Annotated in this window: 43 protein-coding genes (1 of these 43 running past the window's edge); 30 read left to right on the top strand and 13 right to left on the bottom strand. The window is 42.9% G+C overall.

Going from position 1 to position 57,671, the window contains the following annotated elements; translation table 11 throughout:
- Positions 1-299 precede the first annotated feature (299 nt).
- The 4 genes from HQR03_RS10675 to HQR03_RS10690 all read left to right on the top strand — a co-directional run bounded on the left by HQR03_RS10675 (position 300) and on the right by HQR03_RS10690 (position 3,430).
- A complete protein-coding gene (locus tag HQR03_RS10675) occupies positions 300-761 on the top strand; it encodes a hypothetical protein (RefSeq protein ID WP_173240162.1) in 462 nt (153 codons plus the stop codon).
- Positions 762-804: 43 nt separating this feature from the next.
- Complete coding sequence (locus HQR03_RS10680) at positions 805-1,257, top strand: hypothetical protein (RefSeq protein WP_173240163.1); 453 nt, start codon at positions 805-807, stop codon at positions 1,255-1,257.
- Between the two features lie 29 nt (positions 1,258-1,286).
- Entirely contained in the window at positions 1,287-1,796 is a 510-nt protein-coding gene (locus HQR03_RS10685; protein WP_173240164.1) for a hypothetical protein, read from the top strand.
- A gap of 140 nt (positions 1,797-1,936) precedes the next feature.
- A complete protein-coding gene (locus HQR03_RS10690) occupies positions 1,937-3,430 on the top strand; it encodes an amidase (RefSeq protein WP_173240165.1) in 1,494 nt (497 codons plus the stop codon).
- A gap of 35 nt (positions 3,431-3,465) precedes the next feature.
- On the opposite strand, the gene HQR03_RS10695 is transcribed toward HQR03_RS10690, so the two are convergent.
- Positions 3,466-4,368: a DODA-type extradiol aromatic ring-opening family dioxygenase gene (locus HQR03_RS10695; RefSeq protein WP_025652117.1), complete on the bottom strand. Its 903-nt coding sequence runs from the start codon at positions 4,366-4,368 to the stop codon at positions 3,466-3,468.
- Between the two features lie 177 nt (positions 4,369-4,545).
- Entirely contained in the window at positions 4,546-5,034 is a 489-nt protein-coding gene (gene rlmH, locus HQR03_RS10700) for a 23S rRNA (pseudouridine(1915)-N(3))-methyltransferase RlmH (protein WP_025652118.1), read from the bottom strand.
- Between the two features lie 236 nt (positions 5,035-5,270).
- Here rlmH and HQR03_RS10705 point away from each other — a divergent pair, with 236 nt between their 5' ends.
- Complete coding sequence (locus HQR03_RS10705; RefSeq protein ID WP_173240166.1) at positions 5,271-5,717, top strand: DUF2147 domain-containing protein; 447 nt, start codon at positions 5,271-5,273, stop codon at positions 5,715-5,717.
- 203 nt (positions 5,718-5,920) lie between these two features.
- Here HQR03_RS10705 and HQR03_RS10710 read toward each other — a convergent pair whose 3' ends face one another.
- The 6 genes from HQR03_RS10710 to dapC form a co-directional block, all read right to left on the bottom strand.
- Positions 5,921-6,460, bottom strand: a complete 540-nt coding sequence (locus tag HQR03_RS10710) for a DUF421 domain-containing protein (RefSeq protein ID WP_025652120.1) — start codon at positions 6,458-6,460, stop codon at positions 5,921-5,923.
- Between the two features lie 160 nt (positions 6,461-6,620).
- The gene (locus HQR03_RS10715) at positions 6,621-7,136 is read right to left on the bottom strand and encodes an ABZJ_00895 family protein (RefSeq protein ID WP_025652121.1); all 516 of its coding nucleotides are present in this window, start codon (positions 7,134-7,136) and stop codon (positions 6,621-6,623) included.
- Between the two features lie 139 nt (positions 7,137-7,275).
- On the bottom strand, positions 7,276-9,348 hold the full coding sequence (locus HQR03_RS10720; protein ID WP_173240167.1) for a D-alanyl-D-alanine carboxypeptidase/D-alanyl-D-alanine-endopeptidase: 2,073 nt from the start codon (positions 9,346-9,348) through the stop codon (positions 7,276-7,278).
- 94 nt (positions 9,349-9,442) lie between these two features.
- On the bottom strand, positions 9,443-10,048 hold the full coding sequence (locus tag HQR03_RS10725; RefSeq protein ID WP_173240168.1) for a 3'-5' exonuclease: 606 nt from the start codon (positions 10,046-10,048) through the stop codon (positions 9,443-9,445).
- 17 nt (positions 10,049-10,065) lie between these two features.
- Entirely contained in the window at positions 10,066-12,024 is a 1,959-nt protein-coding gene (locus tag HQR03_RS10730; RefSeq protein ID WP_173240169.1) for a DUF294 nucleotidyltransferase-like domain-containing protein, read from the bottom strand.
- A gap of 186 nt (positions 12,025-12,210) precedes the next feature.
- Complete coding sequence (dapC, locus tag HQR03_RS10735) at positions 12,211-13,458, bottom strand: succinyldiaminopimelate transaminase (RefSeq protein WP_173240170.1); 1,248 nt, start codon at positions 13,456-13,458, stop codon at positions 12,211-12,213.
- Positions 13,459-13,837: 379 nt separating this feature from the next.
- Here dapC and HQR03_RS10740 point away from each other — a divergent pair, with 379 nt between their 5' ends.
- Positions 13,838-14,509 (top strand): hypothetical protein, encoded by a 672-nt coding sequence (locus HQR03_RS10740; protein WP_173240171.1) that lies wholly within the window; start codon positions 13,838-13,840, stop codon positions 14,507-14,509.
- Positions 14,510-14,939: 430 nt separating this feature from the next.
- Here HQR03_RS10740 and glnD read toward each other — a convergent pair whose 3' ends face one another.
- The gene (gene glnD / locus HQR03_RS10745; RefSeq protein WP_173240172.1) at positions 14,940-17,666 is read right to left on the bottom strand and encodes a [protein-PII] uridylyltransferase; all 2,727 of its coding nucleotides are present in this window, start codon (positions 17,664-17,666) and stop codon (positions 14,940-14,942) included.
- Positions 17,667-17,840: 174 nt separating this feature from the next.
- Positions 17,841-18,632, bottom strand: a complete 792-nt coding sequence (map, locus tag HQR03_RS10750) for a type I methionyl aminopeptidase (RefSeq protein WP_418889574.1) — start codon at positions 18,630-18,632, stop codon at positions 17,841-17,843.
- A 471-nt stretch (positions 18,633-19,103) separates the two neighbouring features.
- On the opposite strand from map, the gene HQR03_RS10755 reads away from it, so the two are divergent.
- The 18 genes from HQR03_RS10755 to HQR03_RS10840 all read left to right on the top strand — a co-directional run bounded on the left by HQR03_RS10755 (position 19,104) and on the right by HQR03_RS10840 (position 44,575).
- A complete protein-coding gene (locus HQR03_RS10755; protein WP_173240174.1) occupies positions 19,104-20,180 on the top strand; it encodes an esterase/lipase family protein in 1,077 nt (358 codons plus the stop codon).
- Between the two features lie 377 nt (positions 20,181-20,557).
- Positions 20,558-21,649: a lipase family alpha/beta hydrolase gene (locus HQR03_RS10760; RefSeq protein WP_173240175.1), complete on the top strand. Its 1,092-nt coding sequence runs from the start codon at positions 20,558-20,560 to the stop codon at positions 21,647-21,649.
- Positions 21,650-22,127: 478 nt separating this feature from the next.
- Entirely contained in the window at positions 22,128-23,237 is a 1,110-nt protein-coding gene (locus HQR03_RS10765) for a lipase secretion chaperone (protein ID WP_173240176.1), read from the top strand.
- 392 nt (positions 23,238-23,629) lie between these two features.
- A complete protein-coding gene (locus HQR03_RS10770) occupies positions 23,630-24,118 on the top strand; it encodes an META domain-containing protein (RefSeq protein ID WP_173240177.1) in 489 nt (162 codons plus the stop codon).
- Between the two features lie 231 nt (positions 24,119-24,349).
- Entirely contained in the window at positions 24,350-25,360 is a 1,011-nt protein-coding gene (locus HQR03_RS10775; RefSeq protein ID WP_173240178.1) for a PD40 domain-containing protein, read from the top strand.
- Positions 25,361-25,673: 313 nt separating this feature from the next.
- Complete coding sequence (locus tag HQR03_RS10780) at positions 25,674-26,327, top strand: OB-fold-containig protein (protein WP_173240179.1); 654 nt, start codon at positions 25,674-25,676, stop codon at positions 26,325-26,327.
- A 209-nt stretch (positions 26,328-26,536) separates the two neighbouring features.
- Positions 26,537-28,549: a flotillin family protein gene (locus HQR03_RS10785; RefSeq protein ID WP_173240180.1), complete on the top strand. Its 2,013-nt coding sequence runs from the start codon at positions 26,537-26,539 to the stop codon at positions 28,547-28,549.
- Positions 28,550-28,829: 280 nt separating this feature from the next.
- Positions 28,830-35,081, top strand: coding sequence for a DNA repair ATPase (locus HQR03_RS10790; RefSeq protein WP_173240181.1), 6,252 nt, complete (start codon positions 28,830-28,832; stop codon positions 35,079-35,081).
- Positions 35,082-35,210: 129 nt separating this feature from the next.
- Complete coding sequence (locus tag HQR03_RS10795) at positions 35,211-35,372, top strand: DUF2256 domain-containing protein (protein ID WP_084212304.1); 162 nt, start codon at positions 35,211-35,213, stop codon at positions 35,370-35,372.
- A gap of 241 nt (positions 35,373-35,613) precedes the next feature.
- Positions 35,614-35,760 (top strand): DUF2256 domain-containing protein, encoded by a 147-nt coding sequence (locus HQR03_RS10800; RefSeq protein ID WP_101210898.1) that lies wholly within the window; start codon positions 35,614-35,616, stop codon positions 35,758-35,760.
- Between the two features lie 466 nt (positions 35,761-36,226).
- Positions 36,227-37,411 (top strand): YjgN family protein, encoded by a 1,185-nt coding sequence (locus HQR03_RS10805; RefSeq protein WP_173240182.1) that lies wholly within the window; start codon positions 36,227-36,229, stop codon positions 37,409-37,411.
- A gap of 111 nt (positions 37,412-37,522) precedes the next feature.
- Entirely contained in the window at positions 37,523-38,704 is a 1,182-nt protein-coding gene (locus HQR03_RS10810) for a M48 family metallopeptidase (protein WP_173240183.1), read from the top strand.
- A 12-nt stretch (positions 38,705-38,716) separates the two neighbouring features.
- Positions 38,717-38,812: a DUF2256 domain-containing protein gene (locus HQR03_RS10815; protein WP_173240201.1), complete on the top strand. Its 96-nt coding sequence runs from the start codon at positions 38,717-38,719 to the stop codon at positions 38,810-38,812.
- 56 nt (positions 38,813-38,868) lie between these two features.
- Positions 38,869-39,780: an Abi family protein gene (locus HQR03_RS10820; protein ID WP_173240184.1), complete on the top strand. Its 912-nt coding sequence runs from the start codon at positions 38,869-38,871 to the stop codon at positions 39,778-39,780.
- Between the two features lie 181 nt (positions 39,781-39,961).
- Positions 39,962-40,456: a hypothetical protein gene (locus tag HQR03_RS10825; RefSeq protein WP_173240185.1), complete on the top strand. Its 495-nt coding sequence runs from the start codon at positions 39,962-39,964 to the stop codon at positions 40,454-40,456.
- Positions 40,434-40,589 carry a DUF2256 domain-containing protein gene (locus HQR03_RS10830; protein WP_173240186.1) on the top strand — a complete coding sequence of 52 codons (156 nt, stop codon included), beginning with the start codon at positions 40,434-40,436 and terminating at the stop codon, positions 40,587-40,589. Before HQR03_RS10825 ends, HQR03_RS10830 begins: the two co-directional genes overlap by 23 nt.
- A 103-nt stretch (positions 40,590-40,692) precedes the next feature.
- Positions 40,693-42,828, top strand: a complete 2,136-nt coding sequence (locus HQR03_RS10835; protein WP_173240187.1) for an AAA family ATPase — start codon at positions 40,693-40,695, stop codon at positions 42,826-42,828.
- Positions 42,818-44,575 carry a UvrD-helicase domain-containing protein gene (locus HQR03_RS10840; protein ID WP_173240188.1) on the top strand — a complete coding sequence of 586 codons (1,758 nt, stop codon included), beginning with the start codon at positions 42,818-42,820 and terminating at the stop codon, positions 44,573-44,575. The genes HQR03_RS10835 and HQR03_RS10840 overlap by 11 nt, the downstream gene beginning before the upstream one ends.
- 171 nt (positions 44,576-44,746) lie before the next feature.
- Here the strand turns inward: HQR03_RS10840 and metH are convergent, their stop codons facing one another.
- Positions 44,747-48,544, bottom strand: coding sequence for a methionine synthase (metH, locus tag HQR03_RS10845; protein WP_173240189.1), 3,798 nt, complete (start codon positions 48,542-48,544; stop codon positions 44,747-44,749).
- Between the two features lie 584 nt (positions 48,545-49,128).
- Between metH and HQR03_RS10850 the strand changes: the two genes are divergently transcribed.
- Both HQR03_RS10850 and HQR03_RS10855 read left to right on the top strand, forming a co-directional pair.
- Positions 49,129-49,683, top strand: coding sequence for a fasciclin domain-containing protein (locus HQR03_RS10850; RefSeq protein WP_173240190.1), 555 nt, complete (start codon positions 49,129-49,131; stop codon positions 49,681-49,683).
- A gap of 465 nt (positions 49,684-50,148) precedes the next feature.
- Positions 50,149-50,763, top strand: coding sequence for a fasciclin domain-containing protein (locus HQR03_RS10855; protein ID WP_173240191.1), 615 nt, complete (start codon positions 50,149-50,151; stop codon positions 50,761-50,763).
- 411 nt (positions 50,764-51,174) lie between these two features.
- Here the strand turns inward: HQR03_RS10855 and HQR03_RS10860 are convergent, their stop codons facing one another.
- Complete coding sequence (locus HQR03_RS10860; RefSeq protein ID WP_173240192.1) at positions 51,175-52,743, bottom strand: alanine/glycine:cation symporter family protein; 1,569 nt, start codon at positions 52,741-52,743, stop codon at positions 51,175-51,177.
- Between the two features lie 981 nt (positions 52,744-53,724).
- Between HQR03_RS10860 and HQR03_RS10865 the strand changes: the two genes are divergently transcribed.
- The 4 genes from HQR03_RS10865 (at position 53,725) to HQR03_RS10880 (ending at position 57,557) form a co-directional block, all read left to right on the top strand.
- Positions 53,725-54,357 (top strand): LemA family protein, encoded by a 633-nt coding sequence (locus tag HQR03_RS10865; protein WP_173240193.1) that lies wholly within the window; start codon positions 53,725-53,727, stop codon positions 54,355-54,357.
- A 230-nt stretch (positions 54,358-54,587) separates the two neighbouring features.
- Entirely contained in the window at positions 54,588-55,787 is a 1,200-nt protein-coding gene (locus HQR03_RS10870; RefSeq protein ID WP_173240194.1) for a TPM domain-containing protein, read from the top strand.
- A 73-nt stretch (positions 55,788-55,860) separates the two neighbouring features.
- Positions 55,861-56,385 carry a TPM domain-containing protein gene (locus HQR03_RS10875; RefSeq protein ID WP_025652148.1) on the top strand — a complete coding sequence of 175 codons (525 nt, stop codon included), beginning with the start codon at positions 55,861-55,863 and terminating at the stop codon, positions 56,383-56,385.
- Positions 56,386-56,558: 173 nt separating this feature from the next.
- On the top strand, positions 56,559-57,557 hold the full coding sequence (locus tag HQR03_RS10880) for an adenosine deaminase (protein ID WP_173240195.1): 999 nt from the start codon (positions 56,559-56,561) through the stop codon (positions 57,555-57,557).
- A gap of 97 nt (positions 57,558-57,654) precedes the next feature.
- On the opposite strand, the gene HQR03_RS10885 is transcribed toward HQR03_RS10880, so the two are convergent.
- A protein-coding gene (locus tag HQR03_RS10885) for an NAD-dependent deacylase (protein WP_336217887.1) crosses the window boundary here: on the bottom strand, positions 57,655-57,671 show its 3' end. The gene runs 802 nt beyond the window's last position; only the last 17 of its 819 coding nucleotides appear in the window; the start codon falls outside the window, past its right edge; it ends in the stop codon at positions 57,655-57,657.

Below are 57,671 nucleotides of genomic sequence, written 5' to 3' on the forward strand. Positions count from 1 at the left end.
TTCATGGTTGCAATCTCACTTTGGTCGGTGGATAAAGACTTTGATGCTAGCGCATCTAGGTCTTTTTTTCACCTCATATTTGGTATTGCACTTCATGTGTTAATCTAAGCTTATATTAAACAATAAAAAAGACGAGTCACGAGAGTGGTTCGTCTTTTTTAATTATCAGGTCTGACATTGAAAATCACATAGTGAACGTTAAAATATTTCATTGAAACTTAAAGGTTACTCCTGTATAAAATAGTGAACATTAGTTTTTTATAGCCAAATTGAGTGTGTCGTCATGGAGGACGCTGATAGTGCATATGCGAAGTATAAAAGGTATTAAGAATATAACGAGATTCTATGAAAAGTATAGACTTGGTGTTTTTAGTATAATTTTACTAGTCGTATTAGTGTTTAACATAGGGTTTTTGCCCTATTGGCTTTATGGTTTAGGACACAAATATATCGTTAGTCTGACTCCGATAAACACTCTATTCGGTATCGTTATATTAGGCTTGATTCCTACGCTTATCGCTAGCGTAATTTTCGGTATCTATTTCTCTAAAAGGTATGATGAAAAATTAATGGCTAAATATTTATATTTTTTAGAAGATATTGCTTCGGGTGTTTATGGTGTTATTTTATTTTTATTAGCTACGATCATATTGATTGATATGCTGAGCGTACCGTTTTCAGATGCTTTTTATATTAGTATATTTATTATGGGTTTAGGTCTTACGTTTTTTGAATCTTATTATAAATACTATTATAAATAACTGAGTATGTCGTTTATGAGTACATATGTATCGGAGTAGAACAATGGAAAATAAAATACGTCTTGATGGTATTGCTGATAAGAAAATTAACTTCACTGGTTACCGACTTGTTATTCTTAGTTTGATCGTCATAGTATTTGTTTTTTTAATGTTCGCCCTTCTTGTCTTTCCAGTTTTTAGTATATTAACTCTACTGTGGAGTATCATTGACTACTTTGCACTTTCATTAGAAAAGATAAAGGTTCTTTTATTAATACTGTTAGTTGTATTCTTCTATGGTTGCTGGTTTTATTTTAAAAGCAAGAATGAGCAAATAAGTGAAAAAACAAAAAGTACCGAAGCCGTGTTATTTCTTGGTCTGCTGATGACTAGTTTTTTGGTAGTCACCTTTGGTTATCTAAATATGTACATTATTGATTATAAGATTAATGATGTGACTTCTTACTGTATATTTTATGCTAATTTACATATCTATTTTAAGTTAAAGTCACAATGAGTTTATGCCTGATACCTAAATGAGAAATCATGAGAGATATAATTTTTAGAGGGTTGGCTATTTTGGTTGGCTTGCCAATGATGTTGCTAGGAGCTGTCTCACTGTTTGATCCAGAGGGTTTTGAGCTGATGTACTCTATAGGCTCTTTGGCGATTGGCATTATTTTGAGTTGGTATGGTGTCGTTGGAACAGTATTGCTTATAGGAGATAGTTTCAGCGGTTATAATGACTCTCATACAATATCGACTCACAATCAAGTATTTTTTGAAAAATTGTTGATATTTCTATTAATAACTATCTTCACCATAAGAGTGATCATAGATATTATCGATGGCAGAGCGAGTTGGTTAGAAGTCATCTACTTATCTACGACTGTATTTATAGTCATTGCTATCGGGATGGCCAAAATAATGCAAATAGAATCCCTTGCGAAGGCTACCCTAGGGTATTGGTTAGTGCTTATTTTGAATTTTATTTTTACTATTATTATTTTGATTACGGCATTTTATAATATAGGTATCAATATATTTGGTAGTTAAGCCAGATAATAAACTTGAAGCATATGTTTAGATGAAAACTTTATGGAATTCTTTAATTACCAAGAAGTAGTAGGTTTGCACTGGCTACCTGTATTGTTTACGCGATACAATCAAGTAATCCATCCAGCAAGGACGCTACTATGTTTAAAGAATATACCCAATATGATGCCCTAGGTTTAGGCGCGCTCGTCAACTCGGGTGAGGTCAGTGCCAAAGAGTTGCTAGACGCTGCGACTCAGCAAGCCAATAAACTCAATCCAAAATTAAACGCTATTATCCATCGCTTTGATGAGCGTGCTTATGATGCCGCGCAAGCAGGATTGCCAGCAGGCGCATTTAACGGTGTGCCTTATTTACTCAAAGACCTATCATTTTACTTTGCTGACGAACCCATCACGATGGGCAGTCGTAGTGTAAATGTCGTGCCAGAAAACGATAGCGAAATCGTTAAACGTATGAAAGCGACAGGAGTCAATACCTTTGGTAAGACCAATACGCCAGAGTTTGGTTTAATCATCACCACTGAACCCAAGGCTCACGGTGCCACCCATAACCCATTCAAAAAAGGCTATAGCTCTGGTGGTTCATCGGGTGGTAGCGCGGCGGCGGTGGCGAGCGGTATCGTACCGATGGCAGGTGCTGGCGATGGTGGCGGCTCAATACGTTTTCCGGCAGCATGGTGCGGAGCGTTTGGATTCAAACCCAGTCGTGGACGTAACCCCATAGGTCCCTCATTCGGGGAAGGTTGGGAAGGGGCAGTTGCCGATCATGTGATTACTCGTAGCGTACGTGACAGTGCCGCTATGCTCGACGCTACCAGTGGCGCTGAGATTGGCGCGCCTTATGTGATTGCGCCACCTGATGGGACATTTTTACAAGCAGCGATGCGCGCCCCTCGGCAATTAACGATAGCTTTGCACCAGCAGCCACTAGTCGCCAATACCGTAGTAGACAAAGAAGTTTTGAACGTTCTGGAGCAGACGGCAAAGCAATTAGAAGCTATGGGACATCGAGTGGTACCTGCCGAGCCAAATATTAATATCGAGCAATTTTGGCATGATTTTTTAGTGGTGGTTTGTACCCATACCGCCTTTACCATTGATAATATCGAACGCACATTTGGTTCAGAACATGTCAAAAACTTAGAGCCGCAAACCTATAATATGGCGATGCTGGGACGCTCGCTCTCTGCCGTTGACTTGGCGCATGCTAAGCAAGGCTGGCATGACAGTCAATATCAAACGGGTCTATTATTAGAGAGTTACGATATGATTCTGTGCCCGACCGTACCGACGCCTGCGGTTAAACACGGTGTGCTACCACCAAGCCGTATGGATGAGATGCTCATGCGTAGCGCAGGCTTACTCAACAAAGGCATCGATATGGGTAAATATGCCTTTAGCTCAGGGATGATTGAAAAACTTAGCCAGCCTGTACTGGGCAAAATGGCCTTTACTTTGCTGGGCAACGTCACTGGACTGCCTGCCATGTCGTTGCCAGTAGGTATGAGCAAAAAGGGTTTGCCGATTGGGATGCAGCTGATTGGGCGTATGAATGATGAGACGACGCTATTTAGTATTGCTGGCGAAATGGAGCGTGCGGGACTATTTACCAAAGCTGCTTTTGAAAAGTAGTTGTATTTTTGCTATCGCTATGGCTTGAAAGTTGCTTAATCAAAGCGAAAGATATCCATTCCTAAGCTGTGGTGCGCCATACTTTGATGCACCACCGAGACGCGTTGACCCGCTCCTAGGGCAAAAAATAGTGGTAATAGATGCTCATCGCTCGGATGTATGCTTCGATAATTAGGATATTGCTGCCAGTCTAATGCTGCTGGGATGTCTGTTTTGAGCTGCTGGAGTAACCATAGCTTAAAGTCTTGTGCCGTCTCATCTATGCTATCAGCTTGCCAGCGTAGGGCTTGCAGATTATGAGTGATATTGCCTGAACCAATGACGAGGATTTGCTCACGACGCAGCTGCGCCAGTTGCGCGCCTAGCTGATAACAGGCAACACTGTCATAGTGCCGTGGCAATGATATCTGGACGACAGGCACATCGGCCAGCGGATAGAGGTGTATAAGCGGTGCCCAAACGCCATGATCGCAGACGCGCATCGGATTGACGCTACAGGCGATACCACGTGCCGTTAACTGCTGCGCTAACGATTCAGCGAGCGCTGGGTGACCAGCAGCAGGGTATTGTAGCTCGTATAGCTCAGGCGCAAAGCCCGAAAAGTCATGCCATGTCTTTGGTCTTGGGTTACTACTGATTTCCAACTTTGCCGACTGCCAATGCGCCGACATAATGACGACGGCACGTGGCTTAGGTAAGTTTTGCCCGATACGAGCCAAGGCGCTGGTTGTGGCCGATTGTTCAATCGCCAGCGTTGGGGCACCATGCGAGATAAATACTGCTGGTAGCTTGGCTAAATTGGGCGCAGTTAACTGCCCAGCCTGGACCTCTGCCAAAGCTGCTGTGGTGGTAATAGGCTTATGCAGCTCTTGGTGATGTGACTCACGTTGCTGATGCGCATAAGGGGCGTTCGATGTCGCTCGTTTTGGGTATTTCATGTTCCGTTTATTAGGGCGCGCGCCCATTTTTCAATCGCTTTGATGAGGTATCTTTTTTAAGCAAACCGTTATCCATTAATATAGCATTCATGCTATTTTTAATGGCTATAATTTTCAGTAGCTAAGATTTTTGATATTAAAGCTTTCAATTGCTTAAGTTTTCAATTGTTAAGGTTTTTAGTTGCCACGATGATAAGGGTGGTTGTGATTGATGCTCATCGCCCGATATAGTTGCTCCATCAACACCACCCGTACTAATGGGTGCGGCAAGGTCAGCGCGGATAACGACCATTTCACATCAGCTTTTGCCAATACGTCCGGCGATACGCCATCAGCGCCACCTATGACTAGGGCGATATCATCGCCTTGCTGCATGGCACCGGCCAATTTATCGGCCAATCCTTCTGTCGAGAGCATCTTTCCTTTGACATCCAATACCCATAACTGCTCACGTCCCGCTGCATTATGAGCGGCTAATATCGCCTGACCTTCTTGCTCGCGGTACTGGGCGAGATTGGCATTCGAAGGGTTTTTGGCACGTTTGGCGGCGGCAAGCTCAACAATTTCTGTGCTGAGCATTGGCTGGATACGTTTAAAATATTCATCAAAACCCGTCTGCACCCAGCTCGGCATCTTGTTACCAACCGTCAAAATTCTTACTTTCATAATACATACCATGTCAATAATTGAGAAAATGTAACAAAAAATTTTTAAGGTTAAGTTGCCGTAACAAACAACCCTTTTACAAAGCTTTTTTTATGCTTTACTAGCATTCGACAAAGAGTTGTTCTTTACTTCATTGTTATCTTGAGAAGTAAGGAGTTATTGTATAATGTCTTTATGCTATTTTTTTAATGCATCATAAGTTCAATTGAAAATTTTTTTAACGAAAGGAGTCGTTTATGAATCGTACTATATCGAGTTTACTTACCTTTACCGCTGGTGCTCTGCTATCTACCTCTGTTTTTGCTGCCTCTTTAAATGGCTCGCAATGGCAAACCATTGATGACAAAACGGGTGAAAAAAAGGCCATCATTCAGCTGAGTGAGAGCAATGGCAAGGTGTCAGGAAAAATAATCAAAGTACTCAACAAAGAAAATGCTAAAGCCGTTTGTACTAAGTGCCTTGGCAGCCTTAAAAATCAACCTGTTGAAGGTTTGCAAATTTTATCAGGCCTAAAAGCCGATGGTAATAATAAATGGAGCGATGGCAAGTTAGTAGATCCTGAATCTGGCAAAACGTATTCTGGCAAACTTACGTTAAGTGACAACGGTCAAAGTCTAGACCTGCGAGGCTATGTTGGCTCGCCACTCTTTGGTCGTTCGCAGACATGGAAACGCATCAAGTAAAGGTTAGGCTATCGATCAGCTAAACCATTTAGCAAGACTATAATTCAGAAAGCTGTAATTTCAGAAATAGTCTCGTTGAGTATAAATTTAACAACAAAGGATGGCCGATCAAATTGGCTATCCTTTTTTATGTCTGTATCTTTAACAAGTTGCTATTACTATTCACGACATTTACTACTGCACGACATTTACGGCTAACGACATCACATAAGTGGCGCGATGGTTTGCGAGACTTTGTCTTCTGTATGTTGGCTATTATCACTATCGCTTGGTCTAGGAATAATCGTCAGCTTAGCGTCAGATTCAAAAACGATGGCCTCTACATCATCGAAATTATTAATGCCTTCAGAACGCATAGCACACTCGATTTCTTGACGCGTCAGGCGCTCAGCATTCATAGCATCTGGCAAAAACTGCCCTTGATAAAAAACGATGCGCGGCTCTGACAAAATAAAACTGCTAAATTGCGGTGAAATAGAGGCATATTTGGTGACCAAAAACTGTAATAGGTATAGAACCAAAATAGAAGCCATGCCTTCGATAAGGGGGATTTCTTTGAGCAATATGGTACTGGCACCCAATGAGCCAATCATCACGGTGACGACCCAATCAAAGTTATTGAGCTGAGAAGTGGAGCGCTTACCAGAGATTTTGGTGGTCAGCACGATTAGGATGTACACCATCACAGTGGTCAAAACGATGCGTCCAAGCTTGTCTATGTTGTCAAAAAATAGCATGTCCATAGTGTCAACTCCTATCAATAATACAAAGTAGTTCAATGTTAAAGGCTAGGGCGTGTCTGCAATCTGAAGGTTACGCTAGCTAAAACTAGCGTAACGGAATTCACACCCTAATAGTGAAAAAACTTTGTAGTACGTTGTAGAGAGTGGCGCGTGTCCAAATTCAAAGGGTTTTGCGTTTGGGATCAAGCAGACGATTCAGCGCCCAAATACTGATACGCGCACTGATAAAAGTCAGTACCAGTATCATGACTAAAGCAGAAACTAGCGGTAGAGGTTGCTGCATAGCCATCTCGACCAAGACTTCACGGTTCACCGCGTCGAATAAAAAGAACCAGATGCCTAAGAAATAAATAGCAGTCAATAACCAGACCACCGCGACCCCGCTTAACGTCAAGCGATTGATTTCACTTTTATTCAGGGCGCGCTGTTGATGCTTAATAAATTTACTGACCGCAATATAAGCGCCAATAATGATAGAGAGTACGGTGACCAATTGCGAGTTTAGGGCAAGTTTGGTCTGAATCATCATAAATATCGCACTGGTAAGAATATAACCTACCGTAAAAAAACCAACATATTGTGTCAGTTTAGGCGACGTTAATTTGCTGCTTTGTGGCGACCCAGTGTGTGCAGATTGAGTAGTAGACTTGCTGAGTGGCGTGGTCTTACGTGACATAAGCTGACCTTTATAAAGGTAAAACACTGACTATCGATAACAGTGCAAAATAAGGCAATAAAAATGTGCGATAAATCAATAGAGAAGGTTGAGCGCTATTTGTTAGAGCTATTTATTTATATTACTTGATAAAGACCAATCATTGCTGAGCGGTCCAGTCGAGCATTGCATCCAATACCGGTCTGGCGGTAGTAGCATTTAACGCCTGTTCGGTATTGATAAGGCCAACGACGACATAATCCTGCCCAGACAAGCCTTGGACATACCCTGCCATCGACGTGACATTATTTAAAGTGCCCGTTTTTATCCACGCGCGACCAATAGCGGCCGACTCAGGCAAGCGCTCGCTATGAGCAGCAATGGTGCCACTGACGCCAGCGACGCCTAATGAATTGACATAAGCAGCGAAGCTAGGATGGCTATAAGCGTAGGTTAACAACTCGCTTAAGTTAGCGGCTGTTATGGTACAGTCGCGGCAGAGTCCTGAGCCATTGGTCAGATAGGGTGGCGGGGTATTCAGATGGTTTTGCCACCACTGATTTATCGTTTGTAATGCCGCAGGATAGTCCGTAGCAGCAGGTTTGCCAAACTGATATAAGCTGCTTGTCTGCTTGCTCATGGTTTTATTATCTACGGCGTTAGCATTGCTCGATGTATTATTATTTCCGCTAGTTATATTGGATTCTATATTACTTTTAATATTAACGGCTTTAACGCTATCTGCTTTGGTTGTACTGTTACCTATAGCAGATTGACCATAAGCACCAATCGATAGTGCGACTTGCTCGGTCATGACATTGTTAGAAAAATGATTAATATCATAAATCTGCTGGGTTAAAGTTAAAGACGGATAACTGACCAGCGGCAAGGGTGCCATCGATAACGCTGCCAGACCCTGCGTCGACTTGCTATTTTTTGCGGTCTGATAAGGCGTTTCTTGTGAGATGACCTTGCCACTTAGGGTGTTTCCCAGTGCTTGCCATTTGGCCGCGATGACCCGTGCCGCAAAGTCTTTGGCGTCAGGATAGGCGACATAAAAAACATGCTCGCCGCAGCTGTCTGGTAGGTTATTATTTAACGCCAGCTGTTCTGATTGCCACTGCGGTGCTAGGCTATAACGGGCTTGGCCACAGGAGGCTGTGCGCGTGTTGATCGTAGTTGGCAGCTGATAATCGGCCAATTTTGGTGTGTAGTCGAGGCTTGCTTGCCCATTATCTAACGGGTAGCTCTTGATACCTATCGTACTAAAATTCACCAAAAAACCATCAGGGCTGGCGTTATAAGGACGTAGGGGCGCGTTATCAAAGGCTGCCGGATCTTTACTCACACGATTAAAGACCGCACTATCAATAATAATATCACCGTCGATATGGTGAATACCCGCTGCTTGTACGCGATAGAGTAGCTGCTGTAAGCGCTCATGGGTCATCTTTGGGTCGCCACTTCCTTGAATGATTAGATCTCCATACAAACGGTCGCCGATGATGATTCCGCTATGATACACGCGTGTATGCCAGACAAAATCAGCACCAAGTGTGTCCAAGGCAATAAAACTGGGAACGAGCTTCATTGTGCTGGCAGGTGTGCGAGGAATGTCGGCTTGATGATTGATCAACGGTGAAAATGAAATCTTGATAGAGGTGTTTTTTGTAGACCCAGTATTTGTAGGCGCAGCGTTTATCGCAACGTCGCTACCTTCATTGCTACTACCATTATTGACAGATGTTGAGGTATCATCCGGCAGTATCGATGGCGCACTCTCTAAACTTTGATAAGTATAAGGATCATCGGTATAAGCGTGTAGCTGTTGCTCATGCTTTTGGATCGTCTGCTTCTCGATCGTTAGCAATGGACTCTGATAGACGGTTGTGTTTTGCTTGTTGATATGATCATCACTATGCTTGTCACTATTAGTGATTTTGCTGCTATTAACAATCTGAATAGGCGCGGGTAAGCGACTGGCATTTTTGTCACCCACTGGGGTGATCACAATACTGATATCTGCTGCGGTTAAATCGGCTCGCCCTAGCGCGGCTTGAATGGCTGCTGGTAGAGCCGCTTGTGCATAGAGCGGCGATGCCATAATAGCTGCCAACAAGGCCAGCGTGGAGAAGCTTTTGCCAGACGGCATAAACAGTCTCAGATATTTCGCAAGCGATTGATGTTTGGTGGTAATAGCAGGGTCATTAGAGGGTTTAGAAGTGAGTAGCATGAGCAGTCTGTCATCAGGTAAAAAATCAGACTATGGTAACATGAGTTGCTGTTTTCGCGTAGCTGTAGCGAGCCCCTCTCAACATCAACACGCTCTAACGTACATGTAAAAATGCCATTGCTGTCATGATAGCATCGTTATACGCATCGTGGCTTCCCAATTTGGGAATCTGATAATGCGCTAAGATATTGCCCAGCTGTTGTGACTGAGTGGGGATACCCTGCGTGCGATCGCCCATACGCCGACTGTATAAATGCCGCACATCAATGACTTCGTTCGGTAATGTCGTGCCCATATAGCGTTTCACCAAGGGATTCAAAAACCCCGTATCTATTTGTGGGCAGAACCCCACTATCGGTCGATTATTAATAAAGGGTAGCAGTAATGCCAACATCTCATCATAGCTCATGCCATGCTCGACATCAGCGGTACGCAGACCATGAATCACGATAGTATCGCGGTCAGGCATCACTGGCGGTCTGCAAACCAGATGCATGCCATTACCAGTATCGATAGTATTGCCATTGATATGAATCGCAGCTATAGACAGTAAGTGGTGCTTTTTTGGATTGAGTCCAGTCATCTCACAATCAATCGCTACCCACTGCTCAGGTGCTGATGGAGCAAACATCGTTGCTAGCTCTGGACGCTGTAGATGCTTCTTTTGCCACGCGCATGATAACTGTCGAAACCAACCCATATTCGTCGATCGTCCATTTAAGAAATTTCTAGTTGATAGTGCTGTCTGAGCTGCGCCTTAAAGCTTTTAACCACCGCCAGACACTCTTTTAATAGATCACGCTCGAGCGCTGATAACGTCGTCGGATTGACCTGTCGCGCATGCTTGTCATCGGTAGAGAGCGCCACGGATAAACGCTGCGCCATAAAAAACTCTAACGCCTCTAATAAAGTGTCGGCACGTTCTTGGGTTAAGGCATGACTGCTTACCAAGGCCTTTAGACGACCTTTAGTGCTAGGCACGTGTAAGACATCATTCTCTAATGCCAAAGTGCGAATACCATGAACCAGCGGAAAGATACCGGCTTTTTTTAAGTCAATATCTTGTACATTGGGCTTACCGCCTAGTAGGGGCACGAACTTTTGCCACCACTGATTGACATCACCAAACTGTAAGGCGGCACGGGCGAACTGACGGACGAACATTGGATCAGATTGCCTATGCGCTGTTTTTAGATGGTCGCGTATTTCAGTGAGTAGCGACTCATCGCCGCAGACATATTCGCCGTCCAGTATGGCGGACAAATAAATACTGTGCATCGGATCGCTGTTTTTAAACCACAAACTGATATTTGCTTTGAACTGTTTTAACGGCTGGCGCCACATCGGATTGGTCATCATGATATTGCCATCGCATAACGGATAACCAAGGTTTGCCAAGTGGTTGTTAAAGGTATCAGCGAACTGCGCCAAGTCAGGATGGGTAAAGCCATCACGGATAATTAAGGCATTATCTTGGTCAGTACGCATGATTTGCTCGCCGCGACCCTCTGAGCCCATGACGATTAGGCAAGTATTTTCCACAATGTCTTCAGGAACGATAAGTCGCCAGAGTTTGGTGAAAACTTGGGCATTGAGCGTCTGTACCATGCGGCTAATATTGCCAATTTTGACACCGTTTTGATGTTGCGCACGGATATAAAGACCGATGAGCTCGACTGCCGTATCTAAGCTCGGCAAGTCTTTTGCTTGCCCGATTTGAATACTAATGAGCTGCGAATGATGCCCAATATGGGCGAGCATATCGCTTTGTCCCAGTACGCCTGCAACGTCACCATTGCTGTCAATCACAGGAAGCCTATGAATGCGGTAGCGAGTCATGGTCAATAGCGCATCGCCAATCTCGTCATCAGCCTTGATGGTACGCAGATTGAAGTTGGCATAACGCTGGCAAAGGGTAGTGGCAGGGTCTTGCTGTTCGCTCACGGCACGGCAAATATCGCTATCGGTCAAGATGCCGAGCAGATGACCGGTGCCATGTGATGTTTCTTTTATATTTTCTAAATGATTTAAGGGTCTTATCAGTACATGTTTTAGCCCCGCTTTGGTCATAGTATGAGCGGCTTCGTATAAGCTATTATTGGCATCGACAATGTGTACCGGCAATAGATTGACATCAATCACTGGCTGCAGCATGATTTGCTGTACTTCTTGCTGATCATTATAGCTATCAATATCTAAGCCTTGACTACTACGACGCTGTTGTAAGGCTTTTAACCGTTCAGGCAATTTGTCTGACAATAACTGGCGTACCAAATGGTTTTGCGCACTGATTTTGTCCACGGCCGTACCATCAACTTGTAGCAGTAGAGTGTCTTCAGCCGCACGGAACTGGTAGGGTGAGGGGTTGGTAGTATTTATGTCTGAGTCTGCTACCGATGTTTTCTCTGTTAGCGATTTGGGCAGACGCCGACTATCGAACCAGTCGTTGCTATTCAAGTGGTCAGAGTGATTGCTACCCAAGTAGGAAGCGACAAATTCACCATCAAGCAGTTGCTCAATTTGCCCTTTGATGACCACATAAAGATACTGCATGTCTTCAGTAGCCAAGCTTTCATTTTTGGCAAGATAGCGAATTTGGGTGTGCTTTCTGATACTTTGCCGTTCAGATAAACGAAAAACATCAAACGGTGGCTGGGTAAAATCAAGATGGGGCATGGCATCATCCTTGATGGCATATTCAATAGTAGACGCTTTACTATAGCACTATTAAAGCAAAAAACCTCCAATAACCATATTATTATTGTGGTTATTGGAGGTTGCTATGTAGAGGTGGATATATTTTTTAGAACTTACTGCTTTAAGGACTACTGCCGTTAAAGGTGAATGCTGTTAAAGCGACTGTTATGCGCCAAGCAACTGACGAATACGACTGATGGCCTCACGGCTCTCTTCGACACTGGCAACCAGTGCAATACGCACATAACCTTGACCGGGGTTGTTGCCATTGACCTCACGTGACAAATAGCGCCCAGCTAAGGCGTGGATATTGGTCTGCTCGTACAAGGCTTTCACAAATGCCTCGTCATCGCCCGCGAACTGCTCGGGGACTTTGACCCAAAAGTAAAATCCCGCTTCTGGCATCCGCAGTGCTAACAGTTCACCAAGCTCAGCCATCCACAGCGCGAATTTTTCTTGGTACAGCGCGCGATTGTGCTCGACATGTTTCTCATCTTGCCACGCTGCGATAGACGCCAGCTGATGAGGGATGGGCATCGCGCAGCCCTGATAGGTGCGATATTGCAAATAAGCATGCAAAATCTCTGCATCACCAGCGACGAAGCCCGAACGCAGACCGGGTAAGTTGGAGCGTTTTGATAATGAATGAAACACCACACAGTTTTTAAAGTTATGACGACCCAAGGCTGCACAAGCTTGCAGGAGTCCAATCGGCGCGGTATCAAAATATAGCTCGCTATAACATTCGTCACTGGCAATGATAAAGTCATATTGGTCTGACAGGCGAATGAGATACTCCCAATCATCCATCGTCATGACCGAACCTGTTGGATTGTTCGGACTACACACGAATAACAGCTGTGTTTGCATCCATACTTCTTTCGGTACAGCGCGATAATTGCCTTTAAAATCATTGTCTAGCGTGCAAGGCACAAAGTAAGGCGTTGCTTGCGCCAGTATCGCAGCACCTTCGTATATCTGATAAAACGGATTGGGCATGACCACAGTAGGCGATGAGCCAGTCGATGAGCTAGGCAACTGGTGGTTTTCTATATTATCTGTCGTCTCAGTTTTATGATCAACAACCGCTTGCACAAAACTAAAAATCGCTTCACGCGTGCCCATGACGGGCAATACTTGCGTTTTGGCATCGACGTGATTTAAAAAAAAGCGCCTCTCAAGCCAGTGAGCAATGGTTTGGCGTAGCTCAAAGAGGCCATTAGTGCTTGGATAACGGCTTATTTTGTCCAAGTTTTCACGTAGGACGTCCAGCACAAATTCAGGTGGCTCATGTTTCGGCTCACCAATACCGAGCTTGATTTCACTGTGGTTATGGGCTGGCGTACTATTAGCAAGTAAAGTTGCCATCTTAGCGAAGGGATAAAGATGCAGGGCGTTCAAGTTGTGATTCATAAGTAGGGTAACTATAATAGACAATTAATAATAAAGTTATAAAGAAAATTTACATTCGAGCAGTGTAGCACTTCCCTTATTTTTTGTCTTTTTCTTATCGCTGCTAATTTATCGTCTCTTAAATAAATGCTAATTAGAAATTATTCATTGATTTAAGCGACAGGCAAACCTAAGAAGATTGCAGGCATTGTCATAAGCTTGGTGCTTTAGAGCTGATAGCATCTGCAAAAATTTGACTAGCAAGGAAGGCGAGTGCCAGTACTACATTTAGTACACTAAGTGAGCTTGATACCGCTAATCACATTTTTGGGATTGGCATGATAATAATATAAAAGTAACTGTCAGTGTTAACGACAGATTATGCTGAGGATAATTTGATATGGCTAGTGTCTCAAAGACTGATGATCTCAATGCCAAAGATATCAATAACAAAAACTTTGATAATAGTACGCCGCGCGCAGAGTTGTATAGGCAATTAAAGCAGCGTGAGCATCATTGGTGGCAGGCGCGTCAGCATCTGATTCGCCTAAAAGAGCGCCAGATGTTTTGGTTCGGTGAGAACAGCTTTATGATGTGGCTGCTATGGCAACTGGTCAGCTATGTGGTCGTAGCGATGGTACTGATGTCGCTCAGCAAGCTATTAAATATCTCGCTGCCGCTATGGCAGTATGTGGCTTTATTTGTGCTACAAACGCTGATTTTTATCGTTATGCTGGCTTTTAAAGGTCGATTGGCCAATAACTTGCAACGCCGAATCAATAAACAAGAGCTACTGCGCGAAGAGGCGCTGAATGAGATGACTATCTTAGCCGCTGACAGTCTGTATCTCGATGTGCATGCAAAAGCACCTATCTCTTTAAAAGCACTCTATGAGCATTACGATGCCCAGTTTCATCTCTCAAGCTTGCAATGCTTGCTCAAAAAGGAGGTTGATGCGGGACGATTACTCTTGGGGGAGCAGCAGCTAGAGGTAAATATATTGCCACCAGATTTGGCTGATGATGAGCTCAACGAGCATGCTAGCGAGATGATATATAAAAGCATCATATAATCAATTCTATAGTTGAATCACTATCAAACCAATACCGTACTGCTGGGATAAATTTTGCGCAGCCTCTGTCAGCGTAGACACAGCACGCAAGTAAAATTTGCACCAGTAACACTGATAACATTAGCATATCGATTTTATGTCGAATTGACTATATATAAATTCGCTACATCGTTATCCTCGCTAAGCATGCTAATGCATCGCTTGCACTCGGTTTCCTTGTATCAAAGTTACTTGAATTCAATTATACAGAACCAAAAATGGATTAATGACTTGGTGCTAAAAAGTCTAAACTTATCCAGCACCAATCCACTTTTCACCTTAAAAAATTTTTCACCTCAGAACTTCAATCCCAATCAATCAACGACACTTGTCAAATTCATGGATCGTTCATATTTTTAACTCTCTATACCATCTTAATCTTCAGTACCGTTTAACTTTCAACATTGTCGCTACGTAAGCTAAGACTCGTCATCAGTGCCGTTTTTAAGGTTTCGAGCTTATCGGCTGATAAGGGTTCGTCATTTCGGTCACTTATATAAAACATATCCTCTGCACGTTCGCCCAAAGTGGTAATACGGGCTGCATGCACCTCAATTTGTTGCTGCAAAAATATCTGACCGACTCGTGCTAATAGTCCTGGCTGATCGAGGGTTTCTAAGCTCATAATGTGCTGATCTGAAGCTTCATTAAACTCAAAATTAATCGTCGTCGCCACTTCAAAATGCTTGAGCTGGCGCGGGATACGTTTGTGCGTCAATTTTGGCACTGTCGGGTTTTTGAAGGCATCGATCAGTCGCTGTTTAAGCTCTTGCTGGCTGTCTTCATCAACCAGTAGCGTGCCACTACGATCCAGCAGCACATAGGAATCCAAGGCAAAGTCACGGGTGGCAGTAATGATTCTTGCATCCAATACGTCTAGATTCATCTGATCAAAGACTGCCATGGTAACTGCAAACAAGTTGACCTGATCTTGGGTATAAACGAAGACTTGCACTGCATCTAGCGCCAGCTCACGATGTTCACGTAACACGACTAATGGCGGGCTATTGGCATCAGAGGCACGACCAATGGGTGGATGGTCCAAGATGGCTTCGGTATGCCATAAAATATCTTCAGCAATCTCGCGCAAAAAGTATTCATCGCCCAAATCATCCCACAATCTAAGTACCTCATCGCGGTTCATATGTTGATTATCGACATTGTCTAACATGACCAATGCTTGCTTACGCGTGGCACTAATCATGTCTTGGCGATTGGTCGGTGCATCGATATCAGCACGCAAAATACGGCGCGTTTGCGAGTATAACTGTTTCATAAGGGTCGCCCGCCAGCTGTTCCATAACTGTGGATTGGTGGCATTCATATCGGCGACGGTCAGCACGTACAGATGATTGAGATGGGTGACGTTGCCTACTAAATCTGCAAAGAGTGTCACGACTTCTGGGTCTGAGATGTCTTTTTTCTGCGCAGTCATCGACATTAATAAGTGATAGCGGGTCAGCCAACCAACCAAATTGGCATCAGCGACACTCATGCCGTGTGCCAAGCAAAATTCAATCGATTCAGTCTCACCAAGCAAGCTATGATTGCCGCCGCGGCCTTTGGCAATGTCATGGAACATCGCTGCCAATACCAAAATCTCTTTGCGCTCAATACGCTGAAAGATAGCGCTGACCAGCGGGAAGTCTTCATAAAAACGCGAATCGGTGAAGCGGTGCAAGATACGAATTAAAAATAAGGTATGCGCATCAACGGTATAACGATGAAATAAATCGTATTGCATCAGGCCAGTGACTTGAGAAAAAGCAGGAATATAATTGCCCAAAACCCCATAACGATTCATGGTGCGCAGGCGATGAAACAAGTAATTCTGTTCTTTTAGATTGCCCAAAAACAGCGCTTGGTGGTTAGGGTTGTCACGGTAAGTCTGATCGATGCCACGCGCGGCGATTTTTAGCGCTCGCAAGGTATGGGTACGGACGTTTTTGATGCCATATTGACCCATGAGTAAAAACATCTCTAAAATCGACTCAGGATGTTGGGCAAAAACGCGATGATGCGCCATAGCAATTTGTTCGCCGACTTGGTTAAAGCGCGCGTTTATGGGTTGCTTTTTTGGGCGCTCATCATCAGGCAGTTGCGGCTCGATGATGGTCTCATAATAGTGATTGGTCAGCATCTCAGACAGCGTCGATATCTGCATGGCACAGCGATAGTAATCGCGCATAAAACGCTCAACGGCGGCGTTAGGCTGATCGTCTGGCTGCGCTTCATAACCCATCAGTTGGGCGATATCACGCTGATAATCAAAAAGCAGCTTGTTTTCATTGCGCCCAGTCAATTCATGCAAATGATGACGTATTTGCCATAGATAGCCTTCGGCAAAGCTCAGCTCGTCAAACTCTTTTTCGGTCAAGAAGTTCTGCTGCACCAAGTCATAGAGCTTGCTCACTCGAAAGTAGCGCTTGGTCACCCAGCCGATGATATGAATATCACGTAGACCACCGGGGGCCGTTTTAATATTAGGCTCAAGGTTATATTCTGTGGCATTGTGCTGCAAATACCGCGCTTTGGCCTCTGCAATCTTTACCTCAAAAAATGCACGCGGCGACCACTGTTTGTTGACGATCTGAATAGGCACGTCTTGCAAAGCCTCATTACCAATGAGCAACCTTGCTTCGAGTAGTGCACTGGCAATGGTATGGTCAAGCGCTGCTTCCACGCCATCACTGACACTACGCACGGATAAGGCAGGCTCAAGTCCGATATCCCACAGTAACGCCACCAAGTTATCAATCTTGCTACTGGCATCAGGACCAATCTCATTGGGAGCCAATAATAGAATATCGATATCGGAATATAGGGACAGCTCGCCGCGCCCATAACCACCAGTGGCGAATAACGCCAAATCGGTCTTATCCAGCTCAAACCATTTAAACAGGGCGATAAGTAGACTGTCTATAGCACAGGCGCGTGCCGCCACCAGTTGACGAATATTGATACCACGCTCAAGCGCGCGGCTGATATCTTCATTTATTTGGGTTAACCATTCAGGAATGCCGAGTAGGCTTTTTTCCGCCGGCAACAGTGACGCCGTAGGTGAGGAAAAGGAAGGCAGCGGCGTCAGATCGATCGAGGCGGCATCACAAGTAAACATGAGTGTTATCCCGTTAACAATTTAAAAAGGTGGATCATTGAAGCCAATAACTTCTTGGAGTTATAAAACTGAAAAATCGATAAGCACAATACGACGGTATCGTTGTCGATTGAGTTAAGAACATGCTCTAATAATAGCGCAAAAAAAAGACCGCCTAGGCGATCTTTTATGGTCTTACTGTGTCAAAAAACTCAAATCTTCTTCAGGGCGCGTGGTAAATACTTCACAGCCATTGTCGGTTACGACCATCGTATGCTCCCACTGAGCGGACAGTTTGCGGTCTTTGGTAATCGCTGTCCACTCATCTGGCAAGATTTTGGTCTGCCACGTGCCTTGGTTAATCATCGGCTCAATGGTAAAGGTCATGCCCGTCTTTAGCTCAAAACCTGTGCCTTTTTTGCCGTAGTGCATGACTTGTGGCTCATGGTGGAATTCATCACTGATGCCATGACCGCAAAACTCACGGACGATACTAAAGCGCTCAGGCTCGACCACTGCTTTAATCGCTGCACCAACGTCGCCGAGACGCGCGCCGTTTTTGACCACACTCATGCCAGCATATAGCGCGTCTTGTGCGACTTTGCAGATACGCTGCGCCATGATAGAGCCGTTACCGACGATCCACATTTTTGAGGTGTCGCCGTAGTAGCCGTCTTTGATCACGGTCACATCAATATTGATGATATCACCATCTTTGAGTAGCTTGCTTTCGGTTGGGATGCCGTGACAGACCACGTGGTTTACTGAGGTACAAATCGATTTTGGAAAACCGTTGTAATTCAGCGGAGCAGGGATGGCTTTTTGCACATTAACGATATAGTCATGAGCGATTTGGTTGAGGGCTTCGGTACTGACGCCAACTTTGACATGCTCATCGAGAATGACAAGGACGTCACTGGCAAGTTTGCCGGCCACACGCATTTTTTCTATGGCCTCTGGGGACTGGATAAGGGATTTTTTAGTCATCATCTTGTGTCTTATAGTTATGGGTTTAATGTGGATAAATTATACCATAAATGGATGAATGGCAGTTTTATGATAAGTGATATTAAATCTATCATTATTATTGACAATAGTTGCTTTACAGCGAGCTAGGGCGTGTCATCAATTACTACGTTTAATCATTTGATGGTCTTAGAACCGTTAAATTTTGCCAAACATCGTCAAAGACATTGTGAGTATCCAAATACGTTCTACACATTTTGCCTTGTTTGACGGCAATTTATTTCTTCTTAAGCCTCATTACCTAAATGATGATACCTCTTATTAACGGGTATGACTTTTCAGTCATTATAATATATCCGCATTTTGACAAATAAGTTGAATATTACAGAATATATAAGTACTGTAATTTTGGTTGCGAAAGGAATTAGTAGCCATTTTTACCGTTTTTGTGAGGTAAAAATAACCAAAATCAACGATAACAAGGATGTTGTTATGGCTCTCAAAACTTCTTTTGCTACGGCTATCACGCCCAGCACATTTTTACCATCGCTCGGTGCTATCAGTGCTGGCGTACTCATTATGGCTCTGCAAACGGCTTCGGCTCAAGCGGCAGGGCAGTACTATAATTGTGCCAACGCCAATGGCTGCACGCTAGTCGATAGCAAATACTTTACCTCCAGTTATACCAAGACTCAGTATCCAGTGGTCCTGGCTCATGGGCTTGGCGGTTTTACCAAGCTGTTTGGGGTCTTAGATTATTTCAACGGGATTCCTAGTGAGCTGATGAAAGGTGGATCAGAGGTGTACACCACCAAAACATCAGCGGTGAATAATAGTGAAGTCCGCGGCGAGCAGCTATTACAGCAAGTCAAAACCATCACTGCCATTTCAGGCGATCCAAAAGTCAATTTGTTTGGGCACAGTCAAGGCGGTATAGACATCCGCTATGTCGCTGGCGTTGCACCAAAATACGTCGCCTCGGTCACCGCCGTATCAAGTCCAGAGCAAGGCTCAAAAACCGCCGATTTTGTCAAAAACGTCCTTGAACCAAACAATGACACAGGTGAGCCATCAAACGTCACGACACAGCTGGTATCAGGGGTGTTTAATTTGATTGGCGGCTTTACAGATGTGGGATCAGGCATCAGTTTTAAAGAGATACAAGCGCAAGATGGCTGGCAAGCACTCATGGCGCTATCAACCGATGGTGCGGCCAAATTCAATGCCAAATTCCCCGCAGCAATGCCAACAAGTTACTGTGGTCAGCCAACCAGTACCTCTGCAAACGGTATCAAATATTACTCATTTAGTGGCGTCGGACAAGTCATGAGCGTCCTTGACCCTAGTGATTATCTGCTTGCAGCAACAAGCGTACCGTTTTTATTTGATGCCAATGATGGTTTGGTTTCTGCCTGCTCGAGTCGACTTGGGTATGTGATTCGTGATAATTACATCATGAACCATTTGGATTCAGCAGACCAAGTACTAGGTCTGACGGCATGGGGCGAGTCTGAACCAAAATCTATTTATAGCACTCAAGTTAATCGTCTCAAAAAAGCCAATCTATAATGCTATTAAGCGGTTGATGGAAGCTAATGTGTCTACTGTTGTTAAATGCTTTGTCATTTAATAGCAGTGCTAGCGAGATTTTTTACTCGTTACACAATGCTCGGCAATGCGGTTATCAGGCAATCTGTCAGTATAATAAAACGAAAATATGAGTGCTTTTCAGATAATAATTATCGATTATTGTCTTCTAATAACCAATAAGTCACTCAAAAAACCGCTTATATTCTAAAAACCGATTGAATATTACCGTTTATAACAGTATTGTAACTTTGGTTGCTAAAAGATTTAGCGATAGTGTCTTTATGACTTTTGCAGTTGCTGCAATATAAGTCTATATAAATGAACTGCCAAACTTTAACGATAACAAGGACGTTGTTATGATTCTAAAAAGCTCTCTTGCTGCGGCTTTAACGCCTAGCGCATTTTTACCTTCACTTGGTGCGATCGGCGCCGGTGTACTCCTAATGGCGCTACAAACCACCTCGGCACAAGCTGCTGGACAATTTTATAACTGTGCAAATGCAACAGGCTGTAAGATGGTCGATAGCAAATACTTTACCTCAAAGCACACAGATACCAAATATCCTATTGTCATGGCTCATGGCTCATGGCTCATGGCTCATGGTTTGGTTGGCTTTACTAAGTTACTAGGTGTTGATTATTTTTATGGCATTCCTCAGACTCTCATGAGTGGTGGCTCTGAAGTATATGCTACTAAGACCTCTTCTTTTGGCGATAGTCGTGTTCGTGGTGAGCAGTTACTACAGCAAGTTAAGACTATCTCTGCGGTATCAGGCAGCAACAAAGTCAATTTATTTGGTCACAGTCATGGTGGTCATGATATCCGTTATGTCGCCTCAGTTGCCCCAAATTATGTAGCATCGGTCACAGCGGTTGCTAGTCCAGAGCAGGGCGCAGCATTAGCCGATTGGGTCATTGAACAGATCGAAAATGATAAAGTGAATGGTGAGTATAATACGGCTTCCAAAGCTGCCTTAGGGTTATTTGGTTTCTTGGGTAACTTTATGGATCTCAATGCCAGCATTCCTGTTGATAAACTGCAAGATCAAGATGCTTATGGTGCCATTACAGCCTTGACTACTGATTATATGACAGACTTCAATGCTGAGTTCCCAGCAGCGATGCCCACCAGTTATTGTGGTCAGCCAACAGCGACCAAAGTAAACGGTATCGAATATTATTCATTCAGTGGCGTCGGTCAAGTAACCAATATCTTAGATCCTATTGATTATGTGCTATTAGCCACGTCAAAGGTATTTGATAATGATCCAAATGATGGTTTGGTTTCAGCTTGCTCTAGTCGCCTAGGTTATGTCATCAGAGATGATTACAAAATGAATCATATGGATTCAGTCAACCAACTATTAGGTTTGGTCGCATGGGGACAGCCTAACCCTAAAACGGTCTATCGTGATCAAGTGAATCGCTTGAAAAAAGCCAATCTATAAATACATTTTAGACAGGCCATTACTATGAATATAGTCAATCCTATATAAATCAGATACGGTGTCAGGCGCACTTAGTCTACTACTTGCAGCACTTTTGCTCGATTTACTTGTATCTAAATTGGATTGAACCGACTATATGCATCGCTTTTATATAAGAGCCTGCCGATAACTGCTTTTATGTAAACAGGGCCAACGTCGTTGGCCCTGTTCATGTATGGGAAGTACAAGTATGTATTAAAAGAATTAAATTTTTTATTCATAATATAGTCAGTGAAAACTAATATCGAACCATCATGCACTGCTGATATCCATTTTTCTTGCTTACTGTGCCTACGCAGACAGAGGCGACAAAAAATCAATATCAGTAATACCGTCGCGGTTTTGGGATATTTTGACTATATCGCTTTGTCCATCTCTCGTGTCTTGTTATGCTATGCATACACATATCAACTGACTTATTAAATAAGATATTTTCGTTATGCCAAACAATCGCCGTTTACCTTATCTTCCTATCATTATTATCGCTGTCATCATCGCTATCACTGTGGCGATTATCATGTGGTTTAAGCCTGACCAAGGCACTGCTGGATCTTCTGAGACTACCTCTACAGCAGTGGAGAATAACGCCAATAGCACAATGATCAATAGTTCTGATGCTAATAGTGGGGTGGCGACATTGTCTGGTCAAAATAACACTCAATTCATCACAGGGCTTGAGAACTTGCCGCGGTCTTTACAAGGCACGGATGTAGACGGTGAGATCATCATTGATGAAAATAAACAATTAGTCGTTACCGAAGGCTTACGCCGCTTGTTCGATTATTTCTTATCGGCGCTTGGCGAAGAAAATGACGCTGTCATCTATGCTCGCGTTGAGAGCTATATCCGTAATCACACGCCAGAGCCTGCCGCCAGTCAAGCGGTTGCCATATTTGACCAATATATTGCCTATCTAAAAGCCATCCCTGAGATAGAAAAGCGTTATGGTAATCTGCAATTGCAGGCGACCAAAAGTGGCGAGTTGGATTTGAATGCGGTGACACAGCAAAAGCAAGACGTCAGTAAGCTACGTCAGCAGTATTTTTCCAAAGAAACCATCACCGCCTTCTTTGGTACAGAGGATGACTATGACGATTATAGTATGGAGATGGTCAGAATCAACCAAAATACCCAGTTGTCTGATGCGCAAAAAGAGGCGGCAAAACAAGACTATATTAGCCGCATGCCGGACAACACTACCAAGGCCAATATTGCACAACAAGCCAATCTAAATGAGCTAATGACTCGTACTGAGCAGATGAAAGCCAAAGGCGCAAGCCCCGAAGCACTATACAATATGCGTCGAGAGCTGGTCGGTGCGCCTGCAGCAGCGAGACTGGCACAAGTAGATCAAGAAGACGCCAATTTCGATCAGCGTTTTGATCAATACCAAACACAAAAGCAGCGCCTATTGAGCCAAAATGCGGACAAAGCGCAGGCACAAACCCAAATCAATCAGCTCGAGCAGCAGCTATTTAACGATACCGAGCGCAAGCGCTTGGCGGGTTATGCGGCGATGCAACAACAAAATGCTGCGGCTGCCCAATAGTTCCTAATAATTAGATACGGGGCGAATGATTATTTGGCAGTGAGATGTTCGATAAATAACAGCTTGATCGATCAGCGGTTGATAAGTCGATAAGTCGATAAGTTGATAAGTTGATAAGCCAAAAGTAACAAGCAGACTCGCCATCACACAAAAGTGTTAGCAGCTTATGGCGCTGCTAACAAGACCTATTAGCAAATCACCTGTATAGTTGGCACAAACCACGTCTCAATCTATACCTAATCTATCATGACAGTCATATGGCAGTCATGCATAATGGCGCCCATGTGCTGCTCAATGAATAAAGTGCTGGTCAATGAATAAAATAATCAAACAGGCGCTATAAAGCTCCGCACATGTCTATAAAAATTTGCTTAAACCTTTTAGGAGATACTATGAAAAACATGACTAAAATAATGATGGCTGCGACACTTGCGGTAGGTACATTGGCTGCAGGTTGCCAAACTACCCCTAGTATGACCGCGCCTGTGACTCAACCAATTACTGTTGATGCACTACAAGCATATAACTGGCAGCTTGTCGATGCCAAACGCAGCAATGGTGACAAAGTCAGCCAATTGTTTTTTGACCCAAGCAAACCATTAACGCTAAAATTCTTCAAAGACGGTACGAGCAACCGTGTCACCTTTGCTAATACTTGTAATAACATGGGCGCTAGTTATAGCGTCGTAAACGACAATGTGGTGTTAGGTAATGTAATGTCGACTATGATGGCATGCCCTGAGCCACAAGCAAGCTTCGATACAGCAACTATGGCGACGGTACAAGGCAAATACAGCATCAATAACAATGCGAATAACGTGCCTATCTTGACTATCCGTAATGCCAATCAAGTGGCGTACTTTAAAGCTGTCGCAAAATAATTTGCCAATTCAATGACGCAACTTAATCAGTAATTCCTGTCTTTGATATGCCTCACTATGTAGTGGGGCATTTTTTTATCCAAAATATGCTGCCGTTTGCGCTACACTAAGGTCATCAACTTTTGTAGTGATGGATTGTTGGGGTCGATTGATCCTCTTTGCTGTTATATAACCTTAGCTTTTACTCAAGCATATTTACCGCACCATTAAAACCCTATTGGACTTTATTTCATGTTAAAACCGATTGTTTTGAAACCGAATAGTAATGTACATTACCTAAATAAAATAATCGTCATAACGGCTATCACTTTTTTAACGGGGATGGTCCTAACAGGTTGTCAGACATTGCCGAACATGACCGCACCCAATGCTGCTGTTGATATAATGACGAACAATCCGCTGACAGCCCGCATGCCAGCAATAGATCGGCAAGGGTATATTGCTTATGTTGAGGAGCAAGGCTTTGGCGCTGCGAAGATATCGACACTCTATAGTATTCGCCCTGATGGTAGCGACCGCCAATTGATTGATCAGCTCAAGGGTTATATCTATGCGCCAGCGTGGTCAGCAAATGGTCAAATGCTGGCCTATAGTAAACAAGCGCTGCGTCAGCATCCAAAGATTTATATCTATGATCGCAAAAGCAATACCCAAAATCTGGTGGTAAATGCTGAGGGCAGTAATTTGTCAGCATCATTTTCGCCTGATGGTCAAAAACTCCTCTACAGCTCAACCGTCGGCGGCAATGCCGATATCTATGAGATGCGCCTAAGCGACGGTAGTACCAAACAGCTAACCACCTTACCGAGTACGGAAGTGCAGCCAAGCTACGCCAGCGACGGGCAAAGCTTTGTTTATACCAGTGATAAGGTCCGCGCTGGTCGCCCCAGTATCTATCGCTATCGTTTTGCCACAGCCAATGCAAGCGTGATACCGACAGCGGGCTATGCAGCCAGTCCGCAACTGAGCTTAGATGGTCAACGCTTGGCCTACCTTAATGGTCGCAAGGCGGCGGTGATGACGCTGGCTACTGGGCAAGTTATCAATCTAGCCGAAACGGGTCTTGATGAACCCGCTCGTCTGTCACCTTCCGCGCAGTATGCCGTCTATCCCACCAAGCTTGCACAAGTGGGCAGTCAAAATGGCGGCAGCTTGGTCATTCATTCATTAACAGGTAATACAAGCTATGCCATTGGCAGTAAGACGGGAGGCGTCGTACGCTCACCCATTTGGGGACAATAAGAGTAAAACCTATGTATTATGTAATGGAATGTATATATAATCACTGACAAAGAAACATAAGTTGATTGTATAGCCTGCATTTTAGAGGTGGCTTAGCCATCGCTTAAATTCGTTAAAGCCAATGCGCTTATAGCCATATCGCCTGTCATTCAAAATAGAATAATCAAGCTATGGGTAAAAAATCTGGTATAAGCAAGCTGACAGAACGAATCTGAGTGGAGCAAAGTTGAGTAAATTGTAACCACATACTGCCAAATTGTATAACCGAGCCATTAATATGTTGGATTAAGCGAGTAATAGGAGAGAGCGGTTCATGCAAGAGTCTTTTTTAGTCTTTATCACTAAAATCAGTTTGTACCCCACGATTGTTTTTACGGGGCTTGTGATGTTCGTGACTCTATATTGGCTGGTGTCTTTACTTGGCATGGCGGATATGGATAGCGTGGATTTTGGTGAGGCAGATGGTGATGTCTCCCCCTTGTCATCGCCTGGCTTTTTTACCGGTCTCATGCTCAAATTTGGTCTTTATGGCGTGCCTTTAATTATCATACTAAGCTTGATTAGTTTAATCGGTTGGGTATTAAGCTATCTGTACACCAGCTTTTTGCATCAATATTTTGATTCAGGCGTTTTGTATTATGTGTTTGGCACAGGGGCGCTCATTTTTGTATTGGTGGTATCGATGTGGTTGACGGGGGTCATTATTTCCCCCATCCGTAAAAACATCGCAAAAATTCCTAAGCGCAATGCCGTGAGCAATGTAGGTAAGACAGCCATAGTGCGCACACTTAGTGTGACAGATAAGCATGGTGAAGCTGAGCTAAATGATGGCGGCGCAGGATTAATACTCAAAATTCGTCCAGATATGAATGAGAATTCATTAAAGCAAGGCGACAAAGTGGTATTGGTAGAGTATCTAAATGAAGCCAATGTGTACCGAGTTGCTCCCGTTAAAGATGAAAAATAATAAGAATTGATGGCCCTAGTTAAAGCGCTTTCGCACAAAAGTGTTTTTAACTGGGTAGCTCTCAAAAACGATTTTTTCAGTAAAAACTTAAACTTAAAAACGAAAATGTAATAACGATTGGGCAGTGTATACACGATAAATGATTTATTGCTAAGCATTGTGGCAACTGTTTTAAATTTGGTTGGAATGTTTTAATTAGAGGAATGAATATGGACATACTCATTATCGTCGGCGTGGTTGTAGTGCTGGCGTTTGTTTTCATCATGGCAGCACTTTTGATGCTAAAAGCCTTTTACTTTAAGGTTGAGCAAGGTAAAGCACTGATTATTAATGGTGTGAGTAAAATCGCTGTACGCTTTGATGGTGGCTTCGTTTGGCCTATCATCAACAAAAAAGAGTTGATGAGAATCTCGCTTATTACTTTAGAAGTGGATCGACGCGGTAAAGAAGGATTGATTTGCGCGGACAACATGCGCGCTGATATCACCGTTGCGTTTTACCTGCGAGTTAACGAGACCGAAGAGGATGTCCTCAAAGTCGCTAAGTCAGTCGGGGTTGAAAGAGCTTCAGATAAAGTCGCTGTCAATGAGCTATTCAATGCCAAGTTCTCAGAAGCGCTAAAAACAGTCGGTAAGCAAATTGATTTCGTCAAATTGTTTGAAAATCGCAGCGAATTCCGCGACAGCATCGTCCAAGAAATCGGCAATGATCTCAATGGTTATGTCCTAGAAGACGTCGCAATTGATTACTTAGAGCAAACGCCAAAAGCGTCATTAGATTCTAGTAATATCTTGGATGCTGAAGGTATCAAAAAGATTACTCAATTAACGGCCTTTCAAAACGTCATTACCAACGAGCTTGAGCGTGATGAAGAGCTGGCAGTTAAGAAGAAAAACGTTGAAACTAGGGAGGCTATGCTGGAGCTTGAGCGTCAACAAGCCGATGCCGAAGCCAAACAGCAACGTGAAATCTCTTCTGTCATTGCACGTGAGACAGCTGAAACCCGTAAGATCGAAGAAGAAGAGCGTAAAAAATCGGAAACAGCTGTCATTATGGTTGAGCAAGATTTGGCGATTCAGCGCGAGAATCAGCAGCGTGAAGTCGAAGTGGCTGGACAGAACCGTCTGCGTGCTGTCGTCATCGAAGAAGAGAAAGTAACGCGTGCTCGCGATTTAGAAATTGTCTCTCGTGAGCGTGAAGTCGACTTACAGCGTATCGAAGCTGAACGCGCAATTGAGCTTGAGAAAAAAGAAATCGCCAATGTCATTCGTGAGCGTATCGCGGTAGACAAAACGGTCGCGCAAGAAGAAGAGCGTATCAAAGAAGTCCGCGAAGTGAGCGAAGCCGAGCGTTCTAAACAGACGCGCGTATTGGCAGCCGAAGCAGACGCCGAAGAAATCAAAGTACGTCAGGTCAAAAAAGCCGAAGCCGAAGAGCTTTCAGCCAAGCACAAAGCCGTCGAGATTACCACGCTGGCTGCCGCTAATCTTGAAGCCTCAGCCAAAGACTCGGAAGCCAAAATTAAAATGGCGGAAGGTATCAAGGCTGAAGAGTCGGCACACGGCTTTGCCGAAGCGGCTATTCAAGAAGCCAAAGCGTCCTCGCTTGAAAAAGAAGGCATTGCCAAAGCCAACGTTATCAGAGCAACTGGTCAAGCCGAAGCGCAATCAGAGCGTGAAAAAGGCATGGCTGATGCTGAAGTTATCGCGGCGCGCGGCGAATCCAACGCCAAAGCTGAGCGTGATATCGGGCTGGCAAATGCTCAAGTTATCGCCGCTCAAGGCGAATCAAATGCCAAAGCGGAGCGTGAAGTGGGACTGGCAAAAGCGGAAGTCACCCGTGCGCATTTCCAAGCCGAAGCCGATGGTCTGGTCGAAAAATTCAATGCGATGGGCAGCATGAGCAAAGAAGCGCGCGAGCACGAAGAGTTCCGTATGGGTCTCGAGACTGCGCTGCAAGAAGCCATGGCGTCTATCGAAGCTGGTAAAGAGATTGCCAAAGAAAACGCTGAAGTCTTGGCGGTTGCGCTCCAAAAAGCCAAAATCGATATCGTGGGCGGTGAAGCGCACTTCTTCGATAATTTTGCCAAGTCGTTATCGATTGGGAAAGCCATTGATGGCCTCGCTGGCAAGTCAGATACGTTAGGCGGTATCATCAATACAATGATGGCCAATCAAGTGATGACTAAAGCGAATAAGCAGAATGATGATGAAACGGCTTAGTATCATCGTTATTCGACATGACTGATTTATTATCAGCAAGATTTGACCCATAACTTTTTCACCAATAAGCAGTCTGTCACTTAGGTGGCGGATTGCTTTAACCAACTCAATCTAAACGCTTTAACAGAGCAGTAGTTAATGACTACTATTAACCATGAGTTGGCTAATCTAAAAAAACGAGTAGTCAATGCTGGTTTTTTTAGATTAGCCAAGTGCTTATTTAATTCAAAACTTCCTTAGATTTATCTTATTGCCCAAAAATACAAATGGACGAGCAACGATGGCGGACACCCAAAACGCAACCAATCCAAATAATACCAATAGTCATAATCAATCCGAGCAATCCGAGCAAACGGATCAAGCGGTCGCCTCAGGCAATGCTTATGAGCTTATTAAAAAGCGTCTTACTGAGCAGGGCAGTCGTCTAGAGCAGCAAACGGCCAAGCTGAACAATGCGCGCTTGCAAGAGTTTGGCAGTACCCAAATGCAAGTCATCGCTCGCACCCGCATTCGCACCGAATATAACTGTGTGGCGCAAGACATGGTGCAAGTCGGTGATTATATGCTATTCGGCTACAACGTCTTTATGGGCCTCAAGCGTGCGAGTAATATCAAAGATGTGTTGTCGCTATATCGATTGATAGATCCTCCTAACAAGAATGTTGGTGATAATAATAGTGAAAGTGCTGCCGATATTGATAATGGTGAAAGCACGGCAAATACTGAAAGCGCTACAGATAACAATGGGAGCCGCGAACACACTGAGCAAGAGTATCAGCTAGAAGAAGTGGATCTAAAAAACACCTTCTTAGATCAAGAGGCCTTTGTTCAAGACTTTAATGAGCTGTATCGATATTATAAGCAAACACGGCTGATTCAGCTGACAGTCAAAGACAGCAAGCTGCTATTGGCGTTTCAAATTGGCGAGCGTATCACCGATATTCGCGTCTTTCGTTTTGCGTTAGATTTTAGTCAAGGCACACCTGAATCGGCTCAAATTGCTTACGTAGACAATCGAGGCGAGCGTGATATCGAGTTGCCGCCTGCTTACGATTTTGATTGGATTGAGACCACTCGCGAGCAGATGATTAATGGCAAGTATCCGCATATGAATATCTTAGATACGGTATTTGTAGAAACCGTCGGCGGCGATTTGACCATTAAAATTGAGGACAATACCCAGTCAGGGCAGGGTATCTATAGTGAGCCTGTAAATGATCGCACCCAGTCGCTGACCGATGCCGAGATTGCTTATGCCAAAGTTGGCAGTTTAATACTGCTCAAGATACTGCCGTATCGCGAAGACAGCTATCGCTATTTTGTTTATAACACCTTGACCGAAACGGTACTGCGTTTAGACGCAATTGGACAGTCGTGTGTGCAGCTGCCTGAGGATCACGGCATTATATTTCCGGGGGGTTATTATTTACAAACGGGCGAGTATAAGCTGTTTGATGCCAATAATGTCGGTGCCAAAGACTTAAAGTTTAAACGTAAAATCGTATCGCCCAATGGCGAAGATGTGTTGTTTTTATTCTATGATGTCGCTTTAGGTGTCACAGGTCTGTTTCCCTACAACCTTATCAAAAAGCAATTGGCAAACCCCATTTATTGTAATGGTATGGCGCTGGCAGAAAATGGGCGCTTGGTGCTGTTTAGTGACCAAAGTGAGCCGTCACGCATTCACCCGATGCAGATATGGCATACCCCTTATGCCTCTCCTGAGTATGTCAGTGAATTACCTGAAAGCACGAGCTTCTATGGCAAAATTGGCAATAAAGAATTGGTGCGCGGCATCTCAGATCTCTATAGCATCACCCGCCTCATTAACAATCAAAGCGTGTCACAAAAGCTCTATGAAGAATTAGCCGACAATACTAGCCGTCTCTTTGATAGCTATTACTGGCTGTCTGAGCCTGAGCTGAGTGAAGTCGCCAGTAGTATTAAGGAAGTGACGGCGACGGCTGAATTGGTCATTGATGAGTTCGCCAAAGTACAAAGCATCCAGAAGCAAACCCAAACGGCATTGGCCGATGCCGACACGCAGCAAAATGAGATTTTGCGGCAGATACGCGTTACCACCTTTGAGTCTGCCAGTGATTATGTCGATCAGCTGTCAGCATTAAGACGGCAAAAGGGCCGTTTGGTTAGCCTAGAGGATTTACGCTATTTAGATAGTGATAAATTAGAAGCGTTGCAGACTCAGCTAGCAACAGCAGAGAGCGAGCTTGCCGAAAAAACCGTACTGTTTTTAAGCGGGGAAGAGGCACTCTCAAGTTACGAAGGTATATTGATCGATGTCAGTGAGCGTTTACATACCGCAGAAACCAATGCTGAATTAAAACCTGTACTAGAAAAAATTGATGAGACAACGCAAGGCTTAGATTTGTTGACTGAGCTATTAGGCACATTAGATGTTGCTGATGCTACGGTACGTACCCAAATTATCGATGATATATCGACCATTTATGCGAGTCTCAATCAGAGCAAAGCCAAGCTTAATCATAAGCGCAAAAATTTAGGATCGGCTGAAGCAGTCGCGCAGTTTGGCGCGCAGTTCAAGCTATTTGGTCAGTCGATTGCTAATGCCTTATCCATTGCCAATACGCCTGAGAAATCAGACGAGCAAATGGCAAAATTGCTGGTGCAGTTGGAAGAGTTAGAAAGCCAGTTCGCGGACCCAGAGAGCGGTAGTGGCGATCAATTTTTAGCCGACATCATCAGCAAGCGTGAAGAGATTTACGAGACTTTTGAGAATCATAAGCAGCAATTGCTCGATGCCCGCAACCGCAAAGCGCAGAACTTAGGCGATGGCGCGCTGCGGATGCTTGAGAGTATCAAAAAACGCACGCAAAGCACAGGCGTCACCGGCTTTAAGGAAGAGGAAACGCTCAATACGTATTTTGCTGCCGACGGACTGGTACAAAAAGTACGTAATATCGCCAAAGAGTTGCAAGCGATGGGCTTTAGTGTCAAAGCTGATGACATCGATGCCCGCTTAAAAGCCATTCAAATCGAAAGCTATAAGAGTCTAAAAGATAAGTCAGACTTGTTTGAAGATGGTGGTCAAATCATCAAACTGGGCAAGCACCGCTTTTCAGTTAATACTCAGCCGCTTGATTTGACCTTATTGAGTCGTCAACAGTCAGATGGCAAGCGTGTGCTGAACTTACATCTAACGGGTACAGATTATTATGAAGTGCTTAATAATGCTGAGCTAAACGCCTTGCGGCCGTACTGGGATATGAATATCGCATCCGAATCTGACAAGGTATACCGTGCGGAGTACTTGGCTTATAGCATTATCGAAAGTGCCAAAAATAGCCAAGACGGCCTGACTGAAACGCGCCTATATCAAGCATACGATGCGACCATCATTACCCTTGATATTAATGGTGATATTGATAATGACAGCCCATTGTCTAAATTGGTCAAAGCTTACGCCACCCCTCGCTATCAGCTCGGTTATGACAAGGGCATTCATGACCATGATGCCACGCTATTATTGATGCAAATACTACCGACATTGCGTGAAGCAGGGCTACTGATTTATACCCCGCAAGTACGTGCCTTGGCACAGTTGTTTTATTGGCAATTGAACCTCGTGCAAGCGCTTGGCTTAGACGCCTTACGTCAGTTTGGTTATGATAATTGGCTGAATGAATCAGTGCTGACGCGTGCAAGCAACTGGACAGATAGAGCCGCTACCGCTGAGCAACTGCGCCGTGCACTGGGTAGCGACACAGCCAAATCTCTGCTCGTTGAGGACATGAGTCAAATCATGCATCAGTTTGTCACCGCTCATAATGATGACAGTATTGGTGTTAATAAAGGCAGTAGCGTTGATAACGGCGCTAGTAAGCAGTCAAAATCAGGCTTGGATTCAAAGCTAGGTTCTGAAAATAGCGATATTCATAACGCTAACATCTTTAAACCAAGCTATGTCCAGCTTGCCAGTGAGTATCTGGTGAGCGTCATAGGGCAGGCGAGTATCTCTGATAGTGGCGTAGATGCCAAGATAGACTGGCAAACGAGTCAACAAGCGCAGCAGTTGTGTGAGCAGTTAAGCCAAACGTTGAATAGTGCGTCAGGTAGCACGCAAAATACGACCAGTTTTGAGCAGCTACAGTCTTCAATCAGTAAGCTTGGCTTTCAGCCCAAATCAGCCTATGAGCTACTAGCCACATGGTTTCATGTGTTACTTGATAAGACCTATGGTGATACTGAGTCGGCTAACGTACTGGCAAATGATGCGAATGAGGAAGGCGCGGCACTCACTGAAGAGCAGCTTGCTGAGAGTCAAGAAAAAGAAGCGCTACGCAAACAACAGCTAGAAAGTGGCCGTCATTATGTGCCCGAAGCCATTGCTGTCTTACTTACCCAGTTAAATGATACCCAGCGTGAAGCCTTGGTACAGCGCCTCATTGATTCAGGTATTAGTTTCGATAAGAGCGCCACTGGCACGCCATCTACACTGTCATTCTCAGCCACAACCTCGCTGACCAGCCTCAACAATCCGCTCAATCAAGTGCAGAGCTTTGAGCGCAGCACAGGTAAAGTATCGCTTGAGATTCAAATTAATAACTTACTAGGTGAGCATACACGTATTCATCAGCAGACCTTGACCTTTGCGGTCGATGACTTCTTAAATCGTCTGCATCACCATGATACCCAAGTCATCCCTGCTTACAGACGCTATCTAGCCATGCGCTCAGAGATTTTGCATGATTCAAAAGAGACGTTGCGACTGGACGAGTTTATGCCGCGACCACTGTCCTCCTTTGTGCGTAACCGTCTGATTAATGAGAGCTATTTGCCGTTAATTGGTGACAACCTCGCCAAACAGATGGGCACGGTCGGCGAGGATAAGCGTACCGATCTGATGGGTATCCTAATGATGATATCGCCACCAGGTTACGGTAAAACCACCTTGATGGAGTATGTGGCCAATCGTCTCGGCCTTATCTTTATGAAGATTAACTGTCCATCACTCGGTCATGATGTCACCTCATTAGATCCCGAAAAAGCACCTAATGCCACCGCCCGAGAAGAGCTGAATAAAATCAACTTAGCCTTTGAGATGGGCAATAACGTCATGCTCTATCTCGATGATATTCAGCATACGCATGCGGAATTTTTGCAGAAGTTTATCTCATTAGGTGATGGCACGCGCCGTATCGATGGCGTCTGGCAAGGCAAAACCAAAACCTATGACATGCGTGGCAAAAAGTTCTGTGTGGTCATGGCGGGTAACCCGTACACCGAAAGCGGTGAGGCCTTTAAAGTCCCTGATATGCTTGCCAACCGCGCCGATATCTATAACTTGGGCGATATTATGAGCGGCATGGAAGAGGTATTTGCGCTCAGTTATATTGAAAACTCACTCACCTCTAATACCGTTCTCGCACCACTGGCCAACCGTGACTTAGCGGATGTTCATCGTTTGATTAAAATGGCAAAAACGGACAATGCCAACCTCGCCCAAGCACAGAGCAGCGAGCTGACGTATCCGTATAGCACTTCAGAGGTTAACGAGATTATCGCCATCTTGCGCCATATGTTTAGGGTGCAAGAAGTCATTCTTGACGTTAATCAAGCCTATATTGCCTCAGCATCACAAGATGATAAATACCGTGTCGAGCCGATATTTAAGCTGCAAGGCAGTTATCGTAATATGAATAAGATGACCGAAAAGCTATCGGCGGTCATGAATGAAAACGAGCTGAACCAGCTGATAGACGATCACTATTTGGGTGAGTCGCAGCTATTGACCCAAGGCGCAGAGAGCAACCTTCTAAAGCTTGGCGAGATGCGCGGTGTGTTAACTGACGCAGAAAAAGAGCGTTGGGCACAAATCAAAGCCGACTTCTTACGTAATAAAGCCATGGGCGGTGAAGACGGTGATACTGGCGCGCGTATCGTTGCCCAGTTGGTCGACTTGGCTAGTGGCTTCAATACCATCAGTAGCCAGTTTGAGACATACTTAACGAAAAATGACCCAGAGCAAATCGCCCGCTTACGAGAGGCAGGACAACAAGCACAACTCAATGCCCAGTTAGAAGCACAGAAAATCCTTGCCGATAGCGTCATTAACAATGCCAAAGTCGTCAGCGACAGTATCGACCATAGCTTTGAGAAAAGCGTGAGTCAACTGGTACAAATATATAAGCACAATCACAATACTGAAAAGGCGGAAGGCGAGTATCTCAAACAAAATCAAGGCGCGCAAAAAGCGCTGATGATGCAGCTGGTGGATGCTGTTGAGCAACTGGCACAAAAAATGGCTGATAGCTTGTCTAATAGCTTAACAGAGAGCCTGCTTAAGAATGATGAGAACCAAACGGCAGACAGCGATACGCTTGATGTTCATCAACAGACCGCGCTGATGGCAACAGCTCTTAAAGAAGCGCTTACGCCACTGACGATGCGGATGGATGAGAAGCTGGCAATTGATAGCAGTACCGATCAATCCGGCAAGCTTATCGTCAATAGCCTCAACAGGCTAAACAAAATCTTTGATGACTATGATTGATACTGACGATTAACGCTTATAAGCAATAATGATAATTAGAACTTATAATTAATAGGCTATAGCGATAAGTTATTGATGTATAGTCGTGGCAGTTGATTCGACTATGTTAAACAAACCAATGAGAAACGTATGGCGCACAAAAAGAAAAACGTCCGCAAAAAACTCTGCCCTGTCTGCGAGCGCGAATTTAGTTGGGCGAAGAAGTTGGATAAAAACTGGGAGAGTATGGTCTATTGTTCCGACCAATGCCGCCGCGTAAAAAAGTATGAAGGGTTAGATCATCAAAAGTAAGAATTTAAATCTAAATTTCGCGTTGGTTGTAGGCTGGGTTTTTAACCCAGCCTTTTATACTATATTCAGTCCAATATGAAAAAGATACAGCGGGACTGGGATGCTTAGTTTTTAATATGATTTTTGCAGCCTCTGTCGGCATAGGCACAGCAAGCCAGAAAAATTTATACCAGTTTCGCGTTATTAAATAACGTATCCATTTTATTTAGTATTAACTATACAAAGTGACGCAGGGAAGCTCATGGCACACAAAAAAGCAAACCTACCGCAAAAAGTATGCCCAGTCTGTCAGCGCCCATTTACGTGGCGCAAGAAGTGGGAAAAGGATTGGGAGCAGGTGATTTATTGTTCTGAGCGCTGTCGGCGGAGTAAGGATAAAACAGAGTAATTTTAAATGTCGATAATAGAAAACTGCCACGTCTTTAATCGAAGTATCTTTAAAAAGTAGAAGGTGCAGCTCATTTTTTGTTTTGCTAGGCTTTATCAATTCATAAAAACTCAATAATCAAAATCTCAGTCGTTGCTAGATGTTAGCTAATGACTACAAAGAATGTTATTTGAATCATGGTCAAAACGTGAAATAGCGAATCGATTCTATCTCATTCAGCACTCCTGTCGCGATAACATCGCAAAAATATTTCAATCAACAAAATTCCATAAAATACTCGAAGTTACTAAGCTTATAATCTATAATGCTTTTTTTAAATTTTCTGTTTTTCAACAGACCCTAATATCTCAAAAATATACTCAATTTAACTCATATTCAACTAGGTCATGTTCTTATTTTTATTACTATTTTAAAATGCGGACACGCCCTAAACATTCACATCAAATTTTAAGGTTCTAAGGATAGGATGAAACAAATACAATTTAAAGGTGACGGATCAGAGTATTTTAAGATATGGATTGTGAATGTTTTATTGTGCATCGTCACCATAGGCATTTATTACCCTTGGGCAAAAGTACGTACGCGTCGATATTTTTATGCGAATACTGAATATGCAGATCGATATTTTGATTACCATGCCACCGGAAGACAGCTGTTTCTGGGCTACTTAATCGGTTTGCTGATATTGCTTGCCCTACAGGTGGTAGGCTCTGTTTTACCTACCGTCGGAGTCATTTTACCCATTATTTTATTTGCTTTTATTCCTTGGATCATCTGGCGCAGTCTCAAGTTCAATATGCGCATGACCAGCTTTAGCAACGTGCGCTTTAGCTTCATAGGCAATCTAAAGTCCGCCTATACTATTTATATGCTTATACCCATATTGGGTTATGCAGCAGTTGCGTTGCTGGCCTTTGGTAGCCTAGTCCCAATGACCAGTCTAGATGAAGGTTCTGATTTAAGTTTTGCCTTCATACTATTTGCCGTAGGTATCATTGCCGCGATAGCCATAGGCATTTTTGTCACAGGACTCTTTACAAAAAAAGCAGCAGAATACCAGATTGGTCAGACAAAATTTGGTCAAGGTCATTTCTTCATCAACATCAACACCGAAAAATTTATAAAAATTCAACTTAAAAAAATGCTAATCATTATTGGTTGTTTATTTGTCCTATTAATACTCTCCGGCTTAATATTTGCGTCTACGTTGTCGGGCGGATTTAACCTTGGCAGTATTTCCAGTGACATCGAAAGCGCAGATGCAAATCCATTATTCGTTGTTGGGTTTTTGGTTATGTATTTTGGTTTTATTGCCACGTTCTTATTCGCTACAGCCTATTCATTTAGCCGTCAACGTCAGTATCTGTTCGAAAATACCACGTTGGATAGAGCCATCACTTTTAAGTCAACCGTTGGCGCTAAAGGTTATTTTTATGTGTTAGCGACCAATATGCTATTGGTTCTATTTACTGCGGGCTTAGCACTGCCTTGGGCAAAAGTCCGTGTGGCCCGTTATATCGCTGATAACTCTTGGATAGAAGCCTTAGATATAGATATCAATAGTTATCTGACTCAAAAAGAGCAAGAGCAGTCTGCTATTGGTGAAGAAATTGGTGATGTTTTAGATATCGATATAGATATTGCCATCTAAGCCAGATCCTATTAACCGATACCTTATTGATCGACACCTTATTTCAATCATGGCTTGGTTAATGGCATCCTTGATTGCTTCGTTTAGCTAGTGGATACAGTGAGAACAGTAATGATAAATTCAATATCAGGCAAATGGTATCCCAAAGACAGCTCGGTTCAATACGCCGCGCAACTCAAGGTAGCTAAAACGAGATATGAGGTAAAAATTGTATCTAGTGAGACTGGTAACGACAGCGAAAGACATCAAAATATCACGGGTCAGTGGTCGCAAGTGACGATCAATGATCGCTTAGGAAATACTGAACGCAAGCTTACACTTACTGATGGCTCACTCTTTACGACTCACAATAATGATGCTATCGATACTATAATCAATAGTAATAAAAACAGCGATACAGCCTCAAAGTGGCGTTTACGCTTACATCGTCATGAAACAAAAATGACCAGCGTCTTGACGATGTTGGTCATCACTGTTGTTTTTGTATTTAGTTTTATTAAATGGGGTATTCCTTGGACGAGTCAAACAGTCGCTCATGCGCTCCCTCAGCAGACAGGCGAGTTTATAGGTCATCAGTCATTAGATTTTATGGATCGTTACTTCTTAGAACCCACTCAAATAAGTGATGCTGAACAACAGCAAATCATATCTCGGTTTAAGACACGCCTTAAACCATTCGGTGGCGATGACAATATTCAGTATCGGCTACACTTTAGGGATATGAGCGTAGGCGGCTCAAGTCTGCCAAACGCTTTTGCATTACCGTCTGGCGATATTATTTTGACCGATAAGTTTGTAGAATTGAGCCAAAATGATGATGAGATAGATGCGGTACTGTTACATGAGATGGGTCATGTGGTCGAGCGTCATAGCTTAGAGATGCTCACTCAAAACTCATTAACCACGATGATTGTGATAATGGTACTGGGCAACCCAGACGGTATCAGTGAGCTTGCTACGGGGTTGGGCACGGCACTGGTGTCAAATCACTATTCACGCCAGTATGAGACCGAAGCCGATGAGTTTGCCTTTAACAAGATGCTTGAGATTGGTATTGATCCAAAGGCCTTTGGAGATATCCTGAGCCGTATGGAAGACTACTCGACCACAGCAACCAACGCAGATGACGCTGCAGACCAACCAGAAGCTGAAGCCAATAATGAAAAAGTTGAAGAGGTTGAGGAAGACAAACTGTCCGACTTCTTATCAAGTCATCCTAATACTCAGTTGCGGATTAAAATGGCAGAAAAATATAGCAAGTGCTTTAAGCAAGGGCTAAAGGTTTGTGAGTGAAGAAAGTAAAAAATCTGCCCCGTCTGCCAGCGCCCATTTACGTGGTGTAAGAAATGGGAGCAGATGATTTGTTGTTCGGAGCGATGTCGGCGGGGGAAGGGTGAGTAAATAGCCGTCTTTCCAATAGATAATAAAATTGATGTTCTATCAAATTAGGTTTCAATATGTCATCTCAAACCAACAAAAAACGCTTACCTAAAAAATGGCAGTCTTATAAAGATCAAGTGGCTATTCTCGAAAGCAGAGGAATGATATTTGAAAATAAAGTTAAAGCAGAGCATGTTTTATCGCAGATAAATTATTATCGACTGAGTGGCTATTGGTATCCTTTTCGCATGTTAGCCTCAGATATGTCACGTGATGATGATTTTATAAATGACACTAGGTTTGAAGATATACTGAATATCTACCTGTTTGATAAGCAGTTACGTTTATTATGTTTACAAGCACTTGAAAGTATCGAGATGTCAGTCAGAACTAATATTGCTCATACATTAGGACGTATCAGTCCAATAGCTCATCTTAATAAAGATAACTTTGACCAACGATTTGTAAATTCGCAAAACGGGCAATGGAGCTATGATAAATGGTTAAGTAAATATAATGAGCAGATTAGAAGAGCAAGAAAGTCACCTTTTATCGAACATCATCTCAATCATTATCAGTATTTACCAGTTTGGGTTGGCGTTGAGGTGTTAGACTTCGGTTCTATTTCAGTACTATATACAGGTTTAAAAGGTAGACAGCAGCAACAAATTTCAAAACTATATGGTGTCAGTAACGCCAAAGTTTTCGCAAGTTGGTTAAGGTCATTAAACTACGTGAGGAATATCTGCGCTCATCATGGACGCTTATGGAATGTCAATATTGACGTTATCGCTCAGCTTGATAAAAATATACCTAGCTTTCAGAATTTAGATAACAAGCGCATATATTTTTACTTAACGATGATGTGCTACTTATCGAAAACTATCAGTCCAAGCTCAAACTGGGAAGCAGAATTGAATACACTTTTGACGCGGTTTCCAACACCCCAAAACAAAGCAATTACTCTAATGGGCTTAGGGTTCGTATGATTGCAATAAGTTCAGATACTAAAATTAAAACAATAGAAAACCGCCACGTTTTCTAACCCAATGTTACCAGAGGAGGAAGATAGAGGTGGCGGTGCTGTTAAGTACTATTATAGCAATGCTATGGCTTTAATCAAGAATAAATTTAACGAATTGAATCAGTTCTAAAGTATAAAGGCAAATTATGAGTAAACATTTTAAACACTCAAGCTTTCGAGAGAAGCTTATTGAACATCTATTCATCAGTGAAATGCTCAAACTGTCATGGAAAAAAGGTGATTGTCAGCTTGAAGTAATGAAGCCTGAAGTTGACAATGCTGGCTGTGATGTTGTCCTTGAAAATAATAATATTATTCGTCACATTCAGCTCAAAGCTTCGAAACTAGGTGGTAAAACATCAAGACAGAACATCAATAATCGTTTAGCAACTAAGCCTTCAGGGTGTATTGTTTGGATAATATTTAATGAGGACACTTTAGAATTGTGCTCATTTTATTTTTTTGGCGCTGAAGCAGGAAAGCCATTAGTTGGATTGGAAGATGCTAAAATTGCCAAACACACCAAAGGTAATGCCAGTGGATTGAAAGCTGAACGACCTAATATTCGTACGCTCAATAAAGGACAGTTTATTCGATACGATAGTATTGAAACTTTGTATGACGTCTTATTTTTTACATAAAAGCAGAGCTATCAAAAAAGTCTGCCCTGTCTGCCAGCGACCTTTTACATGGCGTAAGAAGTGGGAAAAGGATTGGGAACAGGTTTTTTATTGTTCTGAGCGTTGTCGGCGGGGGAAAGAGAATAAAAGTTAAGCTAAGATTAAAATAATAGTTATTTATAGCGTAGAAGGCGCTGAACGCATCCTACAGAGCTTTTAATTAGGTAATATACATAAAACGTAATTAAGGAAGAATAGTGCATATTTCTAAATTCATCATAAGAAACTTTCGAAACTTTGAATCCGCAGATTTCAATTTTAAGGAAGGTGTTAATACTATTATTGGTGAAAATGGTTCAGGTAAAACTAATTTTTTTTATGCTCTTCGGCTTATGCTTGATGATACTCTACCTCGTTATATTGGATTTGGCGAACGAGATTTCAATCGAAATTTAGGCAATTGGCAGGGTCATTGGATAATTTTGACTACACATTTTAGCGAGTTAGACTTAAGTGAAGAATCACAAGCTCTAAGCATACATGCTTGTGGCCAAGTAGATACTGAGGAAGAGAAGGCTAAAGGGAGCTATATATTATGCTTTCGTCCGAAGTCTCATATTAGACAAGAGCTTTATGAATATTCCCAAAAAGAAGATAAAGACAAAAATGGACTGGAAAACATTCTAAGCCAAATTAATATTACCGATTACGAGACTGTTTATCTTTGCAGAGGATATCTAAACTTTAGTAAAGACGATATTTACAAAAGTTATGTTGGTGATTTTGAGAATATTATATTCCCAAATCCAAATGAACAGCAAAAACAAAAGTACGGTGACTATTTACCTAGGGAAATTAACCTATACAATGAGATATCGTGCACCTTTATTAAGGCACTGCGAGATGTCGCTAGTGACTTACGATCATACTCCAATAATCCGCTTGTTAGATTGTTAAAAGGTAAAGGTAAATCAATTGAAATTGAAACTCAAAATGATTTAGTTGATAGTATTAACGAACTTAATAGTAGTATTGCTAGTCTTAATGAGGTAATTGATGTACAAAAAGGAATTGACGATAGTTTAAAGCAGGCTGTAGGTACAACTTATGCACCTAATATCGAAATCAGAGCTGAATTGCCTAACAAAATGGATAAATTATTGCAGTCCTTGAGACTGTGGGTAGGTGATTCAGATGATGAAGATAGAGGACAAATAGCAGAACTAAGTTTAGGCGGTGCAAACTTAATTTTTTTATCTTTGAAGCTTCTAGAGTATGAAAAAATAAAAACAGACAAGGTAGCTAATGTTTTATTAATTGAAGAACCTGAAGCTCATATTCACACTCATATACAAAAGACATTATTCGACAATCTACATCAACATAATACGCAAATATTTGTCTCTACTCATTCGACTCAAATATCATCGGTCAGTAAAATTAGTAGCGTAAATATACTAAGCTGTGAAAATAAGAAGTCAGTTGTATTTAACCCTTCATTTGATTTAGATAATAATGAGGTTGTTAGAATTGAACGATACCTAGATGCTGTTAGAAGTGATTTGTTATTTGCAAAAGGTGTTCTACTAATTGAGGGGGATGCAGAACAAATTTTAATACCAGTAATATTTAAAAAAGTCTTTGGTTTGTCCTTAGATGAAATTGGTATCAGCCTTATCAATATTGGTAGTACGGGTTTTAAGAATATTGCAAGAATATTCCATCAAGATAGAGTTAATCGTAGATGTGGCATTATCACAGACTTTGATGAGTCTTTTATTAGCTTGCCTATTAATAAAGATGATGATAACCCAGAGCAAAAAAAGGCTAGGAACTCACAAAAAAGTGGAATAGAAAGAAAAGCTAATCTTGAGCTTTTTTGTGAGAATAATATGTGTATTAAACCTTTTTTTGCAAAAAATACATTTGAAGTAGATATGTTATTAGAAAGTAATGCATATGAATTCAAAAATGTGGTTCATAAGATTTATAAAACTGATAGTAAAATAAAAGAATCCAAGAGTAATTTGGATTCTGAAGATGTTGAAGTTTCTGGACGAGAGGTTCTCAAATTAGCAACAACTAAAAAGAAAGGATGGTTTGCATTATTAGTAGCAGAAGAGGTTAACGTTGAGACAGGAGTGCCAGACTATATTCTTAGTGCAATTGCATGGTCTTCTCCACATATAAATTCAGCATCAAAAGTTAAAGCTGCGAGATATAGATTAGAGAATGTTTATTTTACTGCTGAATTGTTAAAAGAAGATAGAGAAGTGATTGAAATGTATTCAAATTTTAAATCAATTGAAAGTGATGAAGATCTACTGATACAGTTTAGAGACTGCTTTCAAAACGACCCATTAACTAAGCTTCTAAATCATTATGATTCTTAATAGCCTCACACTCGAACAGAAACTTGCTGTACAACAAGATGGTCATGTATTACTTTCTGCTTGTCCAGGTAGCGGAAAGACACGTACTATTATTCATAAGTTAGCATATGAATCTAGTCGGTTGGATGAGAACAGTAAGAAAAAAGTCGTTGCTGTTACTTTCACTGTACGGGCATCTGATGAGATCTTTAATCGACTTAATAGAATGTCTATAGATAGTTCTAGGATTTGGTCTGGAACATTGCACTCTTTTTGCCTAGAATGGATTTTGAAACCATACTCTTGTTACCTTCTTGAACTTCAAAATGGTTACACAATAGCTGACGAAGCTTATAAAATTTCATTAATAAATGATTTAAAGAAAAAGTATAGAGTAGATTTATATATTGACAACACTCGGCTTGATAGGAATGGTTGTTTTGTTGAGTCTGATAATAGAAAGAAGACAATATTAAATTACTATCACCAAGATTTGAAAGAACAGAAACTAATAGATTTTGATTTGTTATTGTATTACTCATACCAGTTATTAGTTACGCATCCGAAAATCGGAAGAGTACTGTCAAATTTGTTTCACCTAATATGTGTTGATGAATACCAAGATACTCAAGATTTATCATACGCAATTATTTGTAATATTATCAATGCTGATAACGGCAACACTTCATTATTTCTAGCAGGTGATATTGACCAAGCGATATATCACTCTTTGGGTGGTGTTGCTAAAAATAAGACAGAAATTGAATCTGAGTTGAATGGACAAAAAATCATTGAGATATCTCTAACAGGTAACTTTCGCTCAACTCAGAGAATTATTGATTATTACAATAGCTTTCAGAGTAACCCTATTCGTATAATTGCTCAAGGTGCTAATGCCAATGAACAAGGAGTTATCTCATATAACAATACAGTCAATAAAGATGAACTAATTAATGAGATAGTTAGGTTAATTAAAGAAAGCATTAATAATGGTGTCGCTGAAAATGAGATATGTGTGTTATTTCCTCAATGGTGGCTCATCACTTCTATAACTGGAAAACTAAAATCCCTACTACCTGATGTAAACTTCGATGCTTCTGGACTTGCACCTATGTCCAAAAATCGTGATAATTTTTGGTATAAACTGTCTCATTTATTTCTAACAGAATCTAGCCCTACTATCTACTCGCTACGCTATAAATGGGCAAAAGAGTTGATTGATAAGTTTCACGAGCATACTGGTACGGAGTTTCCTGAACCTTACTACATTGAACGTAACCTTCTTCGTTTAACAAATTTAATAACATCGGATAAAACCGATGTAGTTAGTTATTTAGAGGACTGCTTTCTCCAATTTGCAAACAAACTAAATTTAAATTCAAAAAAATATCCTAGCTTGGGAGAGAGTTGGAAAGTTTATTTTAAAAATATTAAATCAAGGCTAAATGATAGAAGTTACAATGTTCCAAGTGATATCGATTCTTTTAAAAAACTTTATAAAGAAAGAGGTGGAATTGTTATAAACACTTGTATGGGTATTAAGGGAGAAGAGTTTGAAACAGTCATTGCCTTTGGTTTATTAAATGGATATATTCCACACTCAAATGAATCCAGCCCTCATCATGCTTCTAATAAAATGATGTATGTAATTTCTTCAAGGGCTAAAAAAAACCTTCATCTCATTAGTGAGACAGGACGAATGATAAGATATTCTAATAGCGTAGCTACACCTGTTTTGAGTAGCAAAAGATATAGATATGATAAATAGGTCCTGATAGTGGCGGGCATACTCGCTACTACACAGGGTTGCAGACGCTTAGCCATTGGCGTTGTCGCTGGTCAGGAATGACACTGGGTTTTAGCGACCGCCCCTGCGATAGTCAAGATAGAAGCGGATAACAGGATTAGCTACAACAGATAACCTCACTTATCACCAACCCTACAAATTCGGATTCAACCACTTCTCAGCAGTCTTGATATCCCAACCCTTACGCTCAGCATAGCTCTCTAACTGATCGCGGCCGATTTTACCAACGTTGAAGTAATCACTATCAGGATGCGAGTAATAGAAGCCGCTGACCGATGAGCCCGGCCACATCGCATAGCTTTCCGTTAATGTCGTACCGATCGCATCGGTAGTACCTAACCATTCGAATAACTTGCCTTTTTCTGTATGTTCTGGACAGGCAGGGTAGCCCGGCGCTGGGCGGATACCGACGTATTTTTCCTTGATCATCTCATCATTGGTTAAAGACTCATCAGCTTGGTAGCCCCAATAGTCTTTACGGATCAGCTCGTGCAAATGCTCCGCAAAAGCTTCTGCCAAACGGTCTGACAAAGCCTGCACCATGATGGCATTATAGTCATCACCAGCCGCTTTATACTTTTCAGCGAGTGCTTCTGTACCTACCATCGATACCGTAAAGCCGCCCAAGTAATCGGTGTGCGTCTCTGATGGCGAGATAAAGTCTGCCAAGCTAAAGTTTGGCTTGCCACTGGCTTTGTCGCTTTGTTGACGTAAGTGTTCAAACTGATATTCTGCTGTGCCGCCTTCAGTCGGCGCTTGATCATAGACGGTGACAGTGTCGGCAGCCGTGCGACGGGCTGGCATCAATTTAAACACACCCTTTGCCACGACTAACTTTTCATCAATTAGCTTTTGTAGGATGTCCTCGGCATTACCAAACAGATCACGAGCCGCTTCACCAACCACATCATCTTGCAAAATTTGGGGATATTTACCTGTGAGTCCCCAAGAGATAAAGAACGGTGTCCAGTCAATATAAGGCAGCAGGTTAGTGATAGGGTAGTCGTCAAATATTACTTGTCCTAACTTATTAGGGACAGGCGGCGTATAGTTTTCCCAATCGTATTGAAAGCCAATCTTAACCGACTCAGCGTACGATATCTTGGCGGCTTTGGGTTGGCGCTTGGCCAGACGCTCACGCACTTTAATATATTCGGCGCGAGTATCATCAATTAACTGTACACGGTTCTCTTTAGAGAGCAGCTTGGTGACCACGCCGACTGCGCGCGAGGCGTCGGATACATAGATGACGGCATCGTTTTGATATTGCGGCTCGACTTTGACCGCAGTATGCGCTTTAGACGTCGTTGCCCCGCCAATCATCAGCGGTAGGGTCATGCCGCGTTCTTGCATTTGCTTGGCGACATAGACCATCTCATCGAGGCTTGGGGTAATCAGACCCGATAGTCCGATGATATCGACTTTTTCGGCGATAGCAGTATCGAGGATCTTATCACAAGGCACCATCACGCCTAGATCGACGATGTCATAGCCATTACAGCCGAGTACCACGCCGACGATGTTTTTGCCGATATCATGGACGTCGCCTTTGACCGTCGCCATAAGGATTTTACCTTTGACCTCGCCTTCGACTTTTTCCGCTTCGATGTACGGGTTCAGCCACGCGACCGATTGTTTCATCACCCGTGCCGACTTGACCACTTGCGGTAAGAACATTTTACCCGAGCCAAATAAATCACCGACGATATTCATGCCGTCCATGAGTGGCCCTTCGATGACATCGAGGGGTTTGGGGTACTTCTCCCACGCTTCTTTGGTATCGGCTTCGATAAAGGTAGTAATGCCTTTGACCAATGCGTGCGCGATACGGGCTTCTACCGTGCCTTCGCGCCAGCTCATGTCGACAGTGCTGTCTTTTTTCTTACCACCGTCTTGGTAGTTTTCAGCGACCGTCATCAGGCGCTCAGTGGCATCTTGACCGGTTTCGCCTTGATTGCGGTTGAGCATCACGTCTTCGATGGCATCGCGTGCTTCTTTAGGGATGTCATCATACAGCTCAAGCATGGCAGGGTTAACGATACCCATGGTTAAGCCATTTTGAATTGCATGATAAAGGAATACGGAGTTGATGGCTTCACGAATCGGATTACCACGGAAGCTAAACGAGACGTTAGAGACGCCGCCCGATACCATGGCATTGGGCAGGTTATCGGTAATCCATTTGGTCGCATTGATAAAGTCTGCGCCATAATTGTTGTGCTCAGTGATACCGGTGGCGACCGCAAAAATATTCGGGTCAAAGATGATATCTTCTGATGGAAAGCCGACTTCATTGACCAAGACATCATAGCTGCGCTGACAAATCTCAGTTTTACGCTCATAAGTATCGGCTTGTCCGTCTTCATCAAAGGCCATGACGATAATAGCGGCGCCGTAGCGCATACACAGTTTGGCGCGTTCAACGAACTCAGCATGACCTTCTTTTAAAGAGATAGAGTTGACGACAGATTTGCCCTGTGTGCGCTTGAGACCTTCTTCGATGATGTCCCATTTAGACGAGTCAATCATTAAGGGTACACGGCTGATATCCGGCTCGCCTGAGACCAAGTTGACGAAGTGAATCATCGCCTGCTTGGAGTCGAGCATGCCTTCATCCATGTTGATATCGACGATTTGCGCGCCGCCTTCGACTTGATCGCGGGCAACATCAAGTGCTTCCGTGTAGGCTTCGGTTTTAATCAAACGTAAGAACTTCTTCGAACCGGTGACGTTGGTACGCTCACCGACGTTGACGAATAAGCTCTCAGGCGTGATGGTAAAGGGCTCAAGTCCAGATAAGCGGCAGGCAGGCGCAATCTCAGGAATTTCGCGCGGTGGATATTTTGCCACCATATTAGCGATTTGGCGGATATGCTCAGGCGTCGTACCACAGCAGCCACCGACGATGTTTAAGATACCTGCTTTGGCAAAGCCCTCTAGCAGGGCCGTGGTTTCCTCGGCTGTTTCATCATACTCACCAAACTCATTCGGCAGACCGGCGTTCGGATGCGCGGAGACATAGGTATTGGCGATATTAGACAGCGTTTGAATATGCGGACGCAGGGCATCAGCACCAAGTGCACAGTTAAAACCGACGGTTAAGGGCTTAGCATGGCGAATCGAGTTATAAAAGGCTTCTGCCGTTTGACCAGATAGTGTACGACCTGACGCATCAGTAATCGTCCCCGAAATCATAATCGGTAATTCAAAACCGATATCATCAAAAACGCCTGTCACTGCAAAGATGGCAGCTTTGGCATTGAGCGTATCAAAAATAGTCTCGATTAGGATGAGGTCGACACCGCCTTCCATGAGCGCCAGTGTGGCTTCACGATAATTAAGCACCAACTCATCAAAGGTAATGTTACGAAAAGCAGGGTCGTTGACATCAGGGGATAGCGAGCAAGTTCGTGACGTTGGCCCTATAACCCCAGCGACGAAGCGTGGCTTGTCAGGCGTCTTGGCAGTGTGTTCGTCAGCCGCTTCGCGCGCAATCTTGGCAGCCGTCTTGTTCAATTCTGGCACCAGATACTGCATATCGTAGTCGGCCATCGACAGCCGCGTACCATTAAAGGTATTGGTCTCGATAATGTCTGCGCCAGCGATCAGATGGTCGCTATGAATCTCTTTGATCATCTGCGGCTGCGTGAGTACCAATAGATCGTTATTACCGCGTACGTCCTGCTCTATATTAGCAAAGCGCACCCCGCGATAATCAGCTTCTTCCAACTTATAATTCTGGATATGCGTGCCCATCGCGCCATCGAGCATCAAAATCCGTGAAGCCATTTGCTTGGTAATACGCTCGCGAGCGGTGAGCTGCTGTGCCTTGTAAGGAAATACCTCAGGCGGCGTTAGGACAAAATCGTTCGGAGTGGTGTTATCGTCAGCTGAGGTATTATCTGCTTGAGTAGCGGTTTGTAGTGTCATAGAAGGACTGCTTATATCGTCAATATTATGATAGGGAAGAAGAAAAGCGTTAAGAGCCATTCAAAGTAATAAATAAAAATTACACGCTTAAAAAAGAGAGAAATATACGTTATTTTAGCATGAAAATTCGTCGTCTCGAGGGATTGTAGCGATTGCTGTTTTGGCGATACCACAGCGTGATGTTGTCTCCTCAGCATTCGCTTGCTCATGCTACTACGACATGGACTAAAGTGTATGACATAAAATGCTAGGGGACAAATGAATATCATTTCGCTTAAAGATTACATAAAGCTTTGTTTTTAAAATTAAAGTCTATTAAGCCACCTAAAAGATTGACATAAATTACATACTCATGACAAAAATAGCGTAAAAGTGAACTAATAAGGACGCTCTATATGTTAATTTGATTTCAGAAGGATTGACTTTTAGTAAGAACTGCTTACAAGCAAATGTTAATTATTTTTATTTAGTAATCATTATTAATACTTACCTATGCCGGTGCCAGCGAATTTTAAGAGTTAATTATCTACTCGTAAATTAGTAATACAATAATCAAGAATGATTCAATCATTAAGGACAATGTTATGAAAATTACCAAAACTGCTACTATAGGTACATTAGCGCTTTCGATCGCGGGCTTAACGGCTTGTAATAATATGATGCCTAGCAAAAGCGCAGAGATGAAAGCCCCCATGCATAGCCAATCTATGGCAAAAATGAATGTGGTACAAGTTGCCCAGAGCAACCCGGACTTCTCGCTATTAGTTGAAGCAGTACAAGCGGCAGGCCTTGCGAGTGCATTGTCTGACCCTAATGCCAACTATACGATATTTGCTCCAACCAATGCCGCGTTTATGCAAGCATTGGCCGAAACTAAAATGACCAAGGCTCAGTTATTTGCTAATAAGCCACTGTTGACCAAAATTTTAGGCTATCACGTGATCAACGGCAATATGGCGATGTATGCCAAAGATGTGAAGCCTGGCAATGTCATGACCTTGAGCAATGATACCTTGATGGTGACCCCGAAAGGCCAACTAATGGATGAGATGGGTCGTACAACTAATATCGTCAAAACAGATATTGCCGCTACCAACGGTGTGGTGCACGTGGTTGATAGAGTATTGATGCCAAAATAACTTTTGATGTCATGATTGTTGACAGCAATGTTTATTAAAAGCAGTGCTTATTGAAATCAGTACTTATTAAAAGCAGTGCTCACTTTTTGTCTTTTTATATGATGACGCTGGTACTCGTACCAGCCATCGTTTGTGCAAGCTGATTATTAAAGATATTTTTAACGCTAATCTTTACTTCAATTTTTGTTTAAACGTTACTTTATAAACGTTATTTTATCAATAATGGGGTAGTACACGTGATCAATACAGTGTTGCTACCTAAATAAGCATGAATTGCAGATTAATCAGTTAAAATCGTATTTATTGATATGGCAGAACTAATTTTAATACATGTTTAGAGTTGGCCAGTTGATTACTGAGACTTATTAATCGCTGACTGTTATCTTCATTAATGCACAAGTCACTTTAATAAGCCGCTTTATTAACTAAGCCCATAAACTAATTAACATCTACAAGGATATACCCATGTTAAAGAAGAATTTACTATCTATCGCCGTCGTTACCGCAGCAATGTCACTAGCCGCTTGTAATGACAAAGAAGCTGTTACTGAACCGGTAGAGCCTGAAGCCACGACTGAAACAATGGCTGAGCCTGAAGTCATGGTTGATCCAGCTGTAGAAGCAGAGCCTATGGCTGACCCAATGGCAGATACCATGGCGACTCAAACGATTGCTGAAATAGCAGCGGGCAATGAGAACCTAACTATCTTGACCGCAGCGCTTCAAGCCGCTGGCCTTGATACTATGTTGATGGAAGACACCAAATACACCGTATTTGCTCCAACTGACGACGCTTTTGCTCCAGTACTAGAGAAGTTAGGCGTGACTAAAGAAGAGTTACTCGCTAACACCGATCTACTCAAAAAAGTACTTCCTTACCACGTAGTAGATATGGAAGTTAAAGCCGCTGATATCCCTTATGGTACTGATATCAAAACCGCTAACGGCGCAACGATTTCTATCAGCGATGCTAATGTCATTACTGATGCGACCGGCGGAACGGCCAACATCACTGGTACTGATATAATGGCGACTAACGGTGTGGTACATACCATCGATGCCGTATTAATGCCTGAGTAAGTTGTACTATCTGGCTTATGTTTAGGTAAGTATAAGCACTTTTATACGCCGACTAACATAAGCTACTAGCAATACCTAAAAAGCCTAGCCGCTGCGCTGGGCTTTTTTTGTGCATGCATTTTTTTGTCCATACATAATGCCATGATGCTTCTGTCATTTAACCATATAGTCAAAATACCCTAAAAGCGCGACGCTATCAGCAGTGCCTCATGGTTCGATATTACTTTTCACTAACTATAGATGCTTACACTCATAAGAAAATACGCTCAAAGCCGTTATTAAAGCTATGTTTGCCTTTGCTGTTTTTTACTTTAATCACTCCAAACTTATAAACTAAAAAGCCCGAGACAATGGTCTCGGGCTTTTTTATTTTTGCTTAATAAGAATGAACAGTAGGCACATCAAAGAACGTTATTTATGCTCTTTACGTAGTGGATCTGCTGCCATTCTTTGTTGCTCTTTAAGATGACGCTCTTCCCAATAAGGGGCGTTTTTGATACCGAATTTGGCAGGATCAAAAGTATAGTGCTTCACACCAGCTTTAAGCTGTGCTTCGTAGTCTTTAAGCATAGTAAGCGTTGGACGAGCTACAATGAAGATAACTAAGATACCAACAATATTGAGCCAAGCCATAAGACCTACACCGATATCACCCAATACCCAAACATAACCGGCAGAATTAAGACCACCATAAGCGACCATAACCATGATAAGTACTTTGACTAAAAACAGACCCGTCTTATGAGCACCGCGACCGATAAAGCGTGTCAAATAAGTGACGTTTACTTCAGCGATATAGTAGTACGCTAGGATAGTCGTAAAGGCAAAGAAGAATACCGCAAGAGCGATAAACGAGTTACCATAAACCCCATATACTGATTCCATTGCCATTTGTGTAAATGCTGGAGAGCTAATTTCTGTAGCTGTATCTATATTGCTGACAATAAATTCTCCATCAGCTGCAGTTGTACACTTATTTGCCACAGTACACTGAATGTTATACATGCCAGTAGATAAAATCATAAAAGCCGTAGCAGAACAAACCAGCAATGTATCAACATAGACTGAGAACGCTTGTACTAGACCTTGCTGTGAGGGATGCTCAACTTCAGCAGCAGCAGCAGCGTGAGGGCCAGTACCCTGTCCGGCTTCGTTAGAGTAAATACCGCGTTTAACACCTAAATAAATAGCAGCACCTAAGCCTGCTTGAGCCGTAAAGGCATCACTAATAATTAAACCAAATACTTCTGGAATCAAACTGAAATTGCTAAACATGATAATCAAAGCTAGAATAATATAGCCTAAAGCCATAAAGGGTACGGCATATTCAGTAAAGGTTGCAATACGTTTAATACCACCAAAGATGATGACACCTAAAACCACTAGAATGATTGCCAATGCAACCAAACGCATAGAGCCTACTTCTAAGGCTCCGATGTTCATCACGGTACCTTCGCCCATTACTTGAGCAAATGCATTAACAACGCCATTAGCTTGAACACCCGGCAAAAAGATACCGCAAGAAATGATAGCGGAAATAGCAAATAAAATGCCGTACCATTTTTGACCTAAGGCGCGCTCAAAGTAATAAGCGGGACCACCACGGTATTCGCCAGTGATTACATCTTTTTCTTTATAAATCTGTGCCAGTGTCGATTCGACATAAGCAGTAGATGCGCCTAAGAAGGCCACAATCCACATCCAAAATACCGCACCTGGACCACCGAAACCGATAGCAGCGGCTACCCCAGCGATGTTACCCAATCCTACTCGACCAGCAAGTGATACTGCCAGTGCCTGAAATGACGAAATACCATCGGCACTTGATTTACCAGTAAATAGTAGTTTGATCATTTCACCAAATAGACGTACTTGCACAAAGCGCGTCATGATGGAGTAAAATAAGCCTGCACCTAAGCACAAAACTACTAAAGGGATACTCCAAATATAATTATTGATACTTCCAAAAATATCTTCCATATCTATATTCCTCAAACGTTCTCTACATGGTAATAGTCAGTAAAAGTGGCGTATGTTAAAGAAAGCAATTACAACTTTTACTAAATTAACCAGCGAGTATGGATATCAGTTGTCTATATTTATCCGCTTGGCCTATTCGCAACACTGACCATGTGTATACCGCTCATTGGAGTCAATTTTAAAATGAGCTGCAGTTGCAATCCTTTGCTGTCTTTATTATGCGGTACACCCTGTCACTACGTCATCGACGTAAAGCTGTTATCAATGGACCAGCGGATAAAACAGGCGGTTATATAATTAAACGCTGATCAGTAAAGTGATAGCATTCAACTTGCTATGAGTCATATCGATTGGCTACACTGGTAAAAGCTTATTCATTTGTTATCTCATGTTATGACAGTCTATCAACAGCGTTAATAAGACGTTCATAAGCCTTTAATACTAAACAAACGATAAGTCCACTACCAAATGTATTCAAACCGTACGGCTACGTAACTGCAATTTGCCATATTTTTAGTGCAATTACTAGAAATTTCTTTAAGAAATGCTGTATATCTCGATGTTTCAGACGATAGGGCCCATGATAAATAGCGATTAAATAAAGGAATTTTGTAACTGCTGTATTGTTATTTTACCTGCAAGCTATAGCGAAATCAGCTATAAGTAGACATAATTAGGCTTTTAAGAATAAGTAATCACAGTATAAGCAAGCACGAGTGCTAACGTGGCTAAGCGTTGCGGTTGTGTTTTGGTAACGATGAATTGTAAAAGGTGGCTTATATCGCCATTATTGGCAGGATATCTTGTAGGCTATTAGTATTAACCGTCACTCATTGCTAGCATTATCTATATTTTAAAGGTGGCCAGCAGTTGATAGACTGGATAAGTAGCGGCACAAGATGGTTAAATAAACGGTTATATCCGTTATAAAAAAACGTGTTACTAGGTATTTGTTATTTATCACTATTAGGAGAGACAACGATGACGCGTAAATCCATTGTAAAACCCATGTTGCTATCAGTAGTATTAGCGACTTCTACCGTTGGTTTGACGGGTTGTGGTTATAACAATCTGCAAGCTCAAGATGAGCAGGTAACGGCTTCGTGGTCAGAAGTGGTCAACCAATACCAACGCCGCTCAGACTTAGTGCCAAACTTGGTCAAGGTCGTACAGCAATACGCAGAGCAAGAGCAAGAGGTGTTTACCCAAGTTGCTGAAGCGCGCTCACGTGCGGGTGGTATTACCGTGACCCCTGAGGTGCTCAATGATCCTGAAGCGATGGAGCGTTATGCGGCTGCACAAGAGCAGATGACCGGTGCCTTGTCACGTCTAATGGCGGTCTCTGAGCGTTATCCTGAGCTAAAGTCAGATGCCTTGTTCCAAGATTTGCAAGCACAGCTAGAAGGCACGGAAAACCGTATCGCTGTGGCTCGTAACCGCTATATTCAAGAAGTGCAAAGCTATAATACAACAGTGCGTCAGTTCCCAACCAACATCACCGCCAAAGTATTTGGTCTAGATGCTAAGCCAAACTTTACGGTAGCCAACGAAGACGCCATTTCAACAGCACCCAGTGTTGATTTTGGCGACGACGATGCAGCAACTGCTCAGTAAAGTAAGACGCATAATATTGGTAGCATAAAAGACATTTGCAGCATAAAGATAAGTGATGATTGAGGTAAAGCGGTGTTTGCCGCTTTGCTTTTGGCGTTAATGCTTAAAACATAGCAGATGAGTCAGCAGAGAAGTTTAGTAGTCATTAACGTAGCAACCATTAATGTAGTATTAATTAACGTAGCAACTATGCATTCAGCAAAAACGGCACTTGAGGTGGTATAGATTAGATGAATCATTTAAAAGCACTCTTATCAGTATTACTATTTACGCTGAGCATCAGTAGTGCGCCAGTGCTGTATGCGGCACCCAATGATACGGCAGTGGCTAGTGATAGTGGCTCAAATAGCACCTCGAGTATCCAACAAAATCGCAGCGTCGAGGATTTGGTGGCGATAGCCAAAGCAGGCGAGTCTAACGAAGCGATTAACGAGGCGGTTTTAGGTAACGAAGCGATTAATGGCGCCCTACTTGGCAATGATGCAATCAATCCTAATGCAGCTAACAGTGACACGGCTAATAGTGAAAATCCAGCAACACGAGCGCCTGCTAAGCCAGCTGTCCAATCAAGCGCTGAAAACGTCGATGCGGATAAGCTGATATTAAATAGTCCTGTCGTTGACCAAGCCAATATCTTAAATGCGCAACAAAAACAACGCTTAGAGGCGCAGCTACGGTCGATTTATCAGCAAGGCTTGGCGCAAGCAGCTGTGGTCATTGTGCCAACAACCAATGGCGTGCCAATATTTGACTATGCCTTACAAGTTGCAGAGAAGTGGGAGCTGGGCAATAAAGACATCGATGATGGTTTGCTAATGGTCGTGGCGGTCAATGATCGTGACATGTACATCTTAACCGGCTATGGATTAGAAGGGGTGCTACCAGATGCCGCCGTCAATCGTATTATTCGTGAAGATATCACGCCGCTGTTTAAGCAAAACGACTATGGTGCTGGGATATTAGCAGGCGTTGGGGCGCTTAAAACGCGTCTTAGTGCTGATCCTGAGGTATTGGCGCGCGCTGATGCACAAGCGGCTGAACGCAGTCAAAGTCAAAACGATATTGGTGACAGCCCATCGCCTGTTTTTTTATTCGTCATGGCGATGATATTTGGTAGCTTTATCACCAGTATTTTTGGTCGCATATTTGGCTCTATCTTAACTGCTGGTGGTTTCTTTGCTGGTTCGCTGGCACTGGGCGGCGGCTTCTTTATGACCTTAATCATGGCGATATTTATATGGCTATTTTTAATCTCGCGTGGCTCCGGCGGTGGTCGTGGCGGACGCGGTGGTGGCGGTCGTAGAGGCGGCGGCATGATTTTCTTGCCCGGCATGGGCGGCGGTAGCGGTAGCGGTGGTGGATTCGGTGGCGGCGGCTTTGGCGGCGGCGGTGGTGGATTCGGTGGCGGCGGCGCAGGCGGTTCGTGGTAAGTGCTTAGGGCGTGCTGAATAGAAAAACACACTAAATGACCGTCAGTAATGATTTACTTGAGGAAATAATATAATGGCACAAAACAACTCGTCACAGACAAGCTTTGCGCGCTGGTGGCGTCAAGTACTGTTTGTCCCTTTGATGCATAGCAAATGGCTGACAGCCGCAGCCAAAGCCCGTCTGACAGATAAGGTGACTAGCGCTGAACGTGGTCATCGCGGTGAGGTGTTTTTAATTATAGAAAATCATCTACCGATTCAGGAGGCTTACCATATCAACTGTCGCGAGCGTGCGGTGGATCTGTTCAGCGAGTATCGAGTGTGGGACACCGAAGAAAACACTGGCGTCTTGATTTATGTCAATATCTGCGAGCACCAATTAGAGATAGTCGCGGATCGCGGTATCAGCACTCACGTGAGCCCCACAGTCTGGCGGGCGATGTGTGAAAAAGCCGTGTCTGGCATCGCTAATAAAAACACTGAAGAGAGCTTGGCTGAATTGTTAGACGAAGTTGGACAAGTCCTGCGTCAGTACTATCATCTTGAGCATGACCCCGCAGGTAATGAGCTGTCTGATACGGTAGTATTTTTGAAATAGTTTTTATGAACTGGCATTTATAAATCAGTCTTTATAAAATAGTTCTTATTAGTGGCAAAAACAGCTTAGCGTTTGTCCATAGGGTTTTACGGTAAATTGAAATATAATACTGACTCCAAAATAGAGGGTGCTGACCAAGAGGCATCTCGATAAAAAACCACTACTGGAACACTATGATTGAGTTAATAAAGAAACTGCCAAAAGCGGAGCTGCACTTACATATCGAAGGCTCACTTGAGCCGGAGCTGATGTTTAGATTGGCGAAAAAGAATCAAATAGAGATTTCTTACACAGACATAGAAGACGTACGCCGCGCCTACAACTTCACCAATCTACAAACCTTTTTAGATATCTACTATGCGGGTGCCAATGTTCTCATCACTCAAGATGATTTTTATGATTTAACGTGGGAATATATTCTGAAGTGTGTTGAAGACAACGTCATTCATAAGGAGATATTTTTTGACCCGCAAACGCATACGGCAAGGGGCGTACCTTTTGAAGTCGTGATAACGGGCATCAAAAAAGCGCTTGCCGATGCCAAAGCACAATATGGCATCACTTCTTGCATCATCATGTGTTTTTTACGACATTTATCGCAAGCAGAGGCGTTCGAGACCTTAGAGGAGGCGCTGGCGTTTAAAGATGACATCATTGGTGTTGGTCTTGATTCTGCAGAATTGGGCAATCCGCCTGCCAAGTTTAAGGACGTTTTCCAAAAAGCCAAAGATGCAGGCTTTAAGTTGGTTGCCCACGCTGGCGAAGAGGCAGACTTTACTTATATCTATGAAGCCTTGGATTTATTAGAGATAAATAGAATTGATCATGGCGTGCAATCGATAAAAAGCCCAGAGCTGATGCAACGCTTAAAAGACGAGCAAATGCCGTTGACGGTTTGTCCGAACTCCAATATCGAACTCAAAGTGTTTGAAACCTATCGAGAGCACAATATCAAAGCACTGCTAGATTACGGTCTAAATGTCAGCATAAATTCTGACGATCCAGCGTATTTCAAAGGCTATATGAATCAGAATTTTATAAATATATGCGAAAACTTACCGCTAACAAAAGACGATGTGGTTACTTTGGTAAAGAACGCCTTTCATTCTTCGTTTATCAGTGATGAGTTAAAAAAGGAATATTTAGCAAAGGTAGATCTTGCTTTGCAATAAGCAATGATTGATGAAGTTTTTATTCGCTAGGGCTTAACGGTTGATGTCAATTGTTAAGCCTTTTCTTTTTATACGAGATGCTTCTAGGGTCAAACGATTACAGCGCCGTGATTT

It is taken from the genome of Psychrobacter okhotskensis, from assembly GCF_013248965.1.
GTDB lineage: Bacteria > Pseudomonadota > Gammaproteobacteria > Pseudomonadales > Moraxellaceae > Psychrobacter > Psychrobacter okhotskensis.

Bases quoted from the DNA above. Each gene is read 5' to 3' on its own strand.
- HQR03_RS10680 (WP_173240163.1), top strand. From the start codon at position 805: ATGGAAAATAAAATACGTCTTGATGGTATTGCTGATAAGAAAATTAAC.
- HQR03_RS10685 (WP_173240164.1), top strand. From the start codon at position 1,287: ATGAGAGATATAATTTTTAGAGGGTTGGCTATTTTGGTTGGCTTGCCA.
- HQR03_RS10690 (WP_173240165.1), top strand. From the start codon at position 1,937: ATGTTTAAAGAATATACCCAATATGATGCCCTAGGTTTAGGCGCGCTC.
- HQR03_RS10695 (WP_025652117.1), bottom strand. From the start codon at position 4,368: ATGAAATACCCAAAACGAGCGACATCGAACGCCCCTTATGCGCATCAG.
- rlmH (WP_025652118.1), bottom strand. From the start codon at position 5,034: ATGAAAGTAAGAATTTTGACGGTTGGTAACAAGATGCCGAGCTGGGTG.
- HQR03_RS10705 (WP_173240166.1), top strand. From the start codon at position 5,271: ATGAATCGTACTATATCGAGTTTACTTACCTTTACCGCTGGTGCTCTG.
- HQR03_RS10710 (WP_025652120.1), bottom strand. From the start codon at position 6,460: ATGGACATGCTATTTTTTGACAACATAGACAAGCTTGGACGCATCGTT.
- HQR03_RS10715 (WP_025652121.1), bottom strand. From the start codon at position 7,136: ATGTCACGTAAGACCACGCCACTCAGCAAGTCTACTACTCAATCTGCA.
- HQR03_RS10720 (WP_173240167.1), bottom strand. From the start codon at position 9,348: ATGCTACTCACTTCTAAACCCTCTAATGACCCTGCTATTACCACCAAA.
- HQR03_RS10725 (WP_173240168.1), bottom strand. From the start codon at position 10,048: ATGGGTTGGTTTCGACAGTTATCATGCGCGTGGCAAAAGAAGCATCTA.
- HQR03_RS10730 (WP_173240169.1), bottom strand. From the start codon at position 12,024: ATGCCCCATCTTGATTTTACCCAGCCACCGTTTGATGTTTTTCGTTTA.
- dapC (WP_173240170.1), bottom strand. From the start codon at position 13,458: ATGAATCACAACTTGAACGCCCTGCATCTTTATCCCTTCGCTAAGATG.
- HQR03_RS10740 (WP_173240171.1), top strand. From the start codon at position 13,838: ATGGCTAGTGTCTCAAAGACTGATGATCTCAATGCCAAAGATATCAAT.
- glnD (WP_173240172.1), bottom strand. From the start codon at position 17,666: ATGTTTACTTGTGATGCCGCCTCGATCGATCTGACGCCGCTGCCTTCC.
- map (WP_418889574.1), bottom strand. From the start codon at position 18,632: ATGACTAAAAAATCCCTTATCCAGTCCCCAGAGGCCATAGAAAAAATG.
- HQR03_RS10755 (WP_173240174.1), top strand. From the start codon at position 19,104: ATGGCTCTCAAAACTTCTTTTGCTACGGCTATCACGCCCAGCACATTT.
- HQR03_RS10760 (WP_173240175.1), top strand. From the start codon at position 20,558: ATGATTCTAAAAAGCTCTCTTGCTGCGGCTTTAACGCCTAGCGCATTT.
- HQR03_RS10765 (WP_173240176.1), top strand. From the start codon at position 22,128: ATGCCAAACAATCGCCGTTTACCTTATCTTCCTATCATTATTATCGCT.
- HQR03_RS10770 (WP_173240177.1), top strand. From the start codon at position 23,630: ATGAAAAACATGACTAAAATAATGATGGCTGCGACACTTGCGGTAGGT.
- HQR03_RS10775 (WP_173240178.1), top strand. From the start codon at position 24,350: ATGTTAAAACCGATTGTTTTGAAACCGAATAGTAATGTACATTACCTA.
- HQR03_RS10780 (WP_173240179.1), top strand. From the start codon at position 25,674: ATGCAAGAGTCTTTTTTAGTCTTTATCACTAAAATCAGTTTGTACCCC.
- HQR03_RS10785 (WP_173240180.1), top strand. From the start codon at position 26,537: ATGGACATACTCATTATCGTCGGCGTGGTTGTAGTGCTGGCGTTTGTT.
- HQR03_RS10790 (WP_173240181.1), top strand. From the start codon at position 28,830: ATGGCGGACACCCAAAACGCAACCAATCCAAATAATACCAATAGTCAT.
- HQR03_RS10795 (WP_084212304.1), top strand. From the start codon at position 35,211: ATGGCGCACAAAAAGAAAAACGTCCGCAAAAAACTCTGCCCTGTCTGC.
- HQR03_RS10800 (WP_101210898.1), top strand. From the start codon at position 35,614: ATGGCACACAAAAAAGCAAACCTACCGCAAAAAGTATGCCCAGTCTGT.
- HQR03_RS10805 (WP_173240182.1), top strand. From the start codon at position 36,227: ATGAAACAAATACAATTTAAAGGTGACGGATCAGAGTATTTTAAGATA.
- HQR03_RS10810 (WP_173240183.1), top strand. From the start codon at position 37,523: ATGATAAATTCAATATCAGGCAAATGGTATCCCAAAGACAGCTCGGTT.
- HQR03_RS10820 (WP_173240184.1), top strand. From the start codon at position 38,869: ATGTCATCTCAAACCAACAAAAAACGCTTACCTAAAAAATGGCAGTCT.
- HQR03_RS10825 (WP_173240185.1), top strand. From the start codon at position 39,962: ATGAGTAAACATTTTAAACACTCAAGCTTTCGAGAGAAGCTTATTGAA.
- HQR03_RS10830 (WP_173240186.1), top strand. From the start codon at position 40,434: ATGACGTCTTATTTTTTACATAAAAGCAGAGCTATCAAAAAAGTCTGC.
- HQR03_RS10840 (WP_173240188.1), top strand. From the start codon at position 42,818: ATGATTCTTAATAGCCTCACACTCGAACAGAAACTTGCTGTACAACAA.
- metH (WP_173240189.1), bottom strand. From the start codon at position 48,544: ATGACACTACAAACCGCTACTCAAGCAGATAATACCTCAGCTGACGAT.
- HQR03_RS10850 (WP_173240190.1), top strand. From the start codon at position 49,129: ATGAAAATTACCAAAACTGCTACTATAGGTACATTAGCGCTTTCGATC.
- HQR03_RS10855 (WP_173240191.1), top strand. From the start codon at position 50,149: ATGTTAAAGAAGAATTTACTATCTATCGCCGTCGTTACCGCAGCAATG.
- HQR03_RS10860 (WP_173240192.1), bottom strand. From the start codon at position 52,743: ATGGAAGATATTTTTGGAAGTATCAATAATTATATTTGGAGTATCCCT.
- HQR03_RS10865 (WP_173240193.1), top strand. From the start codon at position 53,725: ATGACGCGTAAATCCATTGTAAAACCCATGTTGCTATCAGTAGTATTA.
- HQR03_RS10870 (WP_173240194.1), top strand. From the start codon at position 54,588: ATGAATCATTTAAAAGCACTCTTATCAGTATTACTATTTACGCTGAGC.
- HQR03_RS10875 (WP_025652148.1), top strand. From the start codon at position 55,861: ATGGCACAAAACAACTCGTCACAGACAAGCTTTGCGCGCTGGTGGCGT.
- HQR03_RS10880 (WP_173240195.1), top strand. From the start codon at position 56,559: ATGATTGAGTTAATAAAGAAACTGCCAAAAGCGGAGCTGCACTTACAT.